This is a genomic window from Richelia intracellularis HH01 (genome assembly GCF_000350105.1).
Lineage (GTDB): Bacteria > Cyanobacteriota > Cyanobacteriia > Cyanobacteriales > Nostocaceae > Richelia > Richelia intracellularis.
In genome coordinates, this window is record NZ_CAIY01000012.1 from 1 (window position 1) to 57,671 (window position 57,671).

Genomic DNA, 57,671 nt, shown 5'->3' on the forward strand with positions numbered 1-57,671 from the left:
TATATATANATNTTTTTTTAGCTGAGGTTCTCAAAATTGTCATCATGATAACTTAACCTAAAACAATTGTATACATGAACTACATCTAATTGAAGTAAATCTTGGCTTTCACTCTTTTACTTCAATTTTGCTTCAATTGTATATCTTTAGGTTTATCACAAATAATTAGAAATTATATGACAAGCCTGTCAAGAAGTATATATTCAATATTTTATTGAGGAATGATTAAATTGAATACAATATTAAATAATAAAGTACAAGTTATTATCTTAGTCAAAGTAGTATTAACTGTAAGAATCAAGAAAGGTGAAAACGCTACTTATCTTAAATCTTAGGATTTAAGGTCTCATATCTATTACCTTTAGTAAACTTCATAATAGATTAATTTTACCATGTAGATATACTTATGTGTGCTTCAGGGTTTCTTCAAGTGGGTGAATTTTATTGGAAGGTGTAGCTACTGGAATAGCTTTAATAAATAAAGATTCATTATTATAATATCTTTATAAATTAATAAATTCAAACCCACAAGAACAGAATAAGCGCGCCAGAGAACCAGGGGTAAAATAAGAGGTATATTCATAAGAAATATCTTAAAAGATCATATCCTTGAGAACACGGGTAGTACAGGAAGTTCAAAGAATACCGGTACATGATGATAGCCAATGGAGCGGCGTAAACTATTTATAAACTCAAATGTTGGTTGAATATGCTCTAGGGTATGGCAACAGTACATAAAATTACCTACATATTTAGCATGCTGCTCACCATAATAATCCTTAATAAAAGTGACTTCTTCTACTGCTTCATTGTCGATTTGCACCGGTACCTCACTAGAATCTATACTTAGTACCGTTATTATTACCAAAATGACATAACAGTAACAAAAAATTACCTTTACCACATCCAATTTCTAAAATATTTTTATTATGGAGATCATATATTTTAATCAAGTAATTGGCCAAATTGAGTGCAAAATCATTAAATGTAGGAGAATAACTCTGTTAATCTTCATAATTAGGAGCATCAGCTGACCACTTACAATCAAATTCAATATTGGTTATAAAGAAAAATCCCAATATAATGTCAAAAATTACCCTATCGCATTTCAGATTATTGGTTATGTAAATCTTCTTGGCTAAATCATGACTTCATGTTTAGCATTTTTTAAATTTGAGCATCTACTTTATATTTTCTCTTATTTCCAAACCACTTGATTACAACGATAAGCTACATATATAGGCTTTTTAAGGTTTTCACAGGAGAAATATTTAGGTAAGTGACGAATAATTTTGCTAGCACTACAATTATTCTTGCAACAATAAGTAGTCAAAAGTTCTGTAAAGAGCGTTGGGCCTCTGCAGAGACTAATTCAGCTGTATCTTGAGTCATTTTCTCCAAAATTCTTTGAGCTTCGCTACCGCCCAAATTATTTAGGGCTTGTACTAACCTAAAACGGAATTGCCAATCTGGATTATTAGTATAACGTTTTAAGAGAGGGATAGCTTCCATATTACCCAATTCCCCTAAAGAGCTAACCGCAGCAATTTTTATCAATTCATTTTCTGATGCCAATGCAGATTTTAAAAGTTTAAAAGCACGATTATCTCCCAATTCTCCCAAAGCTGCAATGATACTGAATTGGACAATCCATTCATTTGTAGTTTCATATATTTTCTGTAAATCAGGGAATGCTTGAGTTAATTTTAAGGCTCCTAAACAGTCTGCAGCAGAGGCTTGGATATCTGGTTCTGGATCGTTAAGCAAGTGATCACGCAATATATCCAAGGATATATCTAAATTCTGATTACCTAAGGTATCTAATTGGCTAATCGCAGAATAGCGGACACGGGTGTTCGTATCGCCAATAGCTGTTTGAATCAACTCAAAAGCTATTTTTGGTTTCAGTGTACGGATTTGATTTACAGCGTGTAAACGTTTACCTATATCTTCAGATTTTAATAAACCTTTAACAAATTCGGGAGTAATGCTCATGTAGTTATTTTGATAGAGAGGGGTAAAGGATGAAGGTAAAGCAAGGTAAAAATCCAAAAATAACTGGGTTTAAATAGCTGTAATTACTCAGAAAGTATTAATACAGATAAAGATTACAACAAATTTAATCTGGAAATATTGATTTGTGAGTGTGGAGTCATACCTTATTCTTTGCTAAACAATAAATATCTTGAGAAATAACAGCAATTTACTTAATATCCTAAATATAAGCACTTCGTACCATATATTTTCGTGACAGAAGTTTGAATGGTTTTTCTAATGAACTCTTGATCCTGAAAATTATTTTGGATTGCATTAAATTATACATCTGCTTTAGTTTTTAGTATGTATTTTAAAGGTGAGATACTTATCTTTCAGTTTCATCTCAATTATATTAGACTAATATCCTTCAAAAAAGATTATCCTTGATAGTATTCATCCTAAAATATAGTAATTTTATACGATGGTGGTTCTAAATAAGTTTCATAAATGAGATGATTTGAACTTAAGCCTTGATTTATTGACAAACAAAATTAATCCCTTATATTAACCAATATTAATTACCAAGCTAATCAATGGAATAAGCATATTTTACAGGTAAGATTATTTTGGAGTAGGGATTATAGTAATTTTTAATAGAAACACCCAGCAAAATGGCACCAATCATAATTGTTAATCTCCTTTTATATATGAAGATATTGAAATATACACCGCTGATTTCTTAATCAATTATACTGGAAAAATAAATGATGCCTATATAAACAAAATCTCTCGCGAAGGAAATATTTAGATGATATTTCCTTTTGGGTATTTTTATTATGATAACTTATAATTATTGCTTGGGCTCAAATTCACTTGTTAATGAAAAAGTTTATTTGGCTTTCTCTAAAACCCCAAAATTAAAGAATAAAATCCCCATAGTGGAGTTTTTTTAATACCAGCCTAAAAAAAAATCTATCTCTAATGAATGCTCAATTTATGACATAATTGTACTTGTAGCTAATATTGATAGAAGATGATTATTTAGCAATCACTACCGATGTCAAATATTTTCATAGTTCTGTGGAATAAATAGGAAATTCATACCTTTCTTGTTCGGTTCTACGACTTACAATTAAATACAAATAGACATACCCTTTTAGGTGGTGATAAACCTGCCAATATGCTTTCATGTGACTAACAAGTCAAGGGGTTAAACTCGGTGTACAAATGGATATTGCCAAGTCTACAAGAAATTATAATCACTAATCAGTCGACTACAATTGAGTGCTCACCAGCAAAAGCTCATCAGCAGTGGCAGATCAGTCTTGCAGCAACAGAACAAATGCTTTTAGATAATCCTTCTAAAGATAGAGATACCAAAGATGATACTGTTCCTCCATTGGTATTTGCAGGACCAGCTTTGGTATTTAGTCATCCTCAGCTCTCTCCCCGTCTGCAAACTGTGACTTTTACATCCAAACCATTTAACCCCTTGGCACTAATGCCATTTCAGATGCCTCATGCCGATGCTGATTTAGAGCCAGTTATATCTCTGAGAGAGTCAGTATTACCCCTACTACCTGTAGATCCTCTAGCAGATGAGCAGTTTTGCTTAATCTTCACAGAACAACTTAGACTACTACTAGTTTTAACACCTGCAGAGAATGGTAGTTGCTATTTTATACTTTCTTTTGAGCCAGAGACCATACAACAAGTTTGGCAAACATTAGGGGCAAGGATAATGCTCACTAATCCAAATTTGCAAAAAAATTTGGAAATATTAGTCAGTAATTACAGTCAAGATCCTCCAGAGATTAGTCAGGTTTTACGGTTTAGTCAATGGTTACTGACCTGTATACCGGAACCATTAACAGAGAATATAAATAAAGAAAAGGGTGATAAAGAATCCCTTATATCTGATTCTCTCTATAATGTTAGGGGAACAGAGGTATCAGATAACAAGACCGAAAATACCTACCGTGCTAGTAATAAACAAGATATCGAACTCTTGCAAGCGTTTGCTCATGAGGTTCGTACCCCACTGTCAACAATTCGGACTATGACACGCTTATTACTGAGGCAGAGTAATTTATCTGAAAGTGTAATTAGGCGTCTCAAAATTATTGATCATGAATGCACTGAACAAATTGATCGTATGGAATTATTATTTCAAGCAGCAGAACTAGAAACCTGCAATATTGATAGAAGCCTCACAAAAACACCTCTTACTGCTACATCTTTGGATCAAGTCTTACATCAAAATATTCCTCGTTGGCAAGAAACTGCTAGTAGACGCAACCTCACTTTGGAAGTTGTGTTACCTCAACAATTGCCAACAGTAGTAAGTAACCCTATAATGTTGGATAGAATGTTGACTGGTGTAATGGAAAATATCATCCGCAACCTACCCTCTGGAAGTGGAATTCAGGTACATGTAATTCCAGCAGGTAGTCAGTTGAAGTTGCAATTATTACCCCTACCTCAGCCTAAAACACAGGATTGCAAGTCCCCATGTACCCCGCCTATACGTAGGGCATTAGGCCAATTGCTAACTTTTCAACCTGAAACAGGAACAATTAGTCTCAATCTTTCTGCAACCAAACATCTATTCCAGGAAATTGGTGGAAAGCTTATTGTTCGACAACGTCCACAGCATGGGGAAATATTAACCATATTTTTGCCCTTGGAAATCAAAGAAAAGCAAACTTTAAGAATAAATACTTAGCACACAAGGCTATAAAACAAAAAGTAATTTTTACATTGCGAGCCCTATAAAATAATGGGCAATGATTAATTTTCCTCTATGATCTTTGGCAAGTTTACAGTAAATGTAGAGCCCTCCATTAATTTACTTGTTACTGTAATGGAACCACCACCAACTTGTAATAATTGCTGTACCACAGTTAAACCTAAGCCAGCTCCTCCAGGATCTTCTGTGGTTGATAGATGCACCTGGTAAAAGCTATCAAAGATCTTCGATAATTCATTCTCCGCAATACCAATGCCTGTATCCTTGACCTCTAATTGCACATAATTACCTTTTACCCTTGTTCTTACCCAAACTTGTCCACCATGAGAGGAAAATTTAATACTATTGGCAATTAAATTAATTAATATCTGTCTAAGTCCACCACTAACACATTGTACTGCAGGCAATTCATTTGGTATTGTGTAAGCCAGCATAATACCTTTTTCTTGAGCGAGAGGTTGATAAGTACTAATAACACCGGGAACAACATCCGAAATATGAACTGATTCTAAATCAGTTTCATATAAATTCTTCTCTATTTGCACTAACTCTCTCACTCCATTAATCAATGCATTTTGGCGATCACACTGGCTATTAATCATTTGCAAATAGCGTTGACGCTGCGTTGCTTTCATAGCTGAAGAGTTTAACAAACTCAATGCGGTTTTCATATGTGTCAAGGGGGTAAGAAGTTGTTGGCAGACAAGGTTTAAGTATTCATACCTGCTAGTTAAAGAATTTTGAAGATTTTGATTTTGCTTTTGGAGTTTAGTAACTTTTTGACTAATAACTTGACGACTAATTTCATCTTGCCTTTTAATTTGTTTGATCAATAACTTATTAATTAATTCTAGTTTAGGCGTTTCAGAAAGAATAAAGTCTCTGGAGATATTTTCTGGAGCAATTGCGTCATAAATACCATCTACCACCCGTTGAATAATTCTACTTTTAAAACAACAGGTTCCTAATAAAAAAGCCGTTTTCTTTTGACTGATATTGTTAAATTCAGGCTCTATTAATTTCTTTTCTGGACGATATGCAATAACTACACTGTATAATTCTGGTGATATGATAACAAAAAAATATTCCCTCTTTAGTTTGCTATCTGGTTCGAGTTGTAAGTATAGGTGGTGTAATGATGAATCTTGATTTATCTCTGCAGAAACTTCTAAATTATTGTTACTTAGATGGTAACTATATATGTTAGGAATAGTATTCAATGCAGTATGATAGCGAACAATTTCAGACTGCCAAATACTTTCTGGAGGTAATTTTACCCATAAGGTAGCTGTAATTTTATATTCAATTAGTAAGTCAATTTGTGACATTACTAGTGATAGTAATGTTGCAGAAGTTAAAGGGAATACCTCAGGAGAATTCGGACCCTCCAAAGCTAATCTGTAAAAAGAAATATCCTGAGTTGGAGAAACATTCATGAATTCAGTTTATTTAAAAAATGGAGTTATTAGTCTTTTGAAATTATTTTCGGGAAATCACCAGCTACTAAAATGCACTGATGCTATAAGTTCAGAAAATATAAATTTTGTTTTTGATATATACTACTACTGAGTTTATCAACAAAATTACCTTACATAGTTTAAATTATTTTATAATGTCAGCGAAAATAATAATATTACTGATTAATCAATACTAGGTGGAATAAATTTTATTTGACTAGGCACTAGAGGTCAAAAAGTATACGTAAAGTTGCAATCAGCAGAAATTCTGCAAGAAGTAGAACTCTAGATGTATAGAGTTCTACTTCTTGCAGAGTAGGAATTTTATAGGTACGAGTTAACTTTGTAATTGTGTAAAACTTTTCAATGATTTTCCCTTATTACTTCCCTTCTTCCAGACTATATCTTAGACAAATTTCTATTAGCTAGTGCTTGCCGTGCATGCTCTCTGTCATCAAAGTATATTTTTTCTGTGCCTAAAATTTGGTAATTTTCATGACCTTTACCAGCGATTATAACTCCGTCACCCGATTGTGCTTGAATAATAGCTTTGTGAATTGCTTGGGAGCGATCACTAATCACTATAGGGCTCCTTATATTTGGTATCCCATCAACAATATTCTGCATAATCTTCTCTGGATCTTCTGTGCGGGGATTGTCGGAGGTTATAATAACTATGTCGGCTAATTCAGCGGCTATTTTTCCCATTTTTGGGCGTTTATTCTGATCACGATCACCCCCACACCCAAACACGCAAATCATCTGACGAGGAATGAAAGGACGAGAGGCTTTAAGTAAATTCTCTAAACCATCTGGAGTATGGGCATAATCCACAATTACGCTAATATCTTGATCTGGACTAATTTGCAGTTTCTCCATTCTCCCTGGTACTCCAGGAAAACTCCTGATTGCTTCTGATACTATTTGTAAATCGACCCCTAGATGTAAAACTGCTCCTACTGCTGCTAGTAAATTCTCTAGGTTATACTGACCGACCAAAGGATAAACAAAAGTAATATCCCCTTTAGGTGTATGTAATATACCACTAACTTTATTAGGTTTATATATTAAATTGCTCATATATAAATCGGCGCTACTACTATGAGTGCTGTAACTCCAAGTATTATCGTTACCTATACTTTTAATAAGGCGGCAACCATAGGTATCATCGATGTTAATAATTGCCCTACCCTGCAAATAATTGGGGTAAAATAGTAGAGATTTTGCCCTAAAATAATCTTCCATGTTCTCATGAAAATCCAGGTGATCCTGGGTAAGGTTACTAAAGACACTGGCTTGGAACTTACAGCCTAAAATCCTCCCCTGTGCTAAAGCATGGGAACTAACTTCCATTACACCGTATTTATTGCCAGCATTTACCGCTGCAGCTAACTGTGATTGTAATTCTATCGCAAACGGAGTGGTATGAACTGCTATTTGCTCAAATCCTTGCCAGCGATGATATAAGGTCCCCATTAAGGTAATAGGTTGTTGGGCTTGCTTGAAAAAATGCTCTATTAAATGGGTAATAGTGGTTTTCCCATTGGTTCCTGTAACGCCGATTAGTTTTAACTTTTCGGCTGGGTAATCATAAAAAACAGTAGCTAATTGGCCACAGATTTGATTCATATTTTGTGCTACAACAACCACACAATCTTTAGGTTGTGGGGGATTATTTTCTGCAGCTTGGGGGGAAATTATTGCCGCAATTGCGCCAGATGCAATAGCATCATGCCAAAAATATCCACCATCAACCTTGCTTCCCGGCACCCCAATAAATACATCTCCCGCACTACAAGTATGAGAGTTAGTCTTTAAGCCTCTCACCTCAATATCTAAAGCTGGATGTATAGATAATTGAGTAATCCCTTCTATAGTGGCTAGTAAATCCCGCAATCTCATATACTTGTGAACCTCTTTATAGGCTTATTTAGGGCTTATTCTGTACTAGGTTCACTCTCTCTGACAAATACATTTAGATATAAGTTTTTAAAATTTGCTCAAATTTTTGCAATGTTATCCGGGGAGAAGGACGAGGGATAGGTCTTAAATCGCTTCCATCTTCACTACGATAAAATAATGTGGGTACTTCATACTCATAAGCTATAAACCAATCATCACAGGTAGTAATGTCACGAACTTCTAACTTAAGAGAAGGTATATTGCCAGTTTGAATAATTGTTTCCAACTTTTCCTGTAACCCCTCACACAAATGGCACCCAGGCTTACTGTATAAAATTAGTTGCATTTGTCTCTTATAGATTACTGATCTATATAAAAATAGCTATACTAACTTAATTCATTATGGCCGAAAACTAGAGTCCAAACAAAAAATATTTATGTTATGAGGAAATTAACCAAAACCAAAGTATAAATATTCCAATTCATATTTGAATATAAATTGAAATATTTATTAAAGGCAAAAAATATGTTGGTATACCCACTATAATAATTTTATTTACATAAATTCAAGAGATAAAATTAGCCTAATATTTAGTATATTAACTCTATATTATTAGATTAATTGCCTAGATCACATTAACCAAATATAAAGCGTAGCTTTATAACTAAATATTCTTTGAGAAAGATAAAATTATTAATTTATTGACTCATAAAACTAACTGGATACCATAATAATTGATTCTACTGATTCTAAGGATAATGTATTTAACAATTGATGTATTTACCTAGAGGGAAATAACACCTATTTTAATACAAACTTATTTTAAACGCATGACTTCTATATCGTATGCTTTTCATGAGAATATCTATAAATATTTTGTCAATATTATTACTGTTTTGTTTAATTTATCACCGATTCTAGTGCTATAACACAACTAAAAAAATGCAAAATTTAATATAATAAATACTTAATAAGATAGCTACAATACAAGTAATAATTGACCCTTTATTAGAAAATATATTTATTTAAGCAATATTCTTACTCGTAAGTACTTTGAATATCAAGGAAATATTGGAATAGGAAAATTATATAGCCCAGTTCACAAATTTAATAGAAAAACATTTAAAATATACATTTAGATAAGTTGTTAAGCTCATTTCATATTTTTTCTTGGAATTTTAGTGTAAGATAAAATATATATAATATACAAGTTTAAAATAATCTTAAGTTCAAGATCACCTGAAACATCCTAATCATTAATAAAAATTCCAAATTTATATAATTAAAACTACCATAAGAGCAAAAGTATTGAATTGAGAGTCAATACTTTTGCTGAATCAAAACTTAATGCTTGTACAAATAAAGTTTACCTCAACCAAATTTGGCAACTTTGATAATTATTTAATCTTTAGTTCTAATAGGTTATAGAATTTTTACTTGATTACAGTTTAAAATAATCCCTCGCTAATAAATGAGATTATAAAATTAATACCCTGTGTAAATTCCCAATAAATCTAATCGTGAAATGTTAAATCATGAGTTTCTAACCTCTTGACTGTTTATAGTATTACCATTTCAAGTCTTATACTTATACATCAATCTAAATTTGAAAGTACCCTATTAATCCACTAGTCTAACAAGAGTTTACTGATGTAGTTATCTCTAATTATTTAGGTAGTTGAATAATTTCTTGAAATACGAACAGAAACATACAAGCAAATATATAAACAAATAATAGAGTAGGTAGTATTTTTTGAAGCACTTAGATTCATCCCTACCATAATTATTGTTCATAGAAAGTCTTTCAATAAGTCGGTTGCTAGTATTTAAACTATTGATGTTTCTGTAATATTTGATCTATTATAATTACACTGTAAATACCAGCAATTAAGTATTTGCTTTGAATCATGTATCGCTTGTGAGACCCAACCTTAATTTATTTTATTTCTCCTTGTCGTGGAAGTATTTATCACTGAATATTAAATTTGAAGACAGAAAATTTCTACATGGTAATTAAAGCTGTATAGATAAATACTGAAAATGTCACATTCAACAATCCAAAATCTAAAATGGTTAAAATCCTCCATCTTTCTGACATTCATATGGGAAGTGGTTTCTCTCAGGGGCAGATAAACCCAGAAACTGGACTCAACACTCGCTTAGAGGATTTCATCAATACTTTATCTCGATGTATTGATAGGGCCTTAGAAGATCCTGTAGATATGGTTGTCTTTGGGGGGGATGCCTTCCCTGATGCAACACCTCCCCCGTATATACAACAAGCTTTTGCAAATCAGTTCCGTCGTCTGGTGGACGTAGATATACCCACCATCCTCTTGGTAGGTAACCATGACCAACATTCTCAAGGCCAAGGGGGTGCAAGTCTATGTATTTACCGCACATTAGGTGTACCTGGATTTGTTGTTGGGGATACGTTAGCTACTCACAAAGTTATTACTCGCAATGGGTTAGTACAGGTTTTAACTCTACCTTGGTTGACTCGTTCTGCACTTATGACTAAGAAAGAAACCAGCAGGATGTCCTTATCGGAAATCAACCAGTTATTGATTGAGCGGTTGCAATTAGTAATAGAAGGGGAAATTCGACGTCTTGATCCCAATTTGCCAACTATTCTTTTGGGTCATTTAATGACTGAAAATGCTTCTTTTGGTGCAGAGCGTTTTTTAGCAGTAGGTAAAGGTTTTACAATTCCTTTATCATTATTAACTCGTCCTTGTTTTGATTATGTAGCATTAGGTCATGTTCATCGCCATCAGAATTTAAATAAAACCAATGACCCACCAGTTATTTATTCAGGTAGCATTGAACGAGTAGACTTCAGTGAGGAGAAAGAAGATAAGGGTTATGTAATTATTGAATTAGAACGAGGTAAAGTAAAGTGGGAATTTTGTCCTCTGCCCGTACGTAGATTCTGTACAATCACTGTGGATTTATCAAAAGAAGAAGACCCCCAGGCTGCTATTATAAAAGCAATTGCCAATCATAAAATCAAAGATGTAGTTGTAAGATTGATTTATAAGGTTTTTTCTGAACAGTTGAACTTAATTGATACACCAGAATTGCATAAGGCTCTAAGTTATTCCCATAGCTATACTATTCATCCAGAATTAATTAGCCAATTAGCTCGGCCCCGTATTCCGGAATTGAGTGCTTATAATAGTATAAATCCCATAGATGCTTTAAAAACTTATTTGAATAATCGTCAAGACTTAAGCGATATTGCCAATTCTATGATAGATGCAGCCCATAGTTTGTTGTATCATGATAGAGAAACACTGTTGCAGCAAGCAATCAAGAATAAAAATAATTAATTTATTTATTCAGTAAGAATAATTTTTTATTAAAATGATAGAAATTCCGCTACTGTTAAGTATAAGTTTTAGCAATATCAATATATATTATAAATATGACTTTAATTAAGGTTGAGATATAGTATAACATACTAATTATGTGCTAATTATCAGAATAACCAACCTTAAACTTTATTAATTAACATCCTATGTTGTTAACTGAATTATTTACTTTCATTATTTAGTGATCAATTATGGTAAACTGTTCCTCAGGCGGCGTAAGCAATTTATAGATGCGATGCAATCACAGCCAAACATTGCCACTGCTGCATCACTTTCCTCATCACTTATATTGAGTAAATCCTCTTGATTATTTAAATCAGTCGAATCGACTTCAGCATTACCTTTTTTCAAATGAGATAATTCTTGTGCATTTGCACAGAAAAACTTCTTTAATTTTGTGTGTCTAATACAAGCTTTCTGACTTTTAAATGAAACTGTTTTCACATTTTTATCTGGTTTTTCCAATAGCTCTATAGTTTGTATAGTTTCATTAGCTATTGCCGCTTTACCAGTTGTTAGTAATAAAGTGCTGAAAGAAATTAAGATAGCAGTAGGGCTATTTTTTAATTTAGATAATAATCCTTTCACTCATTTATCCTCATAATATGGGTACCTCTGTTATAGACATATACTGAAGCAACAACTGGATAATAATGTTGCTCATGAAGCCTCTAAACTCTATCAGATATAGCATAATTATATTTGTGCTTAATGATAGTTTTAAAATTAATTTTCAAGATACGGTAAAAGAAATTTTAGCAAGGCTTTTTATCAGCGAGCATTAATACTTTCTACGGACTGAAAACAGTTTGTTGCTAAATTTCTCCCCATGATACTTTTTTCATGTAGATTTCATATATCTTAGTCGGCTTATATTTGCAGTTTCTAATTCACTAAGAAAAATATACAGATAAGCCTCGTTTGTTGTATACTATAAGTCTGTAAAGAGATCTAAGTTGCTAGTGTCAAATAGAATTTTTTGGTTAAAACTTTAAAACTTAGGGACTATCTTTATCATTTATTTTATTCTTTTACTGAAAAATAGCCATCCTTACTTCTTTAATTCCATTAATTAAATTTCTTGTTGCTATTATATAATCATTAATTCACGATGTTCTTACTAATTGATATTATACACATGATATTCCATCTGTTTGAGGATAATTACAAAGATAAGCTTATCAACTAATAGTATCTTCTGTGAAAAAATATTAATGATGAAGAGAGTAATACAATTAATAAATATGATAGTTACATAACAGTAAATATGGAACAATCACACTTATCATTTATAATGAAAAAAGCAAATATTAAACCCTGACTATGTAGGTAAAGATGTTAATCTTATAATCTATTATTATCATTTATGATTCGCACTTGAACAGTGCCGAGCTTAAGTCTATACATGTCACTATTGAATAATTGAATGTGGTATATATTAAGAATAAAATAGTAGATAATTAGGTGAACATTCTTATTTCTCTATACCCTTATTTTTCTACAATTTAATAATTAACCAATACCATCTATAATAGGGTGAAAATAAAATGCAAAACCTAGTACTGCATAGGTAGCTAAAAGCAAAGTACCTTCCAACCAGTTAGACTTACCATCAGAGCTAATAGTATTAGCAATCAATACAGAAACTGCTACAGCTACCAATTCAAAGGGATTGAAATTCAAGTCCATCGGTTGACGGAAAAAATAACCCGCGATTACTAGTACAGGAGCAACAAATAAAGCTATTTGCATACTTGATCCTACGGCCACAGATAAAGACAAATCCATTTTGTTTCTTATGGCAACAGTTACAGCTGTAGTGTGTTCTGCAGCATTACCAATAATTGGGATAATAATTACCCCAGTAAATAAAGCTGTTAATCCTAGCTGTGATGTAGCCACCTCTAGGGAGTATACTAATAGCTCAGATTCTATACCTACAAATAAAGCACAAGCTAATAAGACTACTAGCCATACCCAAACATTAGGTTTATTTTGAGTAAATAATTCTGGAGTTCCACTTCTAGCTGATCCTACATCATAAAGGTAAGAGTGAGTTCTCATGGAAAATAAGAGAGTTAAGAAATAAACCAGAATCAGAATTACTGCAACAGCAAGGGAAAGATTCTGCAAAGTTTGTTCGTCAACCCCCACAGAAGTTGCATCTACAGCTGTGGGTATGAGAATGGAAATCACAGCTAAATTCATTGCTGCGGCATTTACTCGTGCTGTTACTGGCTGAAAAGTTTGTTCTTTGTGACGCAAACCTCCTAAAAACATTGCTAGTCCCATTACTAGTAATAAATTTCCAATAATTGACCCTGTGATGCTGGCCTTTACCACATTTACTAAACCAGCTTTAAGTGCAGTGATCGCAATAATTAATTCGGTAGCATTCCCAAAGGTAGCATTTAAGAATCCACCTAATGATGGACCCATAATTACAGTTATCTTTTCTGTTGCTGTACCCATCCAAGCTGCTAAGGGTAAAATAGCCAAGCCAGCAGTAATAAAAATTATTAAGTCTCCCAAGTTAAAAAGCTTGGCAGCAAGGGAAACTGGTATAAAAACTAGTAGAAATAGGAAAAGGTTATTTTTATAGAACATTATTATCCTCAATTAAATATTCTTATATTTGCCAGTTATTTAACATATATTCTATAAAATCATTAATATAAAGTTTGGTAATTTCTAATCCATTTTTGTAGACTAGAGTAAGTAGTAATATATACTTCTTTTGCTATTGGGTAGTAATATCAGTTAAGTTGATAAAAACTCTTCAATTTACTAGACATGAGAATCAAATAATCAATAAAATCCCCAATTGGATTTCAATAGAGTATATTTACTAGATTATAGAAGTTCCACTACAGCAAAAACATTCTCATTCTCAAAAAACACACAGTACATTGATTGACTTAAATCCCAATCTCTGTTACCTAATGGCTTGTCTAATTCACGGCCTTTAGAATTTTTGTCAAAGTAGGGAGTTCGATGATTAATGATGTTGTTATTGAAGTCCAAGAAAATCCATATTCATTTCAACTGGGAATACAATCAAGTATACTTTCTATCATGCTATTACATTTACTGGACTTTCCATGATGGGTTTTTCCAGGTTCTGTCTAAAACTAACACCCTTTTAGTCTACTCCACTACTGTCAAAGATCTGCAAATATATATTCCACTTTTTTTCTAGAAAGCCTCTATGTTTGTGTGAGTCATTGAGGGTATTCAATTAAGGTTTTTAATCCCCAGCAACTACCACTTAATCAAACCTCTCAAAGCACCCAACAGATTTTCATACTACTGCTTAATTTTTGTTTTGGTAATTTGTTTATTAACCAATATACATTCTGGAGTTCCATATTTTTTACTTATCCATTAATAAAATAAGCTTAGGTGTGGACTATATCTAATAGAATTTATGTCAAATGCAAAAAATGATTTGTCCTTGAGACCATTTAATCTGGTTGTATACCCTACTCTATAAATGGGTTGAGATGCTTATAAAACAACTGTTTTTCATAGACAGAAGTGAATTTTAATAATAAAATAGATTTTTATTTTAAATCGTATCTTTGCCGATACTGGTTATCCTTAGCTAAATAATTACTTAGTTTTTATTATTTTCAAATATGGCAACTTAACTTTCTATCATTAGATAAACAAATTTGACTCTCTGCTTAGACTACTAGAGGATTAGTTTTATTCTTTCTATCTTCAGTAATGGAGTATAAGATTTGGAGTTTTAATTTTATAAATAGAAAATGGCAATATTCTTATGGATATGAGAACTCGCTAATTGACTTTCCTGGAAATCATCATCTTTTCATTATGTTGAATAACTCTAATGGCAGTAAACAACCTATATGGTTGTCAATTATTCGGCTTTTAAGGTGGGATAAACCAGAAGGAAGGATTATTTTAATGATCCCTGCCCTTTGGGCTTTATTTCTAGCTGCATCAGGCAAACCTCCCTTACCTTTAGTTGTAACAATTATCCTTGGTAGCCTTACCACTAGTGCTGCTGGATGTGTAGTTAATGATTTATGGGACCGGGATATAGACCTAAGAGTCGAAAGGACTCGTAATAGACCTTTAGCTTCACGCAATCTTTCAGTAAAGGTTGGCATTGTAGTTGCAATAGTTGCAATAGCTTGTGCTGCAGTACTTACATTATATCTCAACCTATTTACCTTCTGGTTATGTGTTGCTGCAGTACCAGTAATTTTGCTTTATCCAGGAGCAAAGAGGGTATTCCCTATACCTCAGTTGTTACTTTCGATTGCTTGGGGTTTTGCTGTACTCATTAGCTGGAGTGCTATCACTCAAACTTTACCTTTACCTGCTTGGTTACTATGGGGTGCGACAGTTCTTTGGACATTGGGATTTGATACAATTTATGCTATGAGTGATCGTGAAGATGATAGACGCATTGGCATTCATTCCAGCGCACTCTTTTTTGGCAGACATGTTGCTACTGCCGTTGGCATTTTATTTACTGGAACCGTTATTTTATTATCTATTTTGGGAATCTTTACCCATCTTAAATGGACTTTTTGGATCAGCTTAACAATAAGTTTATTAGGATGGACTTGGCAGGTTATTACCCTCAAGCAATTCAAACTACCCAAACATACCTATAGCCAAATGTTCCGACAAAATGTTTGGATTGGCTTGATATTACTTGGGGGTATGATTTATGGTAATTCTTAATACTAAATAGATAACTAGATTAATGCTGAAATGCTCGTTTTATATGGGGGGAAATTACAGCTAATTTGTATATTCACTATGAACTTATCCTTAAGTTTAGTTGTCCAATCAAACTAATCTGGTTAGTTTACTAGAGTTATGTATAAAATACTCGAATGTTCTTAGAATAATATGTTATAGCATAATCAGTATTAAAGACTATGAAGCTATGTAAATAAACTCATTGTACAAATCCTGATAATTGGTTTATGATTCAAGGGTCTTTGATGAGAGAGTAACTTGTTGACGAAAGTCATTAGTCTACTTATGCCATTTATACTTTCTTAAGGCAGTTGTAATAGACTCATGGCAAGTATTCCCTAGTTCTAGGTAAAACCTAGAACTGCTAATGACCCTATCGGTATTATGTCTGCCAACTAGAGGAGAGTAAAAGCAATTTATTCACCCCTTTTTATCAAAGCAAACAGTATCTTACGACTCAATTACTAATTTATGTTTGATTGCCATGGAAAAACAACTTGCAGACCATCACAAACTAACCGAGTATGACTGCTTGTGTGACCTATTAATAAATGTGAATATCAAATCCAAGGTTTACCCATAATCACCTCAATATTATATAGGTCATTTTTAAGTTATAACAATTTTAGCCTAAAAACATTCGCAAGTACGGAACCCCTAAATGCTAGTAATAAAAATCTGTTAGTTACGATCCTGATAGCTATGGAGATATCAATTGAGAAACTTAACTTGGAAATCACCAATTTGGCCAAACAATTATGTATGGGTGTTTGTGATTATTTAGTAGTGACTTTGACTTTTATCAAAAATTAAGTATTTAAGAGGGTTTAGTTAGCAAATCAATTTCTAAGTATTGAGATTAAAATTTAGGTATAAAGGTTACAAAGTGAATAATTGTGAAACTGGGCATTTAGAAATACCGTTCTTCACACAGCCTTATTTTAAAAATCACCGGCACATTCAAAATATATAAACTAGTTGATCAGGAAAAAATTAACACAGGCGTGAATAAAAACAGGGTAGTAATGCACACCAGCAAACCAACTTACTACAACCTTTTGGGATTAGAGCCCTCAGCATCTATGCTCGAAATACGTTGTGCTTACAAGAGATTAAGCAAATGCTATCATCCAGACACAACAGTCCTACCTATCAGCGATGCTACTGTCAAATTCCAGCATTTGAATGAAGCCTATACCACCTTGATGAATCTGGAGGATCGGTATGCTTACGATCTACAAATAGGTTATTCCAAGCGAGGAGTAATTGAGTCTCCTGTCAGCTATCATTCATCCGTTTTTTCTGGTTATTACTCGATCAAATCACGTTGTTCTGATCCCAGCTATCGTTCTCTTTCATCTGGGGAAATTTTCGCCCTATTTATTTTATCATTGACATTTCTTGGTTGTTTAATGTTGGTTCTTGTAATTGGTATTATCCATAGTGATTTGATGTTGTCTGCCGAATTCGCGCCATTGAGCCTTAACATACAGTAATTAAGGATATTGCTAGTTTAGCTACTACATATTCATTGAGTAGCAGGAATTTCTGTCCAGGATAATTAAATCCCTAAAATCCAAAACTTCAAATCAAATGACTTTGCCTTCTCCAGATACGCCTTTATATAGTCATCCTTTACCTGAAATTGAACAATGGTTAAGGTTGCAAGGATGTACCCAAGACGAAAAACAACTACATTATTGGTATTTAAACAAAGACTCTTGGGAAGCTGAAATCTACTTAGATACAGATCAAATAGTTGTTGTTTATATTGAGGCAGGTAATGAAGGACAAGACATTCAACGGGCTTTTAAATATTCACTGACTCGCCAAGATATAGAGAAAGCAATTTTCTTTGGACCTTAGATAAAATTAATTATATAAGGAGAAGAAATGTTTATCTTCAACTCCTAACTATTTACTTTTTTATTAAAGAACTTTTCCAAACCGACGTTCCCTCTGTTGGTAGGTACATAAGGCACGGTAAAATTCACTTCGATCAAAATCAGGCCATAAGGTGTTAGTAATATAAATCTCAGAATAAGCCATTTGCCAAAGAAGGAAATTTGATAAGCGTACTTCTCCGCTAGTACGGATTAACAAGTCTGGATCGCAAGTTCCAGCTGTATATAAATGGCGTTCAAATATAGTTTCATCAATTTCGTGGGCTTTTAGTGAACCTTGTTCTACTTTTTCGGCAATCATACGACAAGCTTGGACGATTTCCTGTCTTCCGCCATAATTAGTTGCTACAGTAAACTGGATACTGTGATTATTTTTCGTCTTTTCCATGGAATGGGAAATTTCTTCTTGCAAAGTCCTAGGCAGGGCATTTAAATTGCCTACAAATTTGATTTGTACATTTTCCTGAATCATTTCCCTTAATTCTTGGCGCAAAACCCCTTGAAATAGGTTCATTAAAAATTCTACTTCTTCCCTTGATCTACCCCAATTTTCTGTGGAAAAAGCATAGGCTGTTAAAGCCTCAATCCCCCAGTCTTTACAACAATGGAGTAAATCTTTTAATGTGTCTACTCCCCTTTTATGACCCATAATTCGGGGTAGTCCTTGACGTTGTGCCCATCGACCATTGCCGTCCATAATCACTGCGACGTGTTTTGGCAGTAATTCTTCCCTTAAATCAGATGGTAAATATTGTAATTGCGTTTGTTGTACTGTCATTTTTTATCTTGCGGAGCAGTCGATGGTAAACCTAGTAAACGTGATAAAAATGCTAGAACCTGACTACGAATTTGACGACCTAAACTGAACAAACCAGGTGCTACAGCTTCCCGATCAACAGTAGGAGCAAAGCGAGCTTCTAAAGACTCTTTTAGTTTCGTAATTGTCAGTGGTCTGTTTAGATTTCCCCTTTCTGCTAGAGAAATAGAGCCTGTTTCTTCTGATACAACTACGCAAATGCAATTCTCGACTCGCTCTGTAATTCCCATAGCAGCTCGGTGGCGTGTACCTAGTTGGCGTGAAGCAGTACGTCCTGAAAGCGGTAAAATTATACCTGATGCTGCTATACGTGATCCACGTATTAATGTTGCTCCATCATGTAATAGGGTTTTTGGTTGAAAAATTGTTTGGATTAACTCCTTAGAAACCTCAGCATTTAATTTTACTCCGGGTACGGAAAAATCTCTCTCATCTACCATACCTGAGGTTTCGAGAATCAATAAAGCCCCAATACGATTTTTGGAAAGTTCCTTAACTGCGTCCACAATTTCGTCAATCACATTATCGTACTTAGGAACTACCAGGCGAGATGGTTGAAATAACTGTCGAAATTCACCTCGCCCCAATTGTTCTAAAAACCTACGAAATTCTGACTGAAAAGCCACTGCCATGGCAACAGCAGAACCAACTACTAATTTATCAAGAACAAACTTGAGTAAATTGAGTTTCCATTGTCCGCTGAGTGCGGAGGCTAAAATTAAAAGAATGAATCCTTGTACCATCCACAATGTGCGGCGCTCATTGATCACAATTAACATCATGTAGGTGAGCGCCATTACCAATAAAATATCCAGAGCTTTCAGCAGCAAGGACTGCGACCCCATCAAGGTTATCAGCCATTGCTTCCACCAATTCCCCATGATATCTGGATTTACGCTTTTGCCTTTATTACTTTGGTTATAAGTTAGTAGAGTTATTGGTTATTAGCAACTGCTAATAACCAATAACTCTACTAACTTCTGAGTCTTTCTGGTAAGCAGTCTTTTTGAATCAAGTCTTGCAGGGTTTCCCTTTGTAAAATTAGGTTTGCCTCGCTATTTGCCACTATAATTGCTGCCGGTCGAGGCACACGATTGTAGTTGGATGCCATACTGTAATTATACGCACCAGTTCCCATGATTACTAAAATATCTCCTGGTTCTACCTGGGGTAAGTGTGCATGTTTAATCACTATATCCCCAGATTCACAATGTTTACCAGCAATGGTCACTGTTTCTGTAACAGGTGCTGACATACGATTGGCTACAACTGACGTATACAGAGATTGGTAAGTAATGGTACGGGGATTATCAGACATTCCCCCATCTATGGCTAGGTAGGTCCTGATACCTGGCACTATCTTATAAGAACCAATTGTATAAGCTGTTACGCAAGCTGTAGCAATTAGTGATCTTCCTGGTTCACATAATAACTTAGGTAAGGGTAAATTTGATGCCTTACAAGCTTTTTGTACTACTTCACAAATTGCCTTACTCCACTCTTCAATGCTTGGGGGATCATCTGATTCAGTATATTTAATTCCCAAGCCACCACCAACATTGAGTTGGTTAATTGATAAACCATTTTCCCTGGCTTTATTTAGCCACTGCGTCATTACCCCTGCTAAGTCCCTATGAGGTTGACATTCAAAGATTTGAGATCCAATATGAGCATGCAAGCCCACACAGTTAAGTACTTTCTGCTGTATGATTAGTCTGAATAGTTCGTCTAAATCGTTTGGATTAAAACCAAATTTGCTGTCTAGGTTTCCTGTCCGAATATATTCATGAGTATGACATTCAATACCTGGTGCAAGTCTTAGCATAATTGGTATGCCACTAAGAAGTCTTTCTTTCGCTAAATTTATCAGGGTATTTAATTCATGCCAGTTATCAACAACAATGTTACAGCCAACTTCTAAAGCAAAAACCAACTCTGTCAGGGATTTGTTATTACCATGAAAATAAATTAGGGTTGGTTTAACCCCTGCTGTAATTGCAGTATGCAGCTCCCCAGCAGATACTACATCGATTCCTAAGCCTTCAGATGCTGCAATCATGCAAACAGCTAAACAACTCCATGCCTTAGAAGCATACAGTACTTGAGATTCACCTTGATAATAATGTTGGAAGGTATCTCGGTAACGACTACAAGAATTTCTTAAGGTGGTTTCATCCAAAATGTATAAAGGCGAACCAAATTGTTTCACAAGGGTTATCACATCACAACCACCAATTTCTAAGAAATCTTGATTAATGACTTTAGCTGTTAAGGGTAACAGCTGCTGATTAGGAGAAATCTGTGGATCATTGGTTATTGGTAAATACTTAGTACCAGAATGTTTGTTCCCAGAAGTATGAGTTGAGACCATAGCTATAATTAAATAATGTTTGTCTTTATGGAAGTGAGGTGAATATTGGGAAAAACCAGGAGGTAAGACATTCTGATGGAGAAGTTTCCTATTATACAGAATGTATGACCAGTAGCGAGAACAGAAGATTAGGAAATAAAAGGTACGAAAGAGACAGGAGTTAGAATTTGTTTTCCCCTGTTTATTACACTCTCTATTATTTACCTGTGCTTATTCTGTTTTCCCTGACAGATGATTCCTATTCCCAGTTTACAAATGGGTTGTGTTCGAGCCAACAAGTGTGAATACATTTAATCTCAAATTAAAACTACTGACAACAAAAAATCTTTATGAGATAGTGGCTTTAGATAAAATTTGCTTTGGGGGACTTTGGAGTTGGGAAACTTACCAAAAAGAGTTAGATAGCTCCAATTGCAAACTGCTGGGTATTTTTTCTAATAGTTATTCAGAATATTTGTTAGCAATGGGTTGTTTCTGGGCAATTCTAGAAGAGGCACATATTACAATACTGGCTGTTAACCCTCAATATCAACGTCAAGGCTTGGGACAAACACTATTATATTTTTTACTCAAGGTTGCGGTTGATTACGGTTTAGAAAGAGCCACACTGGAAGTGAGAATTTCTAACCTGGCAGCAATTTCCTTATATCAAAAGTTTGGTTTCAAAATAGCAGGTAGACGGTCTAAATACTATGAAGATGGTGAGGATGCATTGATCTTATGGTTGAGTGACATCCATCAACCTGAATTTAAAAATAATTTAAATAAGTGGCATGGGAGGATTTGCAAGTGTGTTAACACTTTGGGGGATTGAGGGGAAATATTCAGATAATTTAAAACTTACTTTCTCTTTACATATCCTAGCCAATTGGAAGAATCAATATGACATATGACAAATTACACAGGAAATTATTTTCCTGATATTATTCAATCATGATGTAAAAACAAATTTTTTTACATTATTTTAGTTTGTTTAAAGATAACATAATTATTATTTATTTTTAAACAATATTGACGAAGTAATATGTTCTATGTTAGTTTCTCTCGTGGAATTTGACTTCACCTCTGGGAAGCTAAATGTCTAGTCATATATGGCTTTAAACCACATGCTAAAAAAAAATAATCTTATGTATTCATTGTACTGATGCATTGATAGTATAAATAGATTCTAAAATATTCTAAGTAGCCTTTCCAATTGTGAGGGGTATCCGCCTATTTGTAAAGGCATTGCTCCAGTTAGGCTGTGCTAAAATCAGCGTACCGGCACGACGCAGGTGATGGGATAAATGCCATGTTTGAACGCTTCACAGAAAAAGCCATTAAGGTAATCATGTTAGCCCAGGAAGAAGCACGCCGCCTGGGCCACAACTTCGTTGGTACTGAACAGATCCTCCTGGGTCTTATTGGAGAAGGTACTGGCGTGGCGGCTAAGGTTCTTAAATCTATGGGTGTCAATCTCAAAGATGCTCGGATTGAAGTTGAAAAGATAATAGGTCGGGGTTCAGGTTTTGTGGCTGTGGAAATTCCATTTACGCCACGGGCAAAGCGAGTCCTGGAACTATCTTTGGAAGAAGCACGCCAGCTTGGGCACAATTACATTGGTACTGAGCATTTGCTTTTAGGTCTGATCCGAGAAGGTGAAGGTGTAGCAGCCAGGGTTTTAGAAAACTTGGGTGTAGATCTATCTAAGGTAAGAACCCAAGTAATTCGGATGTTAGGAGAAACAGCGGAGGTTACTACAGGCGGCTCTTCTCGCGGGAATAAAACTCCAACATTAGATGAATTTGGTTCAAATCTAACCCAGCTGGCGCTTGATGGTAAACTTGACCCAGTAGTGGGGCGTGCCAAAGAAATTGAAAGGGTGATTCAGATTCTTGGTCGCCGTACCAAAAATAATCCTGTTCTCATTGGGGAACCAGGTGTTGGAAAAACAGCGATTGCAGAAGGTTTAGCACAAAGGATTTCTAATAAGGATGTCCCCGACATATTAGAGGAAAAACGTGTAGTAACTCTGGATATTGGTTTATTAGTTGCAGGAACCAAATATAGGGGAGAATTTGAGGAACGCTTGAAGAAAATCATGGATGAGATACGTCAAGCGGGAAATGTAATTTTAGTGATTGATGAAGTTCATACCTTAATTGGTGCAGGTGCTGCAGAAGGTGCTATTGATGCAGCAAATATTCTAAAGCCTGCTTTAGCTAGGGGTGAATTGCAATGTATTGGTGCCACTACCCTAGATGAGTACCGCAAGCATATTGAACGGGATGCTGCCCTAGAACGTCGTTTCCAACCAGTAATGGTAGGGGAACCATCCGTAGATGAAACCATAGAAATTTTATATGGTTTGCGCGAACGCTATGAGCAACACCATAAATTAAAAATCTCTGATGAGTCTCTAGTGTCAGCTGCAAAGTTATCAGATCGTTATATTAGTGATCGTTATTTACCAGATAAAGCAATTGACTTGATTGATGAAGCAGGTTCTCGCGTCCGTTTAATTAATTCACAACTACCACCCGCAGCTAAGGAATTGGATAAGGAGCTGCGTCAAATTCTTAAGGATAAGGACGATGCAGTTCGTTCCCAGGACTTTGACAGAGCTGGGGAGTTACGTGATCGAGAAATGGAAATTAAAACCGAAATTAAGGCGATTGCTCAAAGTAAATCTAATACTGCTAAAACTGATGGTGATGAACCAATAGTGACAGAGGAAGATATCGCTCACATAGTTGCTTCCTGGACTGGTGTACCTGTGAATAAACTCACGGAATCAGAGTCAGAAAAACTTTTGCATATGGAGGATACTTTGCATCAACGGCTTATTGGGCAAGAGGACGCGGTTAGGTCTGTTTCTCGTGCTATTCGCCGTGCTCGTGTTGGTTTGAAGAATCCTAATCGACCTATTGCTAGCTTTGTATTTTCTGGCCCAACAGGAGTCGGTAAAACTGAGTTAACCAAGGCTTTAGCCTCCTATTTTTTCGGTTCAGAAGAAGCAATGATTCGCCTGGACATGTCAGAATATATGGAGCGTCATACTGTATCCAAATTAATTGGTTCTCCTCCTGGTTATGTAGGCTACAATGAGGGTGGTCAATTAACAGAAGCTGTGCGTCGTCGTCCTTACACAGTAGTACTCTTCGACGAAATTGAAAAGGCACATCCAGATGTGTTTAACATGCTGTTGCAAATCTTGGAAGATGGGAGATTAACAGATGCCAAAGGTCGCACTGTTGATTTTAAGAACACATTATTAATTTTGACCTCTAATATAGGTTCTAAGGTAATTGAAAAAGGTGGGGGTGGTATTGGTTTCGATTTTTCTGAAGACCAAAGCGACTCCCAATACAACCGTATCAAGTCGTTGGTAAATGAAGAGCTGAAGAACTACTTTCGTCCTGAATTTCTCAACCGCTTGGATGAAATTATTGTTTTCCGCCAGCTGAATAAGCAGGAGGTAACTCAAATTGCCGATATTATGCTCAAAGAAGTATTTGGTCGTCTCACTGAGAAAGGTATCAGTTTAGAAGTCAGTACTCGTTTTAAGGAGCGTTTATTGCAAGAAGGTTATAATCCTAGTTATGGGGCTAGACCATTACGTAGGGCAATTATGCGGTTGCTAGAAGACAGCTTGGCAGAAGAGATTCTTTCTGGCAGGATTAAAGATGGTGATACAGCCATTGCTGATGTTGACAATGATGGCAATATTACTGTCAGCAGAGGTCTGGAAAAAGAACTTCTAACTCCAGGAGTTGAATAGTGATATTGTAATTTCCATCCACCGCGGATGTTATCATAGTCGCTAAACTAATAAAAAAATAAATAGGTGGCAGGATTTTGTATACCCTGCCACCTATTATTTTTTTGTAGGAGGATGAGTATATTACCTTAAGCCTGAATTAGTTTTGGAATTAAGGAAATTAAAAATGAAATACTTTGAGATAGAATTAGACTTTTAGTATGGAGAAAACCAATTGGCTAAGAATTTACAATTGATTTTGCTACTTTAATTTTTGAAAAATAGGATTTGCATTCTATTAATAAAATGCGATCTTGGCTATTTTATATTTGATTTTACAAACTAAATATACCTGCTTGATTATCTTCTCTTTTAAAACTCAAGTATTCTATATAGTTATCAAACCAAAAATTAGGTAATTTTATAAAAATCTTCTATTATATTTTTGCTGGTTAATATACCCTACAAAGGCTAGTAACTATCTGAATTAATTATTTTACAGTTATACTCTAGTATAATTTTTTGGATTCTTAGATTGTTTTCTCTCCTATGCTAGACAAGCCCTCCTGATTATTATGTAATTACTCAAATTTATAATTATAATTAATAGTGTTTATAAGCTTAGCCCATTTAATGATAGGAGACTACAATGAATGGGAAAGATGAGGAACATGAAAAATATTAGAGTGAAGCCACTAACTTTTCATAAGAACCTCATCAACGCGGGTATTTTAGCAGGAATTACAGCCAGAGAAAGATAGCTTCAGTACTAAACTAATACTGAAGCTATCTAGTAATAAAAATACTGTAGTAAGCATCTAAGCTTCTAAATTAATAGATCTAAATTTAGAAGCTGTCACTAGTGAAATTGAAAACTTAGTAACGATTATTTCTGCGACCACCACCACCAAAAGAACGTCTATTATCTTCCCTGGGTTTTGCTTTATTTACTTTCAAATCACGACCCATCCATTCTGCACCATCTAGTGCTTCAATGGCTGCAGTCTCTTCATCTTCACTACTCATTTCGACAAATGCAAATCCTCGCATACGCCCTGTCTCACGATCAGTTGGAACCTGAACTCTTTTCACAGAACCATATTCTGCAAAAACAGAGTTTAGATCCTCTTCTGTAACTTCGTAAGAAAGATTACCTATATAAATGGACATGTATTTTCTCCAAAATCATGGGTTTGTAGAGATGTAGATTTCGGAGATAGTCTGTGGAATACCAAAAGGAGAAATACCCATCAATACTGAAAACAAACGCAGTCGCCGAATTAACTCTCGAGTCTTATTATTACACAATAATTAATTATTGGGATAAAACTTAGAAAAATTATAATTAATTAGTTATTAGTATTGGAATGGAAGAAAATTAAATATTATCTTTATATTATCTTGATTCTATTGAAGTAATAGAATCAAGATAGTATTTGTTCTGTGATAGCAAAAAGAGACAAACTTAATATTGGCAAGGATAACCACACTGAAGAAAGGGCGGTAAATACCTTGAATTTTCTGCTTGCATTATGTTTGGTCGGCTGTAACTCTAAACATAGTTGATGTATACAAATTTCTTTTGGGATATCAACTAATAGTTCAGTATCTTCACAACACTCATATTTTACTTTTTAAATATGAGTGTTGTGATTTGTCGTAAGTGCCATTCCAGCTGTACGCTAATACTTTTAATAGGGATTTTAGGGAATCTATTTGGACTTAGACTGATTGCCATAATCCCATGATTAAGGAAAATACAAGTAAGTATATAGGGGTGGGATAGTATTCACTGACTATAATGACTTAAGACAAATGACTTGATGAATTTATCTACTAAGTTCGAATTTATAACAAATCAGAATTCTGATCCCACAATTTCAATATCTCAATTTTATGCAATACAAGCTTCGGAAAGGTAATCTGCTGCTGCAGAAACGACTGCGATCGCACTTTCATAATCTAGACGTGTAGGACCAAGTACTCCCACGCTACCAGACATACAACCGTTATGGTAGGTTGAAGAAATCAAAGAACAAGAACGAATAGGTTCCAATGGATTCTCTGCACCAATACGTACTGTTACCTTTGATTTTTTAGCATCTTCAAGATCTGGTTCTTCACAGATTAATCGCCATAGCTGTTCTTGCTCCAACTCCAACATCCTCATGATGGTTTGGACTTGTTGAATTTCCGAAAACTCTGGTTGACAGAGGACTTGTGAAACACCACTGATCATAATTTGCGTTGTATGATGGGAAGATTTGATTTTTGTCAATTCCATCATGGTTTCGGTCAAAAAATAACTATAACGTTGGAACTCTTCATCAAGTTGACTCCAGTCTAACGTGGACAGTGCAGTCAAGTTTTGACCCCGTAATTGATTATTGAGGAAGTTAGAAACTATTTGTAATTCATTAATTATCTCTAAATCATCCTCTGCTTCTAAGGTTATAGGTACCTTGACTTGTACAGAATTAGTCTCATAATCATCTGTTACCACAATTAACATAACCCTTCCAGCCCCCACTTGTACTAACTGCAAATGTCTTAATGTGTCAGTACTGCTTTGAGGAATAGTAATTAGGCTAATACAACCACTAAGAGTAGCGAGGATTGTTGCTGCTCGCTGTAATAGTAAGGATTCCAAGGCCTGATACTTTTGGGCGAAACTCTCTTGCAGCAATTTTCCCGCCTTTTTTATGAGAGTTGCTGATGGCTTGATTAGTCGATCCACATAAATTCGATACCCAGAGTCAGAGGGAACTCTCCCAGAAGATGTATGGGGTTGATATAATAGTCCAGACTCCTCTAGAACACCCATGATACTCCTAATTGTAGCTGAACTCATGCCCAACTTATATTCATCAACAAGGGCTTTGGAACCAACTGGTTCTGCTGTGGCAATATAGTGACGTACTGTTGCCCAAAGTATATGTTGTTGTCGGTCTGTTAATTGTACTTGCATAGGGCATATATGACTGAAGCCAAATTTTATTAATAGGGATTAATAAAATTAATTAATAAACACAAAAGTTATTAATTCAAAGTAAACTAGGGATAATATTTATTATGGGTTAATTATTTTATTTCATGAAAATAAATCCAACAAAGTTCACATTGATTATGGAGCTCTTTGCATAGGGGCCATCTATAGTCTGAAGGGAATATAAGTACCATGTAAATATAAACTAACTCGCTATTATTAGCAGTAACTATACAGAAAACCTTGCTTCAGATTTTGATGGCATAAGAAGTCATTCAGCGCTGACTACACCTGGACAAATCCTAACACCTTCATATTCTGTCAATATGGTACCCTTATTCTCTACTTCTGTGCAATAGTAGCCAGGCATGTTTTGAATGTATTAGGCCTGCATTTATATCTAGTGTCATTACTCTCTTGGGAATAGGAATTTAGTCAACTTATTGTTTCTACTTGTACAGGGAATATTTTCACAAACCTAAAAATATCACTGTATTTCAAGTTACGATTTATAATTGAATCTTCTAATACTGGGGGATTGAATTATCTATAAGACTAGAGTAAGCATGGATACCCCCAGCGATGTTTTTTACATTGGTAAAACCTTGGGAAACTAGCCACTGGCACATCTGCGCAGAACGTATGCCATGGTGACATAGTACAAGGGTTTCCATATGGGGATCTAATCTGGAAAGTACTTCTTCTGACCATTGGGCAACTTTGCTTAGTGGGATATTTATAAAGCCATCAATCCTAGCAATAGCAATTTCTTGGGGTTCTCGTACATCTAAGAGTTGGATATTATGCCTTCCTGTATATAATAGACATTGGGCCAGTTCTTCCACAGTAGTTTCGGCAATAGGTTGATTCATAATTTTAGTATCTACTACTTAAACAGCTCTGAAAAATACAATTGTAGTTGATCAAGATGTTAACCCTGAGACATTGCAAAAATACCAAAGGACTCAAAACATTTATCAAAAATGGCAATTAAGAGAAAAGAGAGGTAGCAGTAAAGTAATTCCTTAGTTGATTATTATTGAAGTATTTAGGAATAGGGCATCTATAATTTTCATTTCAGCAGCCAAAAGCATTGTTGGTGGTTTTACCTGCTGTGTACTAGATAATGCCACAAAGAAAATCCCAAGGATTGCAATTATCCTCATTTAAATCCACCGAATCTACTCTATACTAATTCCCAAATTCCACCTTTGAAATATTGACATAATTGTTTAGCTTCTTCTAAACTCTGCTGTTCACAGGTATAGTTTGTCCATTAAAAAGGGACAAACTATACCTGATATTACATATACTTTAATAATTCTAATGCCTGGTGTTCACAAACATTAAGGGGTAACTTGGTTAAATCCAAGTTACCCCTTAATGTAAGAAGTACTCACATTTGCGTAGAGTTTCATAACTCAAAAATTCATCCCTAGTTTATAATGGGGTGGAGTTAAAGTTTCATTTAAACTATTATCTAATCAGAATTTTGCTCCATGGGGAGGGGAGACCACTAATTTTTAAAAGGTTTCCTTCCTAGTCTCTTAATATTAATATATGTGTTTACAATTTTGATAATGTACAAACGAGTAACTGCGCTACCCCCTTATTAAGGGCTGATAGTTTTTTATACGTGGGAAAAAAATTTGTAGGCAAAATCTAATTGATACTTTGATTTGTGAGTAAAGAACTGGTTGAGACAATTAAAGTAATGTAAAAGCCAAGGTAAATCCTAAATACTATGAATGTTTCCAGTAAAAAGCCCAAGTTATATGTGAGAGCCTGGGGAATACCCCTTACATTGCCATTTATAACTTTGATCATGATGTTAATAGACAACTATTTATGCCAAAGATCACTCCTGTCGCCCATTTCACATGTTAGTGCTCAAACAATAAGAGTAAAGAAACCTATTACGATACGTTCCGACTTTCAAGAATATGATGCCAAGTCAGAGACCGTTACAGCCAAGGGCAATGTACAAATATTATATCCGGACCTATCCATTCAGGCAACAGCGTCACAGGTACAGTACTTTAGCAAGGATAACCGCATTGTCCTCAGCGGTGATGTTTGCATCCTACAAGATAATAGTAACAGTATTCGTGGTGAAACAGTTACATATCTCATTAATGAAGGTAGGTTTATTGCACTACCTAAAGTCAACCAGCAAGTAGAATCAATTTACATGATTAAGGATATTCGAGTTAAGAGATTGATAAATACGCCTGAGCAAAAAACTTCTCCTTCTATATAATTGATTTTTATTTATCAGTTAATTTAATTTCCTTGATAAAAGCTTAAATTAATACTTGCACAAATATTCAATGGAATTAGTTAATAGCAAAAAATACAGGCAAGTTTGAGTTAGATTTTCGGCATTGTATTTATGAATACTTGACATTAATCAACCATTAATACATCTCTGACTTTACATTGACAATAACATAACCATAATAAATACCCTTTACCAGGAGTTCAAAACTTTGTAATGCTCTATACTAAAAAATAAATGTTAAACAATAAGGGAAAAAATAAGAGCTATATAAAAATATTGTAATAGAAATTGCTGTTGTCATGAATAAATTGCTTGAACAGAGAAGGCTCTAATGCCTTACTAGCTATATTCGTTTTATGCACAAAAAGTATGTTCTGATTTTCTCCAATATTCTTGTAGATTAAGATGTAAAACCTATTTACGAAGATACCAAGACGAATTGCATATTAATGTCTGTCAGAATTTTCGTTTCGACCTAGACTGTGATCAGGCTTCATTAATGAGTAAACAGACTGTAAGGAGCCTTGGAATTTTTTTTGCTTAAGAAAATAGCATTGCTAGAATATCAATTAAATATAAAGGCAGAAAGCACAAGAATTAAAATTGATATTTAAGTTGGTCAAGTTTAACTCCTCGTACAAGTATTTTTGCTGGGGTTACATGCAATGATACGGTGAGTGAGTTTATTATGATTAAACTAAAATCCTAGTGAATGGAACATGTAGTGTTCACCATTTCTATGATTCTATATAATTTTTATTTTGATGGAATTCTAAAATAAACTTCGCAAAGTGAAATTTGTAAAACTTAAACTTTAATCCTGACTTCTCTTGACTCAAATATTAGAGCTTATTTCTTCTTAAGGTAATAAAGTGATAAAACAAGGGTATAAATAGTAAAATTCTTCCTAGAAAATATACATAAGTTTTATGAAAAAAGAATGATAATTAATCATGTGAATCTTTCAGTTACTCAAGGTGAAATATTAGGTTTACTTGGCACTAATGGAGCAGGCAAAAACACTATTCTACATAGCAACAGATCTATAAAAACCAGAAAATGACATGTCTGGTTGATAATAGTGACATTACGCCCTTGCCTATGCATAGAATAGCAAAATTAGGTAATGTCTCAAAAATATTGATCTTTTTCAATATGGGTTAAATGAAATTATAGTTTCAGATACGGAAAAATGAAACCTAGGAGATAATATTTAGGATTTTTATAGTAGCACTATCTATTGAGTTGCTCCTGATCGCTCATATCACAATATTTTCCGCTTTAAACATCAAAAATTACAATTATCTCGTGCTTTCTTAACTTTAGCAAATAAAGGTCGGAATTATCATGAAATGAATATTACTCAAGCTAGAGAACAATTAAAATTAGAATATCTTATGGGATCCGAAATATATTTGTCATACTTATATTTATTTATCGGATATTTAATTTATTGTTTTATATCCTATTTTTTTATACAAAGGTTTTAATTGTAGAATACTAGCATTTATTATTTATATGTTATTATTAACATATAAATATATATTAATATACTTTCATATTGTCATGATATTCATAAATAAATGCATGGAAGAGTAGCTACTAGAATTTATTATCTTAAGGAGTGCATTGAACTTATCTACTGGAATATAAATCTGAATAAAATATATGGTGAAAACTTGAAAAGAATAGTTGTAAGTTCTTGCTAATGAGGAATATTGCTTAATACCATTATGTAAATAGGGATATTCCCTTCCTTAGTAAAGGAAGAGACCTGTTTCACCCACTAAAATTAGGGTTAGGTTATGCGCTAAAGTACTTAGCGGCAGGATGATAGGTGATAATTGCTGTTGTAGATTGTTCCGGGTACAACTGCTCACTTTCATCCATATACATCTTAATTCTCTCAGTTTCCAATAGTTCCAACTGCTTATACTGATCCTGAATCTTCGGACATGCAGGATAACCAAAACTATACCGGGAACCCCGATACCTCTGAGCGAGTATATCCTGGATATTATCTGGTTCTTCCATTTCAAACCCAAGCTCTCGGCGAATTCTTGCGTGTGTCCACTCAGCCAATGCCTCTGCCATTTGTACTCCTATTCCATGGAAATATAAATAATCTGTGTATAAATTATCTGCAAATAATTTCTGAGCAAACTCTGTGACGACTTCACCTACTGTCACAGCTTGCATGGGGAATACATCAATGATTCCTAATTCCTTGGGTGCGAAGAAATCAGAAATGCACAATCGCCCCAGAGACTTTTGCCGAGGAAAATCAAAGCTTGCAACTATTTCCGTACTATTTTTAGTACTTTTATGGTTGTATATGTGTAGGGTATTCCCTTCTGCTTGGCAAGGAAAATACCCATAAATTACCTGAGGATGCAATAATTTCTCCTCGATAACTTGTTGCTTCCAAATCTTCAGGATGGGATATACTTTCTCTTGTAAAAAAAATTGATACTCTGCTCTTGGTTGGCCTTTTGGCTTTCTAAACTGCCACTGTCCAGCAATTAAAGCCTGTAAATCTAAATACCAGAATAAATCCTCAATGGGAATATCTTCTGGTTGTAGCAATTTGGTTCCCCAAAACGGAGGTATGGGACGTTCAGTATCTATATCAACAGCTTTAGAACGACAAGTATCAATAATTAATGGCAACTTCTCAACTTGTACCGACATTTTCCTGTCTGACTCTGGTGACTTATTAATATTTGTAGGTTTCACCAAAGATTCTTCTGTAGTAGACCTCCCTAAAAATCCTTGAATATCATCCCATTGTTCTGCAGCTTTAGCAGTCATAAGTTCATCCATAAAATGCAGGTCAGAGAATGCGTCCTTACCATAAATCACTTTTCCCTTATAGGCTTTTTGGCAATCATTATGGACAAATTTTGGAGTTAAGGCTGCACCACCTAAAATTACGGGAATGGTAATTCCTTTATTGTTAAACACCTGCAAATTTTCTTTCATGAATGCCGTTGATTTTACCAACAAGCCACTCATAGCAATACAGTCGGCATTATACTGATAATAAGCCTCAATAATATTTTCAACTGATTGTTTAATACCCAGGTTAATCACCCGATAGCCATTATTAGAAAGAATAATGTCTACAAGGTTTTTCCCAATATCATGGACATCCCCCTTAACGGTAGCAATAATAAAAGTTCCTTTGGAATTATCTTCTCCTACTTCATTTTTTTCCATACGGGTTTCGAGAAAAGATACGGCTGCCTTCATGGTCCCAGCTGATTGTAAGACGAATGGCAATTGCATTTGTCCAGAACCGAACAGCTCACCTACTACTTTCATCCCATCTAATAAGTAAATATTAATAATATCTAAAGGTGGATATTTTTTAATAGCCTCTGTAAGGACATCTTCCAAGCCCATACGCTCCCCATCAATAATATACTGCTTGAGACGTTCTTCGAGAGGAAGACTATTATCTATCCCCTTATCCTGTTTAGTAGTTACTCCTTCAAACATTTTGGTAAGTTCAGTTAAAGGGTCATAAATGCAGACATCTCCTTCAAATTTACGTTCGTCGTAAATCAATTGATGGCAAATTTCTTGGTGTTTCTTATCGATCTTGGATAAGGGTAGAATTTTGTTTGCACTAACGATAGCTGCATCCATTCCCGCTTTTATACATTCATACAAGAATACGGAGTTAAGTATTATCCTTGCAGTGGAATTTAGACCAAAGGAAACGTTAGAAATACCCAAAACCACATGGCACTCCGGTAATTCTTTACGAATAAGATGAATAGCTTCAATGGTAGCTTTGCCATTTTTCCTGTCTTCGTCTATGCCAGTGGAAATGGGTAGGGCTAAAGGATCAAAAAAAATATCCTGGATGTGTATACCATATTCCAAGGCTTGATGGTAGGCACGTTGCATGATCATAGTTTTTTTCTCGGCAGTTCGTGCCATACCATCCTCATCAATAGTACCAATGACTATTCCAGCACCATATTTTTTAGCTAATTCCAACACCTTCAAAAAACGAGATTCCCCATCTTCGTAATTGGTAGAGTTGATTAAACATTTACCCCCAGCTATTTTTAAACCAGCCTCCATTTTTTCCCATTCTGTAGAGTCTATCATTAGGGGAAGAGTAACATTATTTACTAATCGGGAAATCAGCTCACGCATATCCCGCACGCCATCTCGCCCTACATAATCCACATTCACATCCAAAATATGGGCACCCTCTTTAACTTGTGTTTTTCCTATGGAGACTAGTCCATCCCAATCCTCAAGTTCCAACATGGTGCGACATTTTTTGGAACCACTCGCATTTAATCTTTCACCAATAATCAAGAAAGAATTATCTTGGTTGTATGGTTGATTGATATAGATTGAAGCAGATCCTGCTTCCAATTTTGGTTCTCTAACTTTTGGTGTTAAATCATGGACAATTTCTGCCAGGGCACGAATATGCTCTGGACGTGTACCACAGCAACCTCCAATTACTTGAACACCTAAGTCTTCGATGAAATGCATTAAATTCATCCGTAATTCCATGGGTGTCAATTTGTAATGTGCTTGACCACCAATATTTTCTGGTAAACCTGCATTAGGAATACAAGAAATAATAAATGGTGAATGTTTCGATAGATACTTGATATGTGGCTTCATCAAGTCAGGACCAGTAGCACAATTCAATCCCAAAATATCTATATTATATGGTTCTAGAATTGTTACCACGGCACTGATTTCCGTACCTATCAACATTGTTCCCATAGTTTCTACTGTCACAGAAACCATTAAGGGGCGGCGTTCACGCTTATTAGCAAATACTTCTTCAATTGCATTGAGAGCAGCCTTAATTTGCAACACATCTTGACAGGTTTCAACTAGGAATAGATCTACATTTCCATCAAACAAAGCTTCTGCCTGCTCTAAATATGCATTTTTCAATGCATCAAAATCAATGTGCCCTAGGGTCGGTAATTTGGTTCCAGGTCCCATAGAACCTGCTACAAACCTTGGCTTTTGCGGTGTAGAAAATTCAGCTGCCACTTTCTTTGCTAATTCAGCTGCGGTTTTATTAAGGTAATAAGCTCTGTCAGCCAGATTATATTCTGCTAAGACAATTGATGTGCTACCGAAAGTATCAGTTTCAATTACATCAGCACCAGCAGCAAGGAAACTATGGTGTACTATTTCTACTGCTTCTGGTTTAGAATGAACTAGATATTCATTACAACCCTCATAATCTGCAAGTCCAAAATCCTCTGCTGTGAGGTTTTGGACTTGCAGATTAGTGCCCATGGCACCATCAAATATAATAACAGGTCGCTGGGGGCTATTAAGACGTTCCAAAAAAGAAGAAGTCATATTATCTCAAGTAAATGTGAATGATTTTATTGATTTTTAACTTACAAGTTTAATTAGCTATTTCGTAAAATTCATGACAGAATAGTAGCCTGTGATGAAAATAGACAATATACCAAACATTTGCAGGAAGAGAATAGTGATAACTGTTTATGTTTGATATCAGGCATTTATACCAGGCTATTTTAAATTTTAACTCCTTGGTGTTTAAAGTTATGAGTGTCTAACCTATTAAATAGGAATTAAAAATTATACAAGTACAGGTTTTCAATATCTGATGTTGTTGGGTATAGGGAAAGCTTTATGGTTATTTCGATAAAATCTACACAAACTGTTTTAATGTGGGAGCTAGCAGTAACCTTCACAATATTTTTAAAGTTTGTCAACCTAGCTATTTGGTTTTACTTGAAAACCTTACATCAACTGGGGAATTCTTATTTATAAGGTTAGATTATTACTTTCGAAATCCCTATCGCTATTAGCTCAACTAAGACATCAAACTAAAATACCCAGATTAGTAGGATAAAAATATTTTTATCCTACTAATCTGGGTATTTTAAGGGAAATTCTAACAGGGCTAAGTACAAATTTAAAAACCATTTGTATAGCAAGTAAAATAATTTTCTATAGGGTTACATAGGATGAAGACCAGGTTAATTAATGACTTACACTATTGCTCTATAGAAATTAATCTCACACCTCTAACATGTATACATTTTTTTCTATTTTTTTAACCAAAAGCTTAAGGTATTACAAGCAATATAAAACATCTAAGATATATCCTCATATTATTCTTATTTTACTAATTTAATATGTTTTATAGCCATGTTACAACTACAGAAATAAAGTATTAACAGAGCTATTATTATATTTTGGTATTTTCTTTTACAAAAATATATTTTATAGCCTAGATTAATAATAAAGCCTTACACATACAATGCCAGAACTGCTATGGGGAGTAAAGGTTTATGAAATACGACAACTAAATCTATTTTATTGTAGGCTTGCAAATACTCTCATTGAAGTACAAATTACGGATATATTCTCTTTAGAAACCATGCTGTAAAATATTAGGAATAACAGATGAATTCGGGGGACCATTCAACTGGTCATATACATTTATAGAGACTATCTTCGGTAATCTTCAAGGCTTAAAATCTAACCAACTCAAGCAACTCCAGAGGCTGTATCATCAACGTGTTCCGTATAAGCGTATCATTACACACGAATTTGCCCAAAGGCTAGCGGCCATTAGTGCGAATATCAATCAAATCGTGTGTGTATATCTCAATCGTCGCGGACAAGTTATTCGTGTTGGAGTTGGTTCTCTTAAACAGACTCAGATCCCTTTACAGGAGTTGCCCCGTTATGGTGCTGGACGACTTAGTGGTATTCGTTGCATTACTACCCATATGAAGTCAGAATTTCCCAATGATATTGTTATAAATGTCATGGCGTTACAACGACTAGATGTATTAGTGGTATTAAGTCTAACAAAATCTGGTTTTACTCGTCGTGGTGGTGGAGCTACTGGTTATGTCAAGGAAACCTACTTGGCACACCTAATTCCCCAAGATGCACATGCCTTGATTACTAGTTCATATTCCTTACAAGCGGGAACTAGCAATATTCCCTACCCTAACTGGAGTCTATCTCCAGCTATGAGCTTGGATGTAATGGGAAAACAGGACTTTATAAGCTTAGTAGAGGGGTTAGAAGCTGAATTTCGTAGGGAATTTACTGCTCAAGAAGTAAATAATAATGAACGAGTAATTATTGTGGGAGTAATGACTGGGAGGATAAGCAACCACTCATTTGAAGATACTTTAGCAGAACTGGCACGATTAGTGGATACTGCTGGGGGGTATGTATTACATACCATGTGGCAAAAGCGATCATTGATTCATCCTCAAACTGTGGTAGGAGAAGGGAAGGTAAATGAGATTGCCTTAACAGCACAAACCTTGGGAGCTAATCTGGTGGTTTTTGACAGAGACCTATCCCCTGCTCAAGTCCGTAATTTGGAAGCTAGAATCGGTTTGCGGGTTGTAGATAGAACTGAAATAATTCTAGATATCTTTGCACAACGTGCTCAATCTGGTGCAGGAAAATTACAGGTTGAGCTAGCACAGTTGGAATATATTTTACCCAGGCTTGCTGGCAGGGGTGAAGCTATGTCCCGATTGGGAGGTGGTATAGGTACTCGTGGTCCTGGTGAAACTAAGTTAGAGACAGAAAGAAGAGCTATTAAGCGTCGGATTGCCCGCTTGCAAGGCGAGGTGAATCAACTCCAGGCACATCGAGCTCGATTACGTCAACGCAGACAACATCATGAGGTGCCTTCTGTAGCATTGGTAGGTTATACTAACTCAGGTAAGTCGACCCTACTCAATACCCTCACTAATGCAGAAACTTATACTGCTGACCAGTTATTTGCAACTCTGGACCCAACTACCCGGAGATTATCTGTTCCTCATCCAGATAGAATTCAAACGCAAGAAATTTTAATTACAGATACTGTAGGATTTATTCATGAATTACCCCCATCTTTAATGGATGCCTTTCGTGCTACTTTAGAAGAAGTTACAGAGGCTGAGGCTTTGCTACATTTAGTAGATTTGTCCCATCCCGCCTGGCTTTCGCACATTCGCGCCGTTAGGGATATCCTAGCTCAAATGCCAATTACACCAGGTCCTGCTTTAGTTGCTTTCAATAAAATTGACTGTGTAGATAGTAGCACTTTAATACAAGCACAGGAAGAATTTCCCTTGGCAGTTTTTATTTCTGCCAGTGAGCATCTGGGTTTGGAAACCCTAAGTCAAGGCCTTGGTCAGTTAGTCAATTATGCCTTAATGCCAAGATAGTTATACAGCAGTATCGTTATGTGAATCTGAAAGCAGAGATATAATGGTGATGAAGGAAGTTGCTACTATTATATCTCTGCACCAATTTATTATGAAAAAGTACATTTTGCTCATACTATGAGTAACATTTTAAATATTTAACTTTATAGTGTGGGAATTGTGGCTATTTCATATATCAAGAGGAAATATAATTCTACTGAAATGACTTTGTTTAACTATGAATTTCCCGTATAAGTTTAGGCATTTATTTCCTAAGATATAGAATTTTAAATTGAATGTTAACAAGGAGAGTAACAGTAAAAACTTGAAGCCTAATAAAGAAATCTTCAAGCTAAACTAGCTTACTTATTTATGTAGATATTAGTTACTCTTTTACAAGAGAGGGCTTTGTTATATCCTAAATTTCCAATTTTGGCATCTAGATCATAGAGTAAATATCATTAAGTTACTGCAAATTAATAGTAATAAAAGCATTTTGGTGGATGATATGAAAAAGCCTACTTTGGAGGCCTTTAATTGTACACGATTATGAATACACAAGCGAATTTACTCCTGAAGTAAAACCAGGTAATGTATAAAGCATGTGTTGTTAGTTATACAGATGAAGTCTTATGATATTGCTAGGAAGATGTAGATAAGAGGTTTTATCTCCAGGTTTACTATCCAATTCCTGTACAAATATGCTTCATGTAATTTACATATAAATTATCAATATATATTCTGTTTTGATGGTTTTTTCTAACAACTGTTAGAACTTTCATATTTTTATTTAGACTAATTTATCACTATGATTGTAGTATCTTATATATATTTGGAAAATATATATAATTTCCAGCTATTCAATAATTTCTGATTATTTCTGCCAGTTGGTGAATTTCAATAAGGTTGGGACATTACTACTCTAGGAAAAACTACTTTATTTTTCCTAGAGTGGTTAGTTTATGATGAAATTCTATTTCTTGAATATTTACTTTTAAGTTTATTACCTATTACCAGATAAAAATCAGAATCTTGTTAAGAAGTAAGTTATTTTTCCTATACAATAACAGTTTACCTTTTCATTATTTTATTATTATCAAACAATTGATGGTGTAACCATGATTGTTTGATAACAATAAAGATAGGCATTCAAATACAGAAAAATAATATTTGCTATTGTGTATAAATGTAAAAACTTTTAATTTTTTTGTATCCTATTAAACTCCGAATCTGCTTCATTCATAACATATCTAAGATGTATGTCCTACCATTAGCCCTTTCTGATTTGGCCTTACTTCAAAGTAAGGTACATCTTTGCTTTAATCTACTACTATAAAATTTCTTGAGTAGATTTTTACCTTTTTCCAGAGGAATAGAATCTGCATCTTTCTGGATGCTAAGGAGCCTAATATTGAGAGTGGTCAGCCCTAAAATAAATAATAAATCTCTTACATATTGATTAATTTATATTTTGGTATTCCCATATTATTACTTAAAGCATACTGGAATATTTCCTCGCATTCTATTTACTCAATCATAGGTTTAGGTATGCTAGATATCAACTGAAGATCTTACTGAATCAAATTATGGGTAATTTCCTGAAAGAGGCCTCTGCAGATATATGCTAACGGACATAAAGCTTAAGGTAAATCAAGATACAAGTTTTGATTTAAATTATTTTTACTTTCCTAAAATAGTTTTCATAAAAATTACACGCGCATTATGCTACTATAAAAATCAAAACTTAATACATACTAATAAACTACATAGAAGTCTAAGCTACATAATAGATTGAGGTTTGTACTTTTTAATTAATTTTCTAATCTCTTCCTAATGTTGTGCCCAAATTCGGGTAGGTAAGCCCCAAACATAGATAAATCCTTCCGCAGCCTTATGATCAAATTTATCCTCCGCACTATAGGTCGCTAAGTCATGAGTGTACAGGGAGTGCCGAGAATCCCGTCCTACAATAATTGCATTACCTTTAAATAGTTTTACCTTTATATTCCCAGATACTCGTTTCTGGGTTTGCTGAATAAAGGCATCAAGAGCCACTTTCAATGGGCTGTACCACAAGCCATTGTAAACGATTTGGCTATAGGTTTCTTGGATTTTCTGTTTGTAATGAGTTACATCTGCTGTTAACGTTAAACTTTCTAAGTCTTGGTGTACTTGAGTCAATACCATCATCGCTGGAGATTCGTAAATTTCCCTGGATTTAATACCTACAAGACGATTCTCAATCATGTCTATTCTTCCAATGCCATGATTACCTGCTAATCGGTTTAATTCCTCAATTAGTTGTACTGGAGTTTTAACCTTATTGTTGAGACTAGTTGGAATACCGCTAGTGAAGCCAATATCAATATATTCAGGCTCATCAGGAGTATCCACAATTGCTTTAGTCATTTCGTATATTTCTTCTGGTGGTTCTACTGTTAGATCCTCCAAAATACCTGCTTCGATACTACGACCAAGTAGGTTTTTATCAATACTGTAAGGGGAAGACTTTTTTACGGGGGCAGGTATACCAAACTGTTCACCATAAGCAATGGCTTCTTCCCTGCTCATCCCCCATTCACGTGCAGGAGTGAGTATTTTTAAGTTAGGTTTGAGAGCAGCAATAGAAAGATCAAAGCGTACCTGGTCATTTCCTTTACCAGTACAACCATGGGCAATCGCATCTGCATTGTATTTAGCTGCCATTTCCACTAGAACTTTTGCAATTAGAGGGCGAGCAAGGGCTGTCCCTAGAGGGTAGCGTTGTTCGTAAAGAGCATTTGCCTGAATTGCAGGGAATGCATAATCTTTGATAAAACTATCCTTAACATCTACCACTAGAGACTCACTAGCTCCTGATTCTAATGCCTTCTTTCTAATTATCTCTAATTCATCTCCCTGTCCTAAATTTACTGCTACAGCGATTATCTCTTCTACTCCCCATTCTTTTTTTAGATAGGGAATGCATACTGAAGTATCTACTCCACCAGAATATGCCAAGACAACTTTTTTGGCGTGATCCATTGGTAATTTCCCGATACTATAAATAAAACGATGAACTATTATTATCTAACTAAACTACATATATTCTCCTCCGTAATTATACTAGTTGATTCTCATTATCATGTTAGTGATAACTTACAACCTAATAAATAAAGTAAATATTAAATTCCCTTGTAATTTATACATTTATGATAAATAACATATCAAACTAAAGCCCCGCTAAATAAATAATGATGACTAATCATTTGATGTAAATAAAATGTGTAATAATTTATCTTAGAGATGTAATTACAAGGATTTCATCCTACTATAATAGAATATAAATCTGCTGGCTATTTACAAATAATATTGTAAGCTATTAAATGTAATATCCAAGATCTTTTTATTTAGCTATATATTTATTATATTTAATGATTATAGTTCAATTATCACTTGTAGAATTTGCAGAATGTAATAGGTCTAAAAAGCTGCAAATTCTTTTCGCTAAGGTTGCTAAGCTAATAATATCTTTTAAAGTAAATTACTCCGTTAATTTTGGCTTCTTAAATATAATTTTTTATAAGTTGAATAAAATATTATAAGCCTATCTATATCAGCTATGTATCTATAAAGTATGATTTTTGCAAGTTTGATACATTGGTTTGAGAATGATAAAAATATCAGATAATACCAACTATTTCTTAGTATAGTTGATACTGTAATATCACTACCATCAATTTTACTTATAAAAGCAACTCTTGTAGTAAATATTGAGGATAGTAGCATATCAAAAAAATAATTTTATAAAGATGATGAATCATAGTAAGCAGTATCCACAATTTTTTTGATTTTTGTCATAGTCTACATCAAGTTTATACGCATGGCATGATGTTTAGTGAAATGGGAAATTAATATCCTAAGTAGATTTCAAGAATTAGAATGTTTCCTTATTTATTCATTACCAATCTAAAATTAAATTTTGAAAGAGTAATCTTATACTAGAGATAAATAATTACAATGTTATATGAAGTGAATAGTATTTTTTAGTATTTTTATTCCAACCTATAATCATCTACCTATTGTGGTTAAATATCTTAAGGATTTGGAAAATCAGATACTGAGCAGTCCAAACTTATTAAGTAATTATGAAATTGTGGTAGTAGATGATGATGTTTCAAATGATGATACTTGTCTATGGTTGGAAACCAACAAAACAGAATTCCCCTATGTTTAGATGTTTTCAACAAGCGGACAAAAGACCAGCTATAGCAAGGAATTTGGGGAATTATCTTTACGGATAGTGATTGATAGGTAACAGAGCATTTTATTTGGTCTCATTGCAATACTTTAGTGGAAGGTAGAAAAATACTAGGCAATGATCATTTTTTCGATTATGGTGCTGTTATTAACACTTATAATTTTGATGTACTTACTTCTCTGCTGCTTTCTTTGCTACTAGAAATGTTGCTATTTATAAGCACTGGTTAGAAATTACTGGATTATTCTATACTAGTTTTCAATAGTATGGCTGGGAAAATTTAGAACTAAATATAAGGCTAAAAAGTCTTGGACTAAAGATGATAAAGTGCCCCCAGCTTTAACAGCTGTTTACTATTAGCATGCAACCTTTAGTTTAAACGAAATACCCTACTTAATTAATAAGGAAATTCAACAGGGACATATGGGAGTTTTCTTTTATAAAAAGCACCCCATATGAGAAAATCACTTGGTTGCATCGCATATTATGGGGTTTTGTTTCCTTAAAGTGGGTTGTTAAATGAAAAAATAATGTCCCCCTTTCTAAAATTATTAATTGATTTTGGGAGGCCACAGTAGGCATTAGTAATTCTGCGAATTTTCCTCAATGAGTATAATCTGAAAGAGTGTGCGTGAAACTTATAGGAAGATAACTAGACTAAGTAGTAAGGGAACAAGAAGAATTTTCGCTGATACTGCTTATGTGAATTACTCTGTTGATAAAAGCTACTTTATAGATACGACTCAGTAATTGGTTAATTACTACAACCAACAGTTGAAGGAAAAAAGAATAACCTGATCACCAATTAGTCGCATAACTAAAGTAATTAATAATTCATTTTCATGATAATGACCCACCTCTGGCTCTGTTAACCTCACTACTATAGTCTTGGTTGCAAGTAAAAACATGAAAGAGGATAGGATTTTATTTATAAGATGAGTCTCTAGCTTTCCTAGCCTCCATCTTATCTCTTTAAGGAAGTGCTTTATACTAAATTGGGATGGAAATATGGTGGATTTTCTTGACAATTCTCCAAGTAGAAGTCTTAATTGAACAACATGATAAATTTGCTTGTAAATTAAGACTAGATAAAAATTTAACAACCTAATGGAGCAAATCCTGAATATTGAGTAGAGATTCAGCTCAGAATGGTTAATATGAGTAATGACTTGATTAATTAGGAAAAACTTTCGATTCTTTTATACTTGGATGGGGATATGGAGCAAAAGTTATAAATAACTGGAGTTCAGATTCTATAACTCCAGTTAGTAAGTAATTGTTATTTATATTTAGGCACGTGTAGGATTGCATTCTAAAGATTAAGTAATCCTACTCCTGCTCAGAACTACTTAATCTTTACCTTTTATAGTCTAGCCTATAGCACCTGTTACCAGGGAAACATTAATTGGTTTCATAAGATAAAGTTTTAATAATTGCCAAGCATTAGAAGTATAAAGCGGCAATTTTTTAAATGTCTGCAGGAATTTGGGAGTATTAGAATTAGTGATTGTGGTTAATTTTTCATTGTTTTTGACACAAACTTCTAAGCAATCATAAAATTTTGGAGACTCTACATTCAGTATTACGGGAAATACACGTCCAGCTGTTTCGTTGGTTTTCTTAATCACATACTTATCGTAATCCCGAGCATCCAAACCAATAGCAGCATAAAAATCATGGCGCTGTATGTCATTGAGGTACATAGTGGCAAATACGGACAGCAGAAAAAAGCGACACCATAACCGTGCTTTCCAATCATTTAGCATCTGTGGTTGTGCTCTCATAACAGCATCAAAAAAGTCACCATGTCGGTTCTCATCTTGACACCAGTTTTCAAACCAACGGAAAATTGGATAAATTCTGTCTTCTGGATGTTTCTCCAGATGGCGATAAATTGTGATATAACGCCAATAACCAATTTTTTCTGACAGATAAGTAGCGTAGAAAATAAACTTAGGTTTGAAGAAAGTATAATTGCGGCTCTTAGTTAAAAACCCTAAATCTAGGGACATATTGAAGTCAGACATTGCCTTATTGAGAAACCCTGCATGACGAGCCTCATCACGAGACATAAGGGTAAAACATTCAGCCAAAATGGGACTTTTATTTTTTAGACGACGACCCATCTCTTTGTATAGCAAAAAGCCAGAAAATTCGGCTGTGCAAGAACGTTCTAAGAATTCTATAAATAACTTACGGGTTTTCCCATCAATATGATCCCATGACTGCTCAAACTCAGCATCTCGAACAAAGTGATGGCGGTTGTAGTCAGTGCGAAATTCTTCGAGAATAGCCCTTAACTCATCTTCATTGCAGGAGATGTCCATACGTGCCATCTCATCAAAATCTGTAGTGTAAAAACGAGGTGTTAACAGAGTTTCTTGTGCTGGGATTTTTACCCCTGGGCGCAGCTCATCAGAGCCTGATTTCTTGAGAGATTCTACCATATCTTGATTGTCATGAGTGTGTTGAGAAAGCTAAAGTATTGATATGAAATAGGCGCGAAGGAAAGCCTTTAGTAGTTAAAAAATAAGAACATTCCACTGCCTGAATCCCAGTCTAACAATGCAAAGGGCAAGAAAAAGAGGGGTAAATATTAAGAGTTGCAACAATCTTTATGTTTTTATAATGATTGGCGGGATAAATCCTAAAATACTTAGGTCTCGTATTTTTAGTTTTGAACTGTGTAATATTACACGCTATCATTTTTTTACTATGAAGAAGAGTTTTGCAGTATTAAAAAATTAACTCTCATTTATAAATGGGTTGCTTCTAGGGAAAACTTGTAAAGTTTTCCTTTCTCAAATTTGTTTTTGGATTCCCCTATAAACCATAGGTTATTCCCAGGTAGTACTAAGAAATTATACTTGGTTAACTAATATGAAAAATATGCTAAGTAGAATTTATTTATGATTTTTTTTCTGTAAAATGAATCGATAGGGTCCCAAATATATAAATAAGTTATGATAGTCAGAATCTCAGGCTTGATAATCCTCAATAAAGTCCGCAAATATAAATTGCAATGAAACCAATGTACCATAATCCAGGAGCCTAGATACTAGGTAATAATAACCACATATATTAGTCTAGCAAAAACAATTCTGTTGTCAGCTTCAACCCTGCAAAAATTCATACTGTAGTGTTTTTATGAAGCTTTTTTATTAGGAAATGAAAGAAATAAAGGGACTAGTAGCTAAATGGGGAAGTACTAGATGCTAAACTTTGAGAGAATATTGAAGCAGGGTTTGCTGACTATAACCTGTAAAGGCACTAAAACACAAAATAATTGAAAGTTTGCACAGGAATAATTCAACGTTATCATAATAAAAAGCATGCGATTTCCATTTCATATCAAAATATTTTTGGTGCAAGGTATAACTCTTGATTACTAAGTACCCAGGGTATATTTTATATTCTGTTTCACCTTAAATTGTATCCAAAAACTTAATTTACTAGAATTTTGATTCCACAAGAAAAAGCTTTTTTACTTATTACTTAAGAAAGTTGTTAATAATGATATTGCCCGGTTATTATTGTGGTGCTATTTGCTACTCTAAATAAACTTCCAACAATTTATGGTCGCAATAAACCCTGAGGTTTGCTGTACCATATATTATATATTTTGACTGCTTCAATTATTTTTATACGTAGGAAACTATTACTTATTTTTCTATTCTCATACTCCAACACAATATTTACTAATATGCATTCCGTATGATGAAGAGTGATAGACAACTAAAAGATATAATTTTTTAAGGTAAAGGGTAAAAGAGGTATACCAAATTATGATCGCCATTTATCCAGGCAGTTTTGACCCCATCACTTTAGGACACCTCGATATTATTCGGCGTAGTGCCAGGCTTTTCGATAATGTTGTGGTGGCTGTATTGTGTAATCTCAATAAAATGCCATTGTTTCCAGTAAAACAGAGATTAGAGCAAATCCGTCTATCTACACAGAACTTACCTAACGTTGAGGCTGATACCTTTGATGGTTTAATCGTTAACTATGCTCAAATGCGACAGGCACAAGTTCTACTTAGGGGGTTGAGGGCTATTTCTGACTTCGAAGTAGAATTACAAATGGCTCATACTAATAAAACACTTTCTACCCAGATTGAAACAATTTTTTTAGCTACCTCTAATGAATATAGTTTTTTAAGTAGTAGTGTTGTAAAAGAAATTGCAAGATTTGGCGGTTTTGTTGATCATCTAGTTCCCGAACACGTTGCTCAGGATATTTATAAACACTGTATGCCTAAACATCTAATGTCCAAGTAGATTATATTAATAGGGATAAATACCCTCAAAAAATTCATGAGAGTAAGAGGTTGGCTATTAAGAAAATATTACTCTCAGTATCATGCAGATATCCTTGGTTTGCAAGACTATAATCTCTGAATGAAAACCATTATAATACTTGGATTTTATTCGGGTTGTCATTCCAGAAGCATTTTAGGAAGTATGCCAAGTATTATCAAATAAAAAAAGGATATTTTTTAGGTTGAAGAATATGATCAATCCTTAGTTAATCCCGCACGAGCTAAGCTGCATTGTTCTGTAAGGTAAAAAATAATGTGAAGACATGCAAGAAACCCCCACAAAAATCGATTGCCAATGATGAAGTTATTATGAGGAGTTAGAATAAACAAAACACTGAAGATTTTGTAGAAACTATAGTTATCGAGAAATATGCTAATTGAATGTTGGAGATGATTGATGAACTTTAATAAAAATTATGTGAATAACAAGGGCTAAATGTATTCAAAAAATTTTATGGCTAAAATATAAACCGAATTACCACATATCGATTGTAATATTCTGGTAGGGGATGTTTATTTATATGGTTTCAATGGATTTTTAAATTAAGAAATTATTGAAATTGTATAAAATAGCATGTAAGCAAATTTGACCAGTTGATATTTATTATGTTTTTAAGGGAAAAATACAAGTTCTCACTAGTTCTTCTGCCCCTGCAACTGGAAATATTGGTTTGCCCAACTGCTGTGATACTTCTTCAAGCTTAATATCATCTAAAAAGACAAACTCTTCATGTTTTAGCATTATTGCTGGTATTATAACTCCATCTCCCAGATTATGTCCTCTCAACTTGGTAATTAAGTCATAACCAGTGAGCAGACCTGTGACAGTAATATTTTGTCCCCAGTAATCACTTGATAAGGGACACATATTTATATTCAACCCTGAAACTGAATTCAACCGCTCCAGTATTGGTTGGAAAACCCTTTCAACAGCATTCCCTACTACCCAAGTCAGCTCGTGGGGTGGGACTTTCTTTGGGAGCAGGCGATCAGCAACATTCATAAATTGCTTGATAAATAAACGAATTGAGCCAACACCATTATCAATTTGGGGATAGTATTCATACTCTGATTCACACGGTAAGTCCTCACCAGCAATCAAGAACCATTCATCTGCAAGCCAAACAAAAGTAGAACCTAAATTTTGGCGAAATTCTTGCTGTAATATTTGCACTTGTTCAATCACTTCTAGAGCTTTTTTTTCAGTTACAGGTATTAATTCATCTTCTTGTGGCCGAAATCTAGTTAATCCAACTGGAACAACTGCAACTGAAGCCACTGTAGGTACTTCACCTATGTGGAAAGATGCCAGATCACGGAGGGTTTGCTCTAAGTGGACACCATCATTTATACCAGGACAAATAACTACTTGTGCATGTATTTGCAACCTCCTATCCTGAAACCATTTCAGTTGTGACATAATCCTACCTGCACGGGGATTTTTTAACAACTTGGTACGTATTTCTCCCTCTGTAGCATGGACAGAAACATATAAAGGAGACAAACGAATTTGTTCTATTCGCTGCCATTCTCTGTCAGACAAATTGGTCAAGGTTAGATATGAGCCATACAAGAAACTTAATCGATAATCATCATCTTTAAGATATAGGTTTTCTCTCTTTCCCGGGGGTTGTTGGTCTATGAAACAAAAGGGACAACTATTATTACATTGAATCAAGCCATCGAATAAAGCAGTCTCGAATTCTAATCCCAGGCCTTCATCATATTCCTTCTCAATTTCTACATGGTATATTTTACCTGCTACATCTAGCACTTTTATTTCCAGAAACTCATCTGCACAGAGAAATTGATAATCAATTAAATCCCTTAGATTTATTCCATTGATACTAATAATGGCATCACCAGAGGCGAGTTCTACCTCAGCGGCAATTGAATCTGGTAATACTTTCGAAATACGGGCAGGATAAACCATGGTTAAATAAAAATAGAGATATAGTAAGTAAATTTGTAAGAGCAAATATTGCAGTGAGAAAATCTTATGGGCTCTGATTTTACTTTGCTCTGTCTGACAAGGATAAAATAAAACATAGGCATATTTCCTGTCTCATAGAAAAATATTTCCTTAAAAAATTAGGAAAATATCGTGCACAGTAAAGCCAGTTTAATGTTTAACATTATAGGCCAACATATTGTTTCATTCTTTTTACTAGTCTCTACTTTTTTGCTCTATTTTTAAACTTTAATTAGTCAATCATTGTAATATTATTGCATACCAATCATACCTAAAAGTACTAAGCCAAATACTAGCCTGTACCATACAAATACCCATATGCTTGTAGTTTGAAGAAAACGTAGTAACCAGTCAATAGCTAGATAAGAAAAGATTGCTGATGAAATTACTCCAGCAAGGACGGTAGTAATCCCCATATTTCCGATACCAGTAGTTAATAAGTCCTTCAGTTCTACTAATCCGGCTAAAGTAATCGCAGGGATTCCTAGTAGGAAAGAAAAACGAGCAGCAGTTTCTCTCGTTAAACCAATTAATAATCCACCAGTTAGAGTCAAACCTGAACGAGAAGAACCAGGAATTAAGGCTAAAGCTTGAGCTAGACCAACTAAAATGCCATCATTTATGCTTAATTCACATAAGTTGCGCTTTTGCTCACCAATTTTCTCGGCCAAGCCCATTAATAAAGACATGAAAATAGATGTGGTTGCAATGACTGCCATACTTCGTAAATTTGAATTATAAAACTGTGAGAAGAAATATTTAACCAATAATCCAAAGAAGACGATAGGAAGGTTACCAATAATAATCCCTATGACAATTCGGAGGTTATTATCTTGGTAATCAGAACAACTAAGAGCTTTCCTTGCTCCTGTGATTACTTCTAATAAAAAAACCCAGAAATACGACACAACAGCAACAATGCTACCCAGCTGAATCACGGCAGTGAATGTTATACCCGGATCACCCCACCCCATTATAACTGGTACTACCTTTAAATGAGCAGTACTACTAATGGGTAAAAACTCTGTTGCCCCTTGTACGAAACCCAGAAAGGCACCTTGCCAAAAATTTATTTGAGGAGTGCTAGCAGTTTCATTTACTTGACTGAGAACAGGGGTAGGCATTGTTACTGCCAGAGATAAAATGACAGATGTTACTGTTAAAAATAAAAATAATTGACTTTTCGATAGAACCATTTATTTACTACTCTCAAAGACCAAAGAATTTTATACTACTCTTGTAGAAATAACTTTTTAAGTACATATGTATTTTTTTGTGTAAATATTATGCATTTGGATATATAGCATTTGGATATATAGTTTATTAATTTTAAGAAATCACTAACCACTATTTTCACAATGTAAATAAGCCGCAGTATAATAAATACAATGTAATTATATTTATTATACTTGCAAGCTAATTGGAGTTATTTTTACTCACTACTAAAACTTTTTCATTTGCGATAACGTATTTTCCAGGTAATGTAAAATTCCCGTATCAGTAAAGAGACTTCCCTCCTCTGGGAGGATTTTTTACCATGTATGGTATCTTAAATCAAATAACAAATATTCATATTCAGAAAGTTTTGGTTAATAACACCTTATCCTCCTATGTTCCTGGTAAATCTTCTAAGACAACCATTGAAATCCATCAAACCACCAAATTACCATGGTGGGATAAATTTACTTGCCAAACCTGGTTAGTTTTTGGGTTAGCAGTCTTTCTTGTATCTGTACCTGTTTTTATCCAGGCTCCCCTAGTACGAATATTACCTTGGTTGAGTTTAGGATTAACAGTTTTTTGGGTGTGGTTAAGCGTTTCATTAATGTCACATCCAAAAACACATATTTGGGGTGATATTTTATATGGATTTAGCTGGAGTTGGTTAGCCGGCGGAATTTACTGGGGTTGGTTACGTTGGGAACCCCTATGGCATTTGCCGGTGGAAGCAATTGGTCTCCCATTTGCAGTTGTATGCTTGAGCAAAAATTGGGCAAAAGTCGGCAGCTGGTTTTATTTAGGGTCCTTATTGGGCACAGTTATTACAGATGTTTATTTCTATATTGCTGACCTAATGTCTTATTGGCGTCAAATCATGCGAGTAGAACCAGAATCCATCGCACCAATTTTACGACAAGCACTATTCCAAATACAACAGACTCCTGTAAATATAGGGTGGGCTTTGATCCTTGGTTTAACTTTACTGGTAGTAGGGATACTCCCTCTTCACTATAGTAAGGAACATTGGTATGCTTTCAGTGGAGCAGTTTTAAGTACTATTTTAGTAGATAGCCTTTTTTTACTAGCTGCAATTATAGCCTAATTTACATCAGTCTTTACATTTACAGCCTTTTCAAAGGTTCATCTATAAAATTCTTTCCAATACCAGTGTTAAGTTTAGCACCTTAACACAGTTTGAAGCTAAAATACTAGGAACGGTTTTAGGTTTATAAGTAAATTGTTTAAAGGTAGTTGTACTTTAAACACCAAATGCTAGGCTTTATAGAGTATTTAAGGTTGCAGAGAATGCTTAATTTATCTTATTACTTTGAGTTTAAGTAACTTAATTAGGAAAAACAGTCAAAAATATGATTTCGATATATTATAAAATATACAAGGTTTAATAGGGATAAAAATTACTATTAATGAAATAATATCACGTTAGTCTTTATAAGTTTTTCTACTGATTTATCCAGGTATAGCTTTTGAGTGAGTTTAAGTACATTAAACAAAGCCTCACAAGTCAAATTGCATACTTGCTTGTAATGCTTAGTTATTCCTATTGTACATTTAATTCTTAAGGTTTTCCTTTAAGGACTAGCATTATTGAATAGTGACTGTACTTTTTGAATCAAATGGAAGTCTTAATACTCAATTGCTTATTAATGGGTTCACTGAGCTGATTTGGGATTAACAATATCATATTTGCTTGAATAACTAATAAAAAAATTTACCGATCAACAACTTTATTCTTGGACCAAACAAGTTTTACATTGACTAATGCAAAACTGTAGTAAAGAAGAATCCTAAAAAATTATTGAGGTCTGGTTATTCACATGCCGGATATTTAGTTAATAGTAGACAAATTACATATCATTGGTTTACTTATGGGAGAATATTTGTAATTCTATAATTTGGCTTTTAAAATTTCCCAGGCATTGATTTTCATGCCATAGCGAATAATTATTTATAAAAGATAGGTTGATGGGGCTAATATTCTAACCTACTATGCATGATGGTGGGTCTAGTAGTGTTAACAGAGAATCTGAACTTTAATTTGATAGAAAGAGGCAGAAAATAGTGAAGTACTTAACGCGTTTATTAATAGTATTTAGCTTGCAAGTGGTTTGTTTTGGGTGGTTCTTCACGTCTCAGTTAGCTCATGCTGCTAATTCCCAGAGCTTAACTTTGCCAACAGTCTCCATCTTAGGGGTTGAAGTTGGAAGATTAAGGAATCGAGCTGATGAGACTTTAGCAGATGTATACGGGGATAAAATTGACCTGAATAATACTAATGTTCGGGCTTTCCAAAACTACCGGGGACTTTATCCTACTCTCGCAAGCAAGGTGATTAAGAATGCTCCTTATAAAAAGGTAGAGGATGTATTGAAAATTAAGGGATTAGGTGAACATCAAATACAACTTCTCCAAGATAATTTAAATAATTTCACGGTTAACGAACCAGAATCTCTCTTTAATGAAGGAGATGATCGTATTAACCCTGGTATTTATAGATAAATAGTAATTAGTCACTAATCTCATGGAACTAATTGTATCTCATTCTCATTTTACTAGGAGAGTGAGATATTTTTTGTAAAATGTGAGTAAATATCTAGTATTGATAAATAAAATCGAATTCAGAATGAATTTTAAGATTAAAAAACTCACTTGATAGACAAATAGAAAATCAAATACACTAAATATTCTATAGAGTTTGGGATATTTAAAAGGTCTTATAAACAAACAATTACTTGATAACAATAACTACTCCCATACCAATTATTGTAAAACTGGTATGAGAGTAGTTAAAACTAACTTGGCTCATATAATTCTTCCTATTTAGTGGGCTTATAGTAATATTGGGCTATTGCTTTGTCTATTTACGTTAACCCATTTTCTGAATCAGGTCTCAGCATAATTACAAAATTTATCAAATTTATTTAACTTTTGCTTTATTAAACTATTCAATGTAAAACAATAAAGTTTAATTCTATGCAGGTCAAAGGGGTGTGCTAGAAATATCGAATTTTAAATCATACCTTTTCCACTATCTACCTAAGTTAGAGTAAATATATTGGGTAATGAACAAGGATGGGAATTGAACAATCAGACTAGGAAAATACTAAACATTCAATAAAGACTTAACCAGGCGGTAATGATATGGGTACTGAAACTTTCTTGAACTAAGGCTTGTCTATCTGCAAAAATCAGATACTAATTATCAATAGTCAATTATTTCCAAGACAGTATTCCCGGAAAGCAGGTTACACAGTAGGATTAATGATAGTGATTTGATTTAACCCTTCTCTTCTATATCATACCTTGGCTGAAACAGATATTCCCCAACAATTTGATGTTCTTGTAGTTGGTGCTGGTGCGGCTGGTTTATATACGGCTTTATGCATTCCTAACCATCTACAAGTTGGCTTGATTACCAAGGAAACTATGTCCTTATCTGCGAGCGATTGGGCGCAGGGTGGTATTGCAGCTGCGATTGCTCCTGGAGATTCTCCCAGCTTGCATATTGAAGATACCCTGAAAGCAGGTGCCGGTTTATGTGATCATACTGCTGTTGAGTTTCTTGCTCAAAATGCTCCTAGCTGTATTCAATCCCTAGTTAACTTAGGGGTAGATTTCGATCAACACCATGGTAATTTAGCACTAACCCTAGAAGCTGCTCATTCCCGCCATCGGGTTCTTCATGCAGCAGATACTACTGGTAGAAAAGTAATTACTGCTCTTACTACTAAAATTTTGCAATCTCAGAATATTAAGGTGATTAGAAGGGCTTTAGCTCTAGATATCTGGCTGTCTCCAAACACACAATACTGTCAAGGAATTAGCTTATTCTATCAAAACCAGATTCATTGGATTCAAGCTAGTGCAGTCATTTTAGCCACGGGTGGGGGAGGTCAAGTATTTGCCCAAACTACTAATCCTGTAGTTAGTACAGGGGATGGTGTTGCTCTTGCATGGCGTGCAGGAGCTATACTCAGGGACTTGGAATTTATACAGTTTCACCCCACAGCTTTAAATAAACCAGGTAGTGATCGCTTTCTAATTAGTGAAGCTGTACGAGGTGAAGGAGCTCACCTAATTGATAATACAGGAAGACGTTTTGCATTTGATTACCATAAAGATGGGGAATTGGCTCCTAGGGATGTGTTGAGTCGGGCCATTTTCAATCACCTACAATACATATCTTCGGAACCAACTACTGCCCATGTTTTCCTGGATATGCGTACCATATCTCCTGAAAGAGTTCGTTACCGTTTCCCCAATATTATTCGAGTTTGTCAGCGTTGGGGTATTGATATCTTTTCTGAGCCCATTCCTGTGGCACCTGCAGCTCATTATTGGATGGGGGGAATTGCTACGGATTTGAAAAACCAAACGAATATCCCTGGATTGTACATTGTTGGTGAAACTGCAAGTACAGGAGTTCACGGAGCTAATCGTCTTGCAAGTAATTCCTTGCTGGAATGTATTGTGTTTGGAGCACGAATGGCCCATCTCAAGTTAACTCAACTACCTGTATCTTATATTTCCACGCCTATGACCAAGAAGTTAAATCTCTCTGAAAAACAATGGCAAATACAACAGGATCAAATAAATACAATACGCCAAAATTTGCCAATTCTTGTTTGGCAAAGTGCTGGTATTTGTCGTCAACAGCGAGGACTATATGATGCCATTTCAACCATCCAATCTTGGCGACAGTCTTTTGCTAATCTAACTTTAAGCCAATGTTTATTCAACCTTAAATATCAAGAGACAATTAACCTATCTATCCCATCTATGGGAAGTCGATTCAAATTGTGGGCTGAAACCCGTAATTTATTAGATATAGCTTACTTGATTGTTAATAGCGCCATTTTCAGAACTGAAAGTCGTGGGGGGCACTATCGTACTGATCACCCCTACAGCAAGGATTCTTGGTTGGTACATACCTTAATTAAAAGAGAAAAATGGTGGAAATCACCCCCAATAAAAGATTAAATTCTACTGATGATCATTAAACACAATAAAATCTTTAATGAAATTACTATTAACGAGTACCACTACCATGCCAACTATCAGGAGCACCGTAGTTCTGGGGATTATATTCACAATTCAATGGTGCTTGCCAACCATGATATTTAATATTCCGCCCGTTTATTACTAAATGAGCAGATATATTCTGGGAGAGATTATGAGCCTTATTTTCACAGGTGGCTTGTAAGTCCCTTAAAATATTTGTTGTTTCGATAATAGTTGGTAGAATAAAGGACAAAAATACAGAGAACACCATAAAACTCGTAATTTTGCAGCCGCGAACTACTATCCTCTTCATAAATCGTATTTGTCTCTAGTTAAAGTCAAATCTCTTATCCTATCAACAATTTATATTTCTACTTTCCATGCTAACTAAGTAACTTTATTCTGTATTTGGGCATTTACCAGAATTAGACTTGATGGCAAATATATTAGATTTCCTTATTTCACAAACCCTATGGTCAAATTTATATCATCCTAAAATCATATGTTAATTTTTTTACTCACAAAACAATTTTTGTTTACATAAATCCTGTATATCATCTGTACTACAGTAATTACGGTAGGATGCCAGGACGACTTACGAACAACAACTTGGCAGCAAACAACCACATCAGTTGTTTATTTTGGTGTTCATTGTTCAAGATTTGTTTTAGTTAAGTTCTAGTAGAGAAGATATATAAATGTCAAGTTAATATAATCTTTTGAACGGAAATAATTAATCTTGGGTTATAGAAGTAAAGACTACCAAGACGAATAATATATTTGAATTAATATTTATTGGCATCATATTCAACTACCAGGTTATATTATAAGTGCCTCTCCTCATGATGGAATAGGAGACTTAAAGCTTATCAAAAATTGCAGTTTTGGGATTATCAACCCAATTATGAGAAGTTATATCAATCAATCTCCATCAAGTTTATTTTAAGACTAAATGTAAATCACTAGTAAAATAAGGATTTGAATTCAAACCTAAACTTTGAATTTGGTAAACTTAAATAAATAGTTTGTACAAGAGAGTAAATAATTATCTTGATGTTTGACAAGAAAACCCAATGGTATAAAAGATTGACCATGAATTATCTTTGTAACTATTAATAGACTAGTGATGTTTTGTAGTCACTCCATTGAAAAATAATTACTATTATCTTTGCATTTTGGGAATGATAAACTTAACCAGCTAGAACATCATTGTATTTTCAATAATATGGCTATTATCTTATTTTATCTTGTTAAGTGCGAAGTTGTTAACTGCCTAGATCAATCCATAAAACAGTATAATATTCAAGTGATTCTTATTGATTTTTGACTGGATAGCTAACTATTATCAACCAAATTATTGAAATTGACTATATTATAATAGTTTTAGGTCTGAAGGGATTCAGAGTGAATAATGACCGCAAGTATCAACCCCATAAAACAAAGCATAATTCCAAATCCCAACTGACAGAACCCAGGAATATTATTTCATCCCTTTAAGTGCTTAGGGACTTTATTCATTACGGATATTTTAATACTGATTAATTGGTAATAATAATAGTTTGTATATTTATAAATACTGATAGTAATATTGGGGAAGAAGGGATAGTAAACAATATAAAGTAAGTAATCACATGAGGATAATACCAAATATTGGGTAAGAATTGAAATCAGAACAATCAGGCAATAGGGAACCATACTGAAAATGAAACCCTCTCACGCCAGATTAGCAAGTTTCTGTACTATATTTTAATGAAAAGCTACTATATGCTCTACCTGAAATCGTTTGGGAATAATATACAATAAATGTTTGCAGTGTCCCTAAGACTAATGGTCTAAACCAGACACTGTTCTACAGTGTCTAGCACTACTCTCAATACTCAAATTAATTATTATTAAATGTATATACTGCAAATAATTTCTTATAGTACTTTTTCAAATCAAGAACCTGTTGGATAACAACCTAGCAAATATTTGACTCAATAGAAACTTCAAATAATCATTTTTAGTAATTATACAACTAAGCTTTTAATTCTCCTCTAAGGGCATATTAAGTCATAACGGAATATAATTTTTGTTTGGAAGCTGCACAGAGATAAATTTGCTACTGTAATTGAGTTGAGATTTAAAAGCTTATATATTCAATAAAATCCTTAAAGGAAATAATTAATATCAGCTCAATTTCTCCTCAGTCCCTGGTCTTTTCTTTATCTGATTAATTGATTTTCTATATTTTTATTTTTTCCCATAAACTCTATTACCGATAATCAGTGTGCGCTTTCAGTATTTCCTTTATCATCCATTTATAATTGCTGAAATCTAAAAATTAAGCAAACCTGAAACAGTTTTTACCAGATCTTTTTGCGTGATACATTGCTGCATCCGCTTGTCGAATCATAATATCT

Annotated in this window: 34 protein-coding genes and 2 pseudogenes (1 of these 36 running past the window's edge); 15 read left to right on the forward strand and 21 right to left on the reverse strand. The window is 34.4% G+C overall.

What is annotated here, in order from left to right; translation table 11 throughout:
• Nucleotides 1–601: 601 nt before the first annotated feature.
• Together RINTHH_RS10065 and nblB are read right to left on the reverse strand one after the other, a co-directional pair.
• Nucleotides 602–823 (reverse strand): hypothetical protein, encoded by a 222-nt coding sequence (locus tag RINTHH_RS10065; RefSeq protein ID WP_052312019.1) that lies wholly within the window; start codon nucleotides 821–823, stop codon nucleotides 602–604.
• 506 nt (nucleotides 824–1,329) lie between these two features.
• Complete coding sequence (gene nblB, locus RINTHH_RS01095; RefSeq protein WP_044304331.1) at nucleotides 1,330–1,995, reverse strand: phycobilisome degradation protein NblB; 666 nt, start codon at nucleotides 1,993–1,995, stop codon at nucleotides 1,330–1,332.
• A 1,201-nt stretch (nucleotides 1,996–3,196) separates the two neighbouring features.
• Here nblB and RINTHH_RS01100 point away from each other — a divergent pair.
• Complete coding sequence (locus RINTHH_RS01100; protein ID WP_008231813.1) at nucleotides 3,197–4,702, forward strand: sensor histidine kinase; 1,506 nt, start codon at nucleotides 3,197–3,199, stop codon at nucleotides 4,700–4,702.
• Nucleotides 4,703–4,767: 65 nt separating this feature from the next.
• Here the strand turns inward: RINTHH_RS01100 and RINTHH_RS01105 are convergent, their stop codons facing one another.
• The 3 genes from RINTHH_RS01105 to RINTHH_RS01115 all read right to left on the reverse strand — a co-directional run bounded on the left by RINTHH_RS01105 (nucleotide 4,768) and on the right by RINTHH_RS01115 (nucleotide 8,431).
• Nucleotides 4,768–6,162: an ATP-binding protein gene (locus tag RINTHH_RS01105; protein ID WP_008231814.1), complete on the reverse strand. Its 1,395-nt coding sequence runs from the start codon at nucleotides 6,160–6,162 to the stop codon at nucleotides 4,768–4,770.
• Nucleotides 6,163–6,582: 420 nt separating this feature from the next.
• Nucleotides 6,583–8,085, reverse strand: coding sequence for a UDP-N-acetylmuramoyl-L-alanyl-D-glutamate--2,6-diaminopimelate ligase (locus RINTHH_RS01110; RefSeq protein WP_008231815.1), 1,503 nt, complete (start codon nucleotides 8,083–8,085; stop codon nucleotides 6,583–6,585).
• 73 nt (nucleotides 8,086–8,158) lie between these two features.
• On the reverse strand, nucleotides 8,159–8,431 hold the full coding sequence (locus RINTHH_RS01115) for a glutaredoxin family protein (RefSeq protein ID WP_044304332.1): 273 nt from the start codon (nucleotides 8,429–8,431) through the stop codon (nucleotides 8,159–8,161).
• 1,724 nt (nucleotides 8,432–10,155) lie between these two features.
• Between RINTHH_RS01115 and sbcD the strand changes: the two genes are divergently transcribed.
• Nucleotides 10,156–11,418 (forward strand): exonuclease subunit SbcD, encoded by a 1,263-nt coding sequence (gene sbcD, locus RINTHH_RS01120; protein ID WP_081606206.1) that lies wholly within the window; start codon nucleotides 10,156–10,158, stop codon nucleotides 11,416–11,418.
• Nucleotides 11,419–11,649: 231 nt separating this feature from the next.
• Here the strand turns inward: sbcD and RINTHH_RS01125 are convergent, their stop codons facing one another.
• Both RINTHH_RS01125 and cax read right to left on the reverse strand, forming a co-directional pair.
• On the reverse strand, nucleotides 11,650–12,048 hold the full coding sequence (locus RINTHH_RS01125) for a hypothetical protein (RefSeq protein WP_008231822.1): 399 nt from the start codon (nucleotides 12,046–12,048) through the stop codon (nucleotides 11,650–11,652).
• Nucleotides 12,049–12,972: 924 nt separating this feature from the next.
• Nucleotides 12,973–14,067: a calcium/proton exchanger gene (cax, locus tag RINTHH_RS01130; RefSeq protein WP_008231824.1), complete on the reverse strand. Its 1,095-nt coding sequence runs from the start codon at nucleotides 14,065–14,067 to the stop codon at nucleotides 12,973–12,975.
• Between the two features lie 1,230 nt (nucleotides 14,068–15,297).
• Between cax and RINTHH_RS01135 the strand changes: the two genes are divergently transcribed.
• The 3 genes from RINTHH_RS01135 (at nucleotide 15,298) to RINTHH_RS01145 (ending at nucleotide 18,066) form a co-directional block, all read left to right on the forward strand.
• Entirely contained in the window at nucleotides 15,298–16,179 is an 882-nt protein-coding gene (locus tag RINTHH_RS01135) for a 4-hydroxybenzoate solanesyltransferase (protein ID WP_044304333.1), read from the forward strand.
• 1,046 nt (nucleotides 16,180–17,225) lie between these two features.
• Nucleotides 17,226–17,696: a J domain-containing protein gene (locus RINTHH_RS01140; RefSeq protein WP_008231827.1), complete on the forward strand. Its 471-nt coding sequence runs from the start codon at nucleotides 17,226–17,228 to the stop codon at nucleotides 17,694–17,696.
• A gap of 97 nt (nucleotides 17,697–17,793) precedes the next feature.
• Nucleotides 17,794–18,066 carry a DUF3143 domain-containing protein gene (locus RINTHH_RS01145; RefSeq protein ID WP_008230609.1) on the forward strand — a complete coding sequence of 91 codons (273 nt, stop codon included), beginning with the start codon at nucleotides 17,794–17,796 and terminating at the stop codon, nucleotides 18,064–18,066.
• A 63-nt stretch (nucleotides 18,067–18,129) separates the two neighbouring features.
• Here the strand turns inward: RINTHH_RS01145 and uppS are convergent, their stop codons facing one another.
• From uppS to lysA, 3 genes are all read right to left on the reverse strand, one after another.
• Nucleotides 18,130–18,882, reverse strand: a complete 753-nt coding sequence (gene uppS, locus RINTHH_RS01150) for a polyprenyl diphosphate synthase (protein WP_008230602.1) — start codon at nucleotides 18,880–18,882, stop codon at nucleotides 18,130–18,132.
• Nucleotides 18,879–19,802, reverse strand: a complete 924-nt coding sequence (cdaA, locus tag RINTHH_RS01155; RefSeq protein ID WP_008231830.1) for a diadenylate cyclase CdaA — start codon at nucleotides 19,800–19,802, stop codon at nucleotides 18,879–18,881. The genes uppS and cdaA overlap by 4 nt, the downstream gene beginning before the upstream one ends.
• 92 nt (nucleotides 19,803–19,894) lie before the next feature.
• Nucleotides 19,895–21,292 carry a diaminopimelate decarboxylase gene (gene lysA / locus RINTHH_RS01160; RefSeq protein WP_008231831.1) on the reverse strand — a complete coding sequence of 466 codons (1,398 nt, stop codon included), beginning with the start codon at nucleotides 21,290–21,292 and terminating at the stop codon, nucleotides 19,895–19,897.
• Between the two features lie 280 nt (nucleotides 21,293–21,572).
• Between lysA and rimI the strand changes: the two genes are divergently transcribed.
• Both rimI and RINTHH_RS01170 read left to right on the forward strand, forming a co-directional pair.
• Nucleotides 21,573–22,106 carry a ribosomal protein S18-alanine N-acetyltransferase gene (gene rimI, locus RINTHH_RS01165; protein ID WP_044304334.1) on the forward strand — a complete coding sequence of 178 codons (534 nt, stop codon included), beginning with the start codon at nucleotides 21,573–21,575 and terminating at the stop codon, nucleotides 22,104–22,106.
• 477 nt (nucleotides 22,107–22,583) lie between these two features.
• Complete coding sequence (locus RINTHH_RS01170; protein ID WP_008231833.1) at nucleotides 22,584–25,052, forward strand: ATP-dependent Clp protease ATP-binding subunit; 2,469 nt, start codon at nucleotides 22,584–22,586, stop codon at nucleotides 25,050–25,052.
• Between the two features lie 855 nt (nucleotides 25,053–25,907).
• Here RINTHH_RS01170 and RINTHH_RS01175 read toward each other — a convergent pair.
• The 3 genes from RINTHH_RS01175 to RINTHH_RS01185 form a co-directional block, all read right to left on the reverse strand.
• Nucleotides 25,908–26,201 carry an RNA recognition motif domain-containing protein gene (locus RINTHH_RS01175; RefSeq protein WP_008226212.1) on the reverse strand — a complete coding sequence of 98 codons (294 nt, stop codon included), beginning with the start codon at nucleotides 26,199–26,201 and terminating at the stop codon, nucleotides 25,908–25,910.
• 724 nt (nucleotides 26,202–26,925) lie between these two features.
• Complete coding sequence (hrcA, locus tag RINTHH_RS01180; protein WP_008226215.1) at nucleotides 26,926–27,999, reverse strand: heat-inducible transcriptional repressor HrcA; 1,074 nt, start codon at nucleotides 27,997–27,999, stop codon at nucleotides 26,926–26,928.
• 542 nt (nucleotides 28,000–28,541) lie between these two features.
• Nucleotides 28,542–28,889 carry a rhodanese-like domain-containing protein gene (locus RINTHH_RS01185; RefSeq protein ID WP_008231835.1) on the reverse strand — a complete coding sequence of 116 codons (348 nt, stop codon included), beginning with the start codon at nucleotides 28,887–28,889 and terminating at the stop codon, nucleotides 28,542–28,544.
• Nucleotides 28,890–29,761: 872 nt separating this feature from the next.
• Between RINTHH_RS01185 and RINTHH_RS01190 the strand changes: the two genes are divergently transcribed.
• Both RINTHH_RS01190 and RINTHH_RS10290 read left to right on the forward strand, forming a co-directional pair.
• Nucleotides 29,762–30,277, forward strand: a complete 516-nt coding sequence (locus RINTHH_RS01190) for an LptA/OstA family protein (RefSeq protein WP_008231837.1) — start codon at nucleotides 29,762–29,764, stop codon at nucleotides 30,275–30,277.
• Nucleotides 30,278–31,238: 961 nt separating this feature from the next.
• Nucleotides 31,239–31,423, forward strand: a pseudogene (locus RINTHH_RS10290) (ATP-binding cassette domain-containing protein); the annotation flags it as partial.
• 678 nt (nucleotides 31,424–32,101) lie between these two features.
• Here the strand turns inward: RINTHH_RS10290 and metH are convergent.
• Nucleotides 32,102–35,656, reverse strand: a complete 3,555-nt coding sequence (metH, locus tag RINTHH_RS01195) for a methionine synthase (RefSeq protein WP_008231842.1) — start codon at nucleotides 35,654–35,656, stop codon at nucleotides 32,102–32,104.
• 1,118 nt (nucleotides 35,657–36,774) lie between these two features.
• On the opposite strand from metH, the gene hflX reads away from it, so the two are divergent.
• Nucleotides 36,775–38,517 carry a GTPase HflX gene (hflX, locus tag RINTHH_RS01200; protein WP_081606207.1) on the forward strand — a complete coding sequence of 581 codons (1,743 nt, stop codon included), beginning with the start codon at nucleotides 36,775–36,777 and terminating at the stop codon, nucleotides 38,515–38,517.
• A 1,809-nt stretch (nucleotides 38,518–40,326) separates the two neighbouring features.
• Here hflX and RINTHH_RS01205 read toward each other — a convergent pair.
• Complete coding sequence (locus tag RINTHH_RS01205) at nucleotides 40,327–41,520, reverse strand: argininosuccinate synthase (RefSeq protein ID WP_008231849.1); 1,194 nt, start codon at nucleotides 41,518–41,520, stop codon at nucleotides 40,327–40,329.
• 991 nt (nucleotides 41,521–42,511) lie between these two features.
• On the opposite strand from RINTHH_RS01205, the pseudogene RINTHH_RS10295 reads away from it, so the two are divergent.
• Nucleotides 42,512–43,314: pseudogene (locus RINTHH_RS10295) on the forward strand (glycosyltransferase).
• A 183-nt stretch (nucleotides 43,315–43,497) separates the two neighbouring features.
• On the opposite strand, the gene RINTHH_RS10600 reads toward RINTHH_RS10295, so the two are convergent.
• Together RINTHH_RS10600 and acsF are read right to left on the reverse strand one after the other, a co-directional pair.
• Nucleotides 43,498–43,644: a hypothetical protein gene (locus RINTHH_RS10600; protein ID WP_008231856.1), complete on the reverse strand. Its 147-nt coding sequence runs from the start codon at nucleotides 43,642–43,644 to the stop codon at nucleotides 43,498–43,500.
• A gap of 462 nt (nucleotides 43,645–44,106) precedes the next feature.
• On the reverse strand, nucleotides 44,107–45,183 hold the full coding sequence (gene acsF, locus RINTHH_RS01210) for a magnesium-protoporphyrin IX monomethyl ester (oxidative) cyclase (RefSeq protein ID WP_008231857.1): 1,077 nt from the start codon (nucleotides 45,181–45,183) through the stop codon (nucleotides 44,107–44,109).
• A 1,338-nt stretch (nucleotides 45,184–46,521) separates the two neighbouring features.
• On the opposite strand from acsF, the gene coaD reads away from it, so the two are divergent.
• Nucleotides 46,522–47,016, forward strand: a complete 495-nt coding sequence (gene coaD / locus RINTHH_RS01215) for a pantetheine-phosphate adenylyltransferase (RefSeq protein ID WP_008231858.1) — start codon at nucleotides 46,522–46,524, stop codon at nucleotides 47,014–47,016.
• Nucleotides 47,017–47,661: 645 nt separating this feature from the next.
• Here coaD and RINTHH_RS01220 read toward each other — a convergent pair.
• Both RINTHH_RS01220 and RINTHH_RS01225 read right to left on the reverse strand, forming a co-directional pair.
• Nucleotides 47,662–48,990 (reverse strand): TIGR03279 family radical SAM protein, encoded by a 1,329-nt coding sequence (locus RINTHH_RS01220; RefSeq protein WP_044304335.1) that lies wholly within the window; start codon nucleotides 48,988–48,990, stop codon nucleotides 47,662–47,664.
• Nucleotides 48,991–49,280: 290 nt separating this feature from the next.
• The gene (locus RINTHH_RS01225; RefSeq protein ID WP_008231860.1) at nucleotides 49,281–50,225 is read right to left on the reverse strand and encodes an undecaprenyl-diphosphate phosphatase; all 945 of its coding nucleotides are present in this window, start codon (nucleotides 50,223–50,225) and stop codon (nucleotides 49,281–49,283) included.
• 341 nt (nucleotides 50,226–50,566) lie between these two features.
• On the opposite strand from RINTHH_RS01225, the gene RINTHH_RS01230 reads away from it, so the two are divergent.
• From RINTHH_RS01230 to nadB, 3 genes are all read left to right on the forward strand, one after another.
• On the forward strand, nucleotides 50,567–51,352 hold the full coding sequence (locus RINTHH_RS01230; protein ID WP_008231861.1) for a DUF3120 domain-containing protein: 786 nt from the start codon (nucleotides 50,567–50,569) through the stop codon (nucleotides 51,350–51,352).
• 977 nt (nucleotides 51,353–52,329) lie between these two features.
• Complete coding sequence (gene psbU, locus RINTHH_RS01235; RefSeq protein WP_008231862.1) at nucleotides 52,330–52,767, forward strand: photosystem II complex extrinsic protein PsbU; 438 nt, start codon at nucleotides 52,330–52,332, stop codon at nucleotides 52,765–52,767.
• Between the two features lie 804 nt (nucleotides 52,768–53,571).
• The gene (gene nadB, locus RINTHH_RS01240; protein ID WP_008231864.1) at nucleotides 53,572–55,248 is read left to right on the forward strand and encodes an L-aspartate oxidase; all 1,677 of its coding nucleotides are present in this window, start codon (nucleotides 53,572–53,574) and stop codon (nucleotides 55,246–55,248) included.
• A 49-nt stretch (nucleotides 55,249–55,297) separates the two neighbouring features.
• On the opposite strand, the gene RINTHH_RS01245 is transcribed toward nadB, so the two are convergent.
• Entirely contained in the window at nucleotides 55,298–55,582 is a 285-nt protein-coding gene (locus RINTHH_RS01245; RefSeq protein WP_155943875.1) for a hypothetical protein, read from the reverse strand.
• A gap of 2,010 nt (nucleotides 55,583–57,592) precedes the next feature.
• Nucleotides 57,593–57,671, reverse strand: the 3' end of a protein-coding gene (locus tag RINTHH_RS01250) for a CHASE2 domain-containing protein (RefSeq protein WP_008231868.1). Its footprint extends 2,120 nt past the window's final position; only the last 79 of its 2,199 coding nucleotides appear in the window; its start codon lies off the right edge, out of view; it ends in the stop codon at nucleotides 57,593–57,595.

Excerpts from the sequence above, each read along its gene's own strand:
- nblB (WP_044304331.1), bottom strand. The coding sequence starts at position 1,995 with ATGAGCATTACTCCCGAATTTGTTAAAGGTTTATTAAAATCTGAAGAT.
- RINTHH_RS01105 (WP_008231814.1), bottom strand. The coding sequence starts at position 6,162 with ATGAATGTTTCTCCAACTCAGGATATTTCTTTTTACAGATTAGCTTTG.
- RINTHH_RS01110 (WP_008231815.1), bottom strand. The coding sequence starts at position 8,085 with ATGAGATTGCGGGATTTACTAGCCACTATAGAAGGGATTACTCAATTA.
- RINTHH_RS01115 (WP_044304332.1), bottom strand. The coding sequence starts at position 8,431 with ATGCAACTAATTTTATACAGTAAGCCTGGGTGCCATTTGTGTGAGGGG.
- sbcD (WP_081606206.1), top strand. The coding sequence starts at position 10,156 with ATGGTTAAAATCCTCCATCTTTCTGACATTCATATGGGAAGTGGTTTC.
- cax (WP_008231824.1), bottom strand. The coding sequence starts at position 14,067 with ATGTTCTATAAAAATAACCTTTTCCTATTTCTACTAGTTTTTATACCA.
- RINTHH_RS01135 (WP_044304333.1), top strand. The coding sequence starts at position 15,298 with ATGTTGAATAACTCTAATGGCAGTAAACAACCTATATGGTTGTCAATT.
- RINTHH_RS01140 (WP_008231827.1), top strand. The coding sequence starts at position 17,226 with ATGCACACCAGCAAACCAACTTACTACAACCTTTTGGGATTAGAGCCC.
- RINTHH_RS01145 (WP_008230609.1), top strand. The coding sequence starts at position 17,794 with ATGACTTTGCCTTCTCCAGATACGCCTTTATATAGTCATCCTTTACCT.
- uppS (WP_008230602.1), bottom strand. The coding sequence starts at position 18,882 with ATGACAGTACAACAAACGCAATTACAATATTTACCATCTGATTTAAGG.
- cdaA (WP_008231830.1), bottom strand. The coding sequence starts at position 19,802 with ATGGGGAATTGGTGGAAGCAATGGCTGATAACCTTGATGGGGTCGCAG.
- lysA (WP_008231831.1), bottom strand. The coding sequence starts at position 21,292 with ATGGTCTCAACTCATACTTCTGGGAACAAACATTCTGGTACTAAGTAT.
- RINTHH_RS01170 (WP_008231833.1), top strand. The coding sequence starts at position 22,584 with ATGTTTGAACGCTTCACAGAAAAAGCCATTAAGGTAATCATGTTAGCC.
- RINTHH_RS01175 (WP_008226212.1), bottom strand. The coding sequence starts at position 26,201 with ATGTCCATTTATATAGGTAATCTTTCTTACGAAGTTACAGAAGAGGAT.
- hrcA (WP_008226215.1), bottom strand. The coding sequence starts at position 27,999 with ATGCAAGTACAATTAACAGACCGACAACAACATATACTTTGGGCAACA.
- RINTHH_RS01185 (WP_008231835.1), bottom strand. The coding sequence starts at position 28,889 with ATGAATCAACCTATTGCCGAAACTACTGTGGAAGAACTGGCCCAATGT.
- RINTHH_RS01190 (WP_008231837.1), top strand. The coding sequence starts at position 29,762 with ATGAATGTTTCCAGTAAAAAGCCCAAGTTATATGTGAGAGCCTGGGGA.
- metH (WP_008231842.1), bottom strand. The coding sequence starts at position 35,656 with ATGACTTCTTCTTTTTTGGAACGTCTTAATAGCCCCCAGCGACCTGTT.
- RINTHH_RS01205 (WP_008231849.1), bottom strand. The coding sequence starts at position 41,520 with ATGGATCACGCCAAAAAAGTTGTCTTGGCATATTCTGGTGGAGTAGAT.
- RINTHH_RS10600 (WP_008231856.1), bottom strand. The coding sequence starts at position 43,644 with ATGTTTTTACTTGCAACCAAGACTATAGTAGTGAGGTTAACAGAGCCA.
- acsF (WP_008231857.1), bottom strand. The coding sequence starts at position 45,183 with ATGGTAGAATCTCTCAAGAAATCAGGCTCTGATGAGCTGCGCCCAGGG.
- coaD (WP_008231858.1), top strand. The coding sequence starts at position 46,522 with ATGATCGCCATTTATCCAGGCAGTTTTGACCCCATCACTTTAGGACAC.
- RINTHH_RS01220 (WP_044304335.1), bottom strand. The coding sequence starts at position 48,990 with ATGGTTTATCCTGCCCGTATTTCGAAAGTATTACCAGATTCAATTGCC.
- RINTHH_RS01225 (WP_008231860.1), bottom strand. The coding sequence starts at position 50,225 with ATGGTTCTATCGAAAAGTCAATTATTTTTATTTTTAACAGTAACATCT.
- RINTHH_RS01230 (WP_008231861.1), top strand. The coding sequence starts at position 50,567 with ATGTATGGTATCTTAAATCAAATAACAAATATTCATATTCAGAAAGTT.
- RINTHH_RS01245 (WP_155943875.1), bottom strand. The coding sequence starts at position 55,582 with ATGAAGAGGATAGTAGTTCGCGGCTGCAAAATTACGAGTTTTATGGTG.